Raw genomic sequence first — 57,671 nt, forward strand, 5'->3', positions numbered from 1 at the left:
TACCGTCAGCAGCGCTCTCGACGATATAGCCTTCATTTTGTAATCCAAGCATCAGGAACTGTGTGATTGTCTGTTCATCATCAACGACCAATACTTTTATCTTTTCCATCTTGTCATCCATTCTTCTTTTTTCTTTATTATGGAACAACTAGCTGAAAACCAGCTGAAGATTCCCGATTTTTTCACTTTCAGCAAATCTTCAGCTAGCTTTCAAGTACACTTCAGCACGCGGCTTCATACTAGCAATTAGCCAAAGCGGGTGTGGCTCAGAAGCATTATAGCATGCCCGGAAATAGTAAAGGAGATGGCAAGATGAATTTCTTGAAACGTGCTTTCTGGAGCATGAAAGCAAAAAAAGGAAAGACCTTATTACAATTGGTGATCTTCACCGTCATATGTGTATTCGTCCTATCAGGACTTACAATCCAATCAGCAGCCAAAGCATCAAGCGAGCTGGCAAGACAGGAGCTCGGAGGCTCTGTCACACTCCAAGTCGATCGCGAAGCAGCCATGGAGAAACTGCAAAGCGAGCAAAGTGAGTCAGACGGCCCGCCGCAATTCACCAGCACACCGATCAGTCTGGATGACGCAGCATCCATCGCAGCTTTAGATCATGTGAAGAGCTACAACTATTCAGTCTCAGCTTCTGCCAATGCAGAAGACTTCGATATCATCGAAAGCAGCACATCTGCAGACAGCAGTGACACAGAAGAAAGCACGCAGGGTCCTGGCGGTGACCAAGGCCGAGGCGGCATGGTACAAGCCGATCTTACGGTAAATGGTACGCTGACCAGCGATGAAGCAGAAAGCTTCAGTGATGGCGAAGCAGAAATCGTAGACGGACGAGCTATTGAAGAATCCGATGCCGGCAGCAATGTTGCAGTAATCGAGCAGACTCTTGCCGAAGAAAATGATTTAGCAGTTGGAGATACAATCAAGATCAGTTCAGCCAATGATGAAGATACGACACAAGAACTAGAGATCGTCGGTATCTATGAAACAAGTTCTGCCGGAAACGACCAAGCAATGAATTTCTCCTTCCTGAACCCATACAATACGATTTATGTTCCTTATACAGCTGCCAATACGCTAAAAGGAGATGACTACACAGATACAGTTGAATCGGTGACATATCAAATGGACGATGCAGCAAACATCGATGCATTCCTTGCTGCTGCAAAGAAAACTGACGTTGATTTTGATGTGTATGAATTGGATGCAAACGATGACCTTTACCAGCAGATGGTAGGACCAATTGAAAACGTTGCAGGTTTCGCGAAGAATATCGTCTATCTAGTGACCATTGCTGGTGCGATCATCCTTGCCTTGATCGTGATGCTATCCATTCGGGAACGCAAATATGAAATGGGCGTTTTAATGGCAATTGGTGAAAAGAAATGGAAGCTGGCTGGACAGTTCATTACAGAAATCGTTGTAATTGCCATTGTTGCGATTGGTTTGTCTTCCATATTCGGAAATCCGATTGCGAACGTACTGGGAAATCAGCTATTGGATCAGCAAACAACTGCATCCGCTGAAACGGCATCTACGTCCATGCAGCAAGGACCAGGCGGTGGCGGTGGCATGATGGGCAGCGGACCAGGGCAAGCAGTCTCACATGCTTTCAGTCAGCCCAGTGAAGCTATCAGTAATCTGAATATAAATGTGACATGGGAGAATATCTTGATACTAGGCGGTATTGGATTAGCTGTAGCAATCATCGCAGCCCTTATCCCATCCATCTCGATCCTCCGACTGCAGCCGAAAAACATTTTGACGAAACAAGAATAGAAAGCAGGGATAAATATGACAGCACCATTATTGGCATTCAAAAATGTTGGCTATTGGTACACAGACAAACAAAATGCATTATTTCAATCTGTGAATATCGATTTTCATAAAAATACTTTCTATACAATCACGGGTTCATCCGGATCAGGCAAGACTACCTTCCTGTCTTTGGCAGGAGGGCTGGATAAACCAAAAGAAGGCGATATTGAATATGATGGAAAATCAATTCGTAAAATGGGGCTTGGCAAGTTCCGTCATGATTATGTCTCTATCGTCTTTCAGTCTTACAATTTGATTCCTTATATGACTGCTTATCAAAACATTGCCTCGGCAATGGCCATCATTGGAAAGAAAGTAGAGAATCAAGAAGACTATATCTTTAAAATGCTGGCAAAAGTCGGTATATCCGAAGAGCAGGCAAGGCAGCGCGTCCTGACTCTAAGCGGTGGGCAGCAGCAGCGCGTGGCCATCACCAGGGCCTTTTGCTGCGACACTGACTTGATTGTGGCCGATGAACCGACAGGCAATCTCGATGACAAAACATCGAAGGAAATCGTGAATTTATTCATCGATCTTGCGCATCAAGAAAATAAGTGCGTGATCATGGTCACCCATGACCCGCAAATTGCTGCTCGATCAGATATAAATATACAGCTGTCAAACGGCAGTTTCCGTATTCTGCAGCATGTATAGAAATTAAAAAAGCGTATCCGGCCAAAGGATACGCTTTTTCTTATTTTCGTTTCAGCTTATAACCAACCGATAGCACAATCACCCAAATCGGCAATATTACCAGTGCCAGACGATAATCCGGGATGAAGCCCATGATCACGATGACTGCTCCAAGGAATATCAGGACCATATAGTTGGCTACTGGATATAGCGGCATCCTGAAAGATAACTTACTTGCAGCTGTCTTACCGATGCGCTTCCGGAACGCTAGATGGATGATGACAATCATGATCCAGTTGATGATGACAGCGATGGTCGCAATTGCCATCAAATAGTTGAATACTTTCTCGGGAAACAGATAGTTTACAATGACAGCTATCGCTGCCACTCCAGAGGAGAAGAAAATCGCTGCAACAGGAGCTCCTGTCTTTTTGCCAACTTTCCCCAAGAATTTTGGTGCATTTCCTTGTTTAGCCAAAGAATGTAGCATGCGCCCGTTGCTGTAAAGGCTGCTGTTATGCGCAGATACCGCAGCAGTAAGGACGACCAGATTCAGTATACCCGCAGCAGCCGGTATCCCGACACCATCGAATATTTGCACAAATGGACTGCTTTCCCCGTCGATTTGATTCCAAGGAAAGACGGACATGATGACAAGCAATGCACCGACGTAGAAAATCAATATCCGATAAACGACTTGATTGATTGCCTTTGGTATTGTCTTTTTCGGTGTATCCACTTCACCTGCTGTGATTCCGACAAGTTCAACACCACCGAAACTGAACATAACGAGGACAAGTGACAAAATCACACCAGTCCAGCCATTGGGCATGAAGCCGCCCTCATCGAACAGATTCGAAAAGCCAGTCGGCTCCCCGCCATTTCCAATGCCTGTAAAGATGATGAGCAAGCCGAGGACGATCATCCCGATAATTGCGATAACTTTGATGATAGCAAAGTAAAATTCAAACTCACCATATAATTTCACACTCAAAAGATTGACACAAGTAATCAATACCAGAAAACCGAACGCCGTGACCCAGGTAGGTACACTCGGGAACCAATATTGTACATAGATGCCGACGACGGTCAGTTCCGCCATGCTCACTGCCACATAGTTGAACCAATAATTCCAGCCGGAAACGAATCCGAAGAAGTCGCCCAGGTTCTGGTAGGCGTAATAACTGATGGAACCGGAGTTCGGTGTATCCACCGAAAGCTCCCCCAGTGCACGCATGATGAAGAAAATCATGAAGCCACCGACTAGGTATGCAAGTGCAATCGCTGGTCCTGCCAGCCCTATCGAGGATGCGGAACCATAAAATAAGCCCGTTCCGATTGCTCCGCCCAGTGCGATCATCTGCACATGACGGTTTTTTAAACCTTTGTGTAAATCGTTGGATGTACGATTATTTTTTGACATATCTTCGCCCCTTGCTAACTATCCCTCCATCATTCTAGTCTGCTTTGGTGAAGACACGAAATGCCTTTCCGATCGGAAGGATTGTCTGCCCATAGTGACCGTTCAGCACTGCTGCAGCAGAACCATAGAAAGATAATAGTGAAATGATTAATTCCGCGACGCCTGCAAGCGTGTGGGTTATTCCATATGCTATATCAAATGAACTCAAAGATAAACCGATAAATAGAAAATCAATAGCTACAAATATAAAAAATAATACTTTGTGCGTCCCCATGGCACCGATTGTCATGAAGAGACTGAAAATAAGATATCCTATGAATGCTATACCAAGCTGGCGGCTGTCTGAAGCTATTTGCAAGTTTTCTCCCAATGCACCTAACTGGATGAGCCAGCTCATGCCGACACCAAACCAAAACAAACCAAACGCCCCAAAGGCTGTCGCTCCAAAGATGTTATTATGTTTGAAATCATAAGCGGAAGCAATCAGCTGTGCAATTCCCCCTAAGAAAAATGCCCATGGCAGAACCATGGAAAGCCCATCTGTCAAACCTAGCTTCTGTGATGATGCTACTAGTGTGACCATTGCCAAGCCAAATAACCCAAGTGCACTGGGATCGGCAGTCAACACCTTGACTGTCTTAGTTGTTTCCAAATCTTTTTCCCCTTTCTGGATGCTCCTGTATCTATAAAAAGTCGAGGTCCCGTAGAAGTTAATAGAAAGAATATTTAGTATAATCAATATGTCCGACTTATCAAAATACAGAAGATTTTCTAATCATACACATTTTACGGAGGAGAATCTAGTCTATGAATATTTTTACAATTAAAGAAATGACAATAACAGCTTTGCAAGCTGAATTAGCAGCTGGAAACACAACATCGGTACAGCTGGTTCATACATATCTGGAGCGCATCGCAACAGCAGATTCCTATGAAGGCGGGACCAACAGTGTTTTGGAAATCAATCCTGATGCTATTTTCATAGCGGAGCAAATGGATATGGAGAGGAAAGCAGCCAAACTGCGCGGACCGCTCCACGGCATTCCTGTTCTGATCAAAGACAATATAGATACAGCAGATGGTATGCATACAAGTGCTGGCACCCTCGTACTTGCGAATCATTATGCAAAACAAGATGCCTTCCTAGTGAGTAAGCTGCGTGAAGCAGGCGCCATCATTTTAGGCAAGGTCAATATGACGGAATGGGCCAATTTCATGTCGGAACCGATGCCGAATGGTTACAGTGCCAGAGGCGGCCAAGTGCGAAACCCTTATGGCAGCTTCGATGTCGGCGGGTCCAGTTCCGGTACAGGTGCAGCTATTGCGAATAACTTAGCTACAGCCGGGGTTGGAACAGAAACAAGTGGTTCCATCCTCAGTCCGTCCAGCAGCAATTCCCTGGTCGGTATCAAGCCTACTGTCGGGCTGGTATCACGCAGCGGGATCATTCCAATTGCACATAGCCAGGATACTGCCGGACCAATGACAAGGACGGTCCGGGATGCAGCAATCCTGCTGCAGGCGATAGCTGGGAGGGATCAAGCAGATCCTGCCACTGTATCTGCGCCATTGGTTCCGGATTATACAGCGTCACTCCGTGAAGAGGGGCTGAGCGGAAAACGTCTTGGTATCGACCAAGAAACACTGCAGCAACTGGAACCCCATAAGCGCGAACTTATGGAAAAAGCTTTTACAGCATTGCGTGATAAAGGTGCCGAACTTATTGATGTCCGAGTTCCCACTATCACCAGGGAATCAAGTGTGTTGTATCACGAATTCAAGAATGGCGTGAACCGTTACCTGCAATCCGTTGCGTCACACTTGCCAGCTCATACATTGAAAGAAGTGATGGAATGGAATATGGCCAATACTGATGCTGCCCTGCAATATGGACAAGATGTGCTGGAAGCAGCCGAAAAGACAGATGGCACCTTGAAACAGATGGAGTATCTTCAGGATCGTTTAGCCGATATACAAGAGTCCCGGACTGAAGGTCTTGATCGTGTCATGACAGATGCAGCACTCGATGGCATCATCTTTCCTGGCTATGACGGAGCTGATATCGCTGCCAAGGCAGGCTATCCTTCCATCACCGTCCCCGCGGGATACACAGAGGCTGGCGAACCATTCGGAATCACGTTTACAGCCGGTGCTTTTGAGGAATCTACCTTAATAGAAATCGGCTACAGCTTCGAGTGCGCTACACAGCACCGTAGAGCACCAATATAATCCATTCCAGAATACAGTTGAATTCTCTCTCCTTGTATAGTAAAGTTAGGGAGGTTTTCAATTGCATAAGAACTCATTGATTTGCATAGGCACTCATTAATCCATGCAAATGACTGGCAGCTTTAACTAGCAAAAGCTGCATCTGGACCAGATTGGTACAGAACCTATCACATATTGTGATATCTTATATTCTAGAATGATGCTGTTATATATAATAAGCCGTTCGGATAGCACTAGAATATCCGGGACGGCTTTTTTTAATTATACACAGCCATACTATAGACGAGGTGACAGAAGTGAGCAACAAACAAAACAATACGGCACCCAGCCTGCAAAGGAAGCTCAAAGCCCGTCATCTAGGGATGATTTCCCTTGGAGGTACAATTGGTACTGGCTTATTCCTTGCCAGTGGCGGTGCAATCAGCGAGGCTGGTCCAGGTGGAGCGCTTCTTGCTTACGCTCTAATCGGCAGCATGGTTTTCTTCCTGATGACGAGCTTGGCTGAGATGGCAGCCTTTATGCCTGTATCCGGCAGTTTCAGTACGTACGCGACCAAGTTTGTTGATGAATCGCTTGGCTTTGCACTTGGATGGAACTATTGGTTCAGCTGGGCATCGACGATAGCAGCAGAGCTCGTTGCCGTCACACTGATCATGGATTTCTGGTTCCCGAACTCCCCTTCATGGATATGGAGTGCAATCAGCCTGATCATCATGTTCCTTTTGAATTATATTTCCGTTAAAGGCTTTGGCGAATCCGAATATTGGTTTGCTTTGATCAAAGTCATCACGGTCATCATTTTCATCGTCGTCGGTCTTTTGATGATTTTCGGTATACTAGGCGGCAAATCACCAGGATTCTCGAACTTTACGACTGGGCACGCACCTTTCAATGGAGGGTTTCTGGCTTTGATTGGTGTGTTCATGGCAGCTGGTTTCTCTTTCCAAGGAACGGAATTACTTGGTGCCGCAGCAGGGGAAGCTGATAATCCGAGAGAATCGATACCAAAAGCGATTCGATCTGTTTTTTGGCGTATTCTGTTGTTTTATATCTTGGCTATCTTCGTCATCGGGATGCTCATTCCTTATACAACGGAGAGCTTGGCAAGTGAAGATGTACAGCTTAGTCCATTCACGCTCGTTTTTGAAAAAGCGGGAATCGCTTTTGCGGCATCCGTCATGAATGCCGTCATCCTGACAGCTGTCTTATCTGCCGGAAACTCTGGTATGTATGCGAGCACCAGGATGTTATGGAACTTAGCCAAAGAAGGAAAGGCGCCGCGCATCCTTGGTAAATTGAATAAAAATGGCGTACCTGTCAATGCCTTGATCGCAACGGCAGCAGTTGGCTGTGCAGCCTTCCTGACTTCCTTCTTCGGAAATGGCATCGTCTATACATGGCTCTTGAATGTAGCTGGTATGACAGGCTTCATCATCTGGATCGGGATTGCAATCAGTCATTACCGTTTCCGCAAAGCGTATGTAGCACAAGGATACGACATCAAAGATTTGCCGTATACAGCGAAATTCTATCCATTTGCACCTATATTCGCACTTACACTCAGCATCATCGTTGTAGTGGGGCAGAGTGTATCTTCCTTTACGAAAGATGGTTTTGATTGGGGCGGTTTCATTGCCTCTTATATCGGTATTCCGATCTTCCTGCTCTGCTGGATCATTTACAAGGTGAAATATAAGACAAAAATGCATAAATTGGAGGATGTCGATTTGACGACTCCTGAACATGAAACAGCCCCGGACTGAGTCCGAGGCTGTTTTTTAGTACATCATTGGTGTTGCAAGTATGATCGTGAACAAAAAGATGAAATAAACAAGAATCAAGCCTTGGTAGCACAATCCAATGATCGCGCATACTCTTCCAGCAAGATACAATGCTTTTACCGCTTCTGTATCTTCTGTTACTTTAATACTTCTGTTTGCATATATGATTGCCAGAATGCCTGATATGATTCCGATCACCGGAATGAACATCGTCACAATCCCAAGTGCTAATGTTCCTGATGGTGAAAAACGTTTTTCTTCTATGATCTCCATCTCCTTTCTTATTTTTCTCTTTCCCATACCCAATCCCTACACCATTATAGCTCATTTTCCAAATTTGGAAAAAGCGCACGGTATATCCGTGCGCTCAGGTCTCATTCGAATACATTTTTCACTTTCTCAACTGTATAATGGCTGCCGCCTTTGTCTTGGACGCCTTCCACCATCATGCTGATGAGCATATCTTGTTTATCATAATCATATGCTACAAACCAGCCATTCTCTGTGCCGTTCTTATCATCCTGGCTTTGTTTCAGCTCTGCAGTGCCTGTTTTACCGGCCAATGTCTGACCCTCCACTACCGGGTTATGAGCAGAACCTCTTTCATCTTCCACAACGCCCCGCAGGCCTTCCGTGATTGCATCTGCTCCTTCTTTCGGCAGCACGCCTTCATGCCATACGGTAGCTTTTTCTGCTTCCGACTTGAGCAGTGTCGGTTTGATCAAGTTGCCATCATTGACGAAAGGTGTGTAGGAAGCCGCCAGATGAAGCGGGGACATCAATACCTGCCCCTGACCATAACCAGAATCAGCTAGCAGTGTTTCATTATCCAGACCTTCATTGGATATGGAAGATGCTGTCGTAGGGAATGCATAATCCAGTTCTTCCTCAAAACCGAATGATTTCAGGCCTTTTTCAAAGTTCTCCGCACCTGTATCAACTGCTGTCATGGCAAAATAGATATTATCAGAAGTTATCAAAGCATCTCTCAGATCCACATCTGATAAGCTATCGGAAACACGTGTGACGCTGTAATTACCGAATGCTCCATCGTTATTCCATTTCAGCCCTTCGATATGCTTTTTCTCATCTGGTGTGATGACGCCATTTTCCAAACCGATGGCAGCTGTAATCGGCTTGATGGTGGAACCTGGAGCATATGCTTTATTGAATTTTGCCGAGAATGGACTGTTCTCATCATTTGATAATTTCTCGTATTCCTCATCATCCCAGCCGAAAATGAAATTATTCGGATCATAAGATGGAGCACTCACTAAAGCAAGTGTAGCACCCGTTTTCGGATCAAGAGCAACCGAAGCACCGCTGTCGTCCTTCAGCTGGTCATATATCTTTTCTTGTGTATCGATATCGATCGTCGTTTCGACATCTTCCCCGTTTTTCATTTCGGTTTCAGCTATCACTTCTTGTTCATCGCTCGTTTCCGAAACGGTATAGATCCTCCAGCCCATCGTTCCGCGGAGCTGGTCTTCATAGACAGATTCCAAGCCTGTCGAACCAACATCCGAGTTAGCATCATATTTGGAGGCATTGTCGTCCTTTTCCAGGAACTCGGCGTCCACTTTCTTCACGTAACCCGTCAAATGTGCTGTTGCTTCGCCATGTGGATAGAATCTGGAAGTTGTATCCGAAAACTGTACACCCGGCAATTCATCTGCTTTCTCAGCTAGATCACGCTGATCCGGACGCAGTGTCTTAATCGGTACATCCACTTCATCCGTCACCCAGCTTTGGTCGAGCGCGCTGTCGATTTCTTCCCGATCCATGTCTAAGAGCTCCGCAACTTGATCGAGCGTTTTGTCTCGATCTTCCAGCTGGCCTGGAACGATGCCGACGGATGGAACTGTTGCATTGAAGGCCAATTCCTCGCCATTCGTATCGAGGATCCGGCCGCGTTCCGGCTCAATGGATGTGATTCGGACGCTTTCCTTATCATTTAGCTGCGAAAAGATATAAGAAGGATCCCAATTCACCTTCCAAGCCGTCCCATCCTCGCCATCGACTTTGATGAGTTCCGCATCTTTATCGAAATCCACTTTTCCAGCTACCGTCTGCATCGATACGGATACTGGAAGCTGTTGTGTTTCAGCATCTGACTTCTCATCTTCCTCGGACACATCTCCTGCAGTGACCTTCAGATCAGATACGCCTGTTTGCTCATAAATATCAGTATACCGCTTGACGAAATCTTCCTTGGAAATATTCTCTTTCGATTCATCGGTCAGCTGGTCATACATTTTATCGAAATCCTGCGCATTCCAATTGTCGACAAACTGATCAAGTCCATCTTTTGCAGACTGATCATCCGAACAAGCAGAAAGCAGGAACACCATACTTACAACGAACAACAAAGCTGCTAATCGTTTCATGTCTCACCTTTCCTGTCTCTTTAAACTGTGCTCCAATTATAGCATAGCAAAGGAAGAACTTTGCAGAAATAACCCAACTATTTCCCAGGAAATAGCCGAATGCTGTCGAAAAAAAGAGCAAGCTACGGCTTGCTCTTACGTATGCGAAACAATCGCTTCCAAGTTTCCATTCAGTGTAAAGTTCTTGATATGGACGGGCAGAATGAAATTGTCGCCTTTATTGAGCTGGAAGGATTGATCGTCTAATTTCACTTCTCCGCTTCCTTCAATGATGCTAACTTGAAGGAATGAAGCTGGCGTTTCCAGCTCTATCTCGCCTGCTATCTGCCAATGATAAACAGTGAAATACTCACTCTCGACAAGCTTTTGTTCTGTTTTTGCTCCTTTTGTAACAGGTGCCTCTCTTGTTTCAGTTGTTTCATGTGGAACAGTCGAAACTGCTTTGGCAGAATCCAAGTGCAGCTCCCGCTTCTTTCCTTGATTATCTGTGCGGTCATAATCATATACACGATACGTGATATCGGAGCTTTGCTGTGTTTCCAATATCACAATGCCTGCTCCAATCGCATGGATTGCACCGCTTGGTACATAAACAAAGTCACCTTTCTTCACTGGTATCCGCTGTAAGAGCTGATTCCATTCGCCTTGGTCTATCATTCTTTCAAGCTGTTCTTTCGTTTGGGCATGATGTCCAAATACAATTTCAGCGCCTGGCTCTGCATCTACTACATACCAGCATTCTGTCTTTCCATATGGTTCATTCTCTACTTCTTGGGCATAGTCATCGGCAGGGTGGACTTGAACGGAAAGATCTGTTTTTGCATCGAGGATTTTCACCAGTAATGGATAGTCCTCATTATCATGCTTTCCGAACAATTCGCGGTGTTCCTGCCATGCATCCAATAACGTTTTGCCAGCTAGTTCACCATTGCGGATTTTGCTCGGGCCATTTTGATGGGCGGAAATGACCCAGGCCTCGCCCGTTTGATCGGATGGCAATTCATAACCGAAGACATCTGCCAGTTTCGTTCCTCCCCAAATGCGCTCTTGCAGAACGGGCTCCAGAAAAATGGGTTGCTGTTTATACATAAGAAATCTCCTCGCTTCTAAACACTTACTTCTATCTATTATATTACCAATAACTCCCTATAACTGACTATACTTAATTGTTGTCTTGTTTACTAACCTTCTATATGATGAATGTACAATCTTGGAGTTTGCTGCACATTCATGTGCAATGTTTAGAAATAACAAGATGAGGAAGTAGTTCAGTATCTATACTCAAATAGGAAGGATAGAAAACCATGGAGAAAAAAATCCATTATTCAACCAAGATAAAGGATGCGTTCTTTCGCCAGGTAATTGACTACGTGGGAGCTGGAGTTGTCATAACAGATCCATCGATGCCGGATAACCCAATCATCTATACAAACGAAGCATTCGAAAGCATCACAGGCTATTCAACAAAAGAAATCATCGGCCAGAATTGCCGCTTTCTCCAAGGAGAGAAAACTTCCAGAGCAGAAGTGGATAAAGTAAGGTCCGCAATAGAGAAAGAACAATCCGTCACAGTCGAACTGCTGAATTACCGAAAAGATGAAACGCCGTTTTGGAATGAGTTATCGATGTATCCAATTTTTGTACCGGATGAAGATAAACTGTATTTTGTCGGCATTCAAAGAGATGTGTCTGATCGTAAGTCGGAAGAGATCCGGGCAGAGGGATATAAAGAGGAAGCATCGCTTCTGTCGACCCCATTTGTTCCGATTTCAGAGAAAATCTGCATTTTGCCTCTTGTCGGAAATATTGACTCAAAACGCTGGGAAGAAATCTATGAGCGTATATCAGCTCATGTCTATGACCATGATGAAGAGATTTTCATCATGGATTTACAAGGGATCCAAACTGTAAATGAAGATGTGCATAGCGGTATCCTGCGCCTTCAGAAACTATTGAAAGTGATGGGAGCACGCTTGCTGGTTACCGGACTAGAACCGAGCACCGCAAAAGCAAGCGTACATTTGGCAGACTTCCGCAAGCATCAAATCTCATTTTTTGCGAGCGTACAGCAAGCTTTGGATTCCATACGTGCCAAGCATTAAAAGAACCCACTGCTTTTTAGGCAGCGGGTTTTCTCAATGAATCTGTGCTTTGATGATTTCTGTTATCGTCTCTTTCGGCAGCGGCTCATGCCGGCGTTCCCAGTCGGAGATGAGTGCAATATATGTTTTATATACAAGGAAGGCAAGAAGCTCGGGATCATACTTAATCTCGATGCCTTTTGCTTTTTCTTTCACGATGACTGACTTGATGTAATCAAGGATCAGTCTTTCCACTTGCGTCAATATCTCCAGTACTTCCACTGTACCCAATTCCTTCGCTTCATGACTCAGCTTGATCAGCAGCTGGTGGTTTTCGCGAAAACCAAGTATCGCATCGAGCATCGCTTGGATATTTTCATGAAAAGCGGCTTCCTCCTGTATGGCTGCATCCGCTGCCTGCCGCAGTTGTTTCATCGTCCGTTCAAGGATAGTGGAGAACAATGCTTCTTTGCTTTCAAAGAACGTGTATATCGTGCCCTTTGCTACTTTGGCTATCTTGGCTACCGAAGCCATCGTTGTTGCTTTGAAACCAAATTGGCTGAAGGACATTGCTGCCGCTTCGATGATTCGCTCTTTTTTATCAACTATCATTGTTCTCTACCCCTTTTTCTTTTACGCAGAAACGACTGCTTCTTCCTCATCATTCTTTTTGAACTTACGAGTCTGCAATGTATAGACGAGTATTGTCAAAGCTAAGAATAACACAGAAAAGATTCCCAAATAACCTGCTTGCCGCCATAGGAAGCCCCAGTCATCGCCAATGGATATGATTTCTCGGAATCCGTTGATTGCATATGTCATCGGGACGAACTTATGAATCGCCTGGAAAAATTCCGGAAGCAGTGCTACAGGATAAGTACCTGCACCTGCACCGATTTGGAATAACAATGCGATGATACCAAGGAATCGTCCCACATTATCCAGTGCTACCGTCAATAACTGGATCAACAGGAAGCTCGTCACGCTGAATAAGATGGCGAAGACGAGCATCCGCCATTCGCTATGCACTTGCAAGTCGACAATATGGACAAGCATCAGAACCGCAAATAACGATTGAAGTACACTGACGAACAATACAATGCTGAATTTACTCAAGAACCATGCAAAACCCGAAGTAGGTCTGCTTGCTGGGTCACGGAGCGGGAAGATATTCGTGAATACAAGCGCTCCGACGAACAAGCCGATCGATAAGATATATGGCGCAAGTCCTTCTCCATAGGTATGCACCGTACTCAATTTTTCATCCTTTACATCCGTTGGACTGGCAAACATGTTGTCTGTTTTATCGCTTGTGCTGATATTTGCATCTTCAGCACCTTTAGCCAGTTCATCATGCAATTCGCCGCTTCCATCCAACAGACTTTGCGTACCATCGGATAATGTATTGGAGCCGTCTGTCAGCTTCTGGGCGCCATCCGCTAACTGCGGCCCATTCGCATTCAACTGATCCAGACCGGCAGTGAGCTTGCTGCTGCCCGGCTGCAGCTGGCTTAAGCCATCCATCACGGATTGGGAACCTGTCACCAATGCTGGTGTACCTTCGGCTAATTGGTTCACTCCATCTGTATACGTATTCAGACCGCTATTCAGATCATGTTGTCCCGATTGAATTGCCGTCGCACCAGTCAGTAGTTTCCCTGTCGCTTCGTTGATGCCTGTCAATGCTGTCTGTGTCTTTTCGGCACCTTCTGCCAGCTTGTTGATTTGATCAAGCTGGGCAGTGATATCTGTCAGTTGCTGCTTGATTGCTTCTGTATCGATATTAGGAAGCTCGATATCTGGTGACGATCCCCCGATTTGCTGAATTTGTTGTTGGAGTTCTTCTTTCTGCTCACTGGATAATTCACTATCGGCTACAGCATCTTCGATTTTCTGCAGCTGGTCCGCCTGCTGGTCTTCCAGCTGCTGCTGGGACTCATGCAGCTGCTGGGCTAGTTGCATGATATCCGCGAGTCTTGTTTGAGCTTCTTCCAGCAAGCCCTTGGCTGTTTGCGCCTTGTCATTGATAGAAGCAATTCCGTCATTCAGCTCTGGGAAACTTCCGGCAACTTGATCAGTAGCTTGCTGCAGCTGTTCCAAACCGCTCGTTAATTCGTCCGTGGCAGAAACGAGTTTATCAGAACCGCTTTTCAAGTCCCCACTGTTCTCATTTAAAGTCTTCAAGCCTTCGTCTACTTTTTTGATGCCTTCATCCAGATCGGGGTATTTCGAACCGAGACTCTGGATACCTTCGTCCAATTCTTGCATCCCAGTGTCTGCCTCTCCAACTTTCTCGGTATACGTAGCTGTATTGGAAGATAAGCTGGCAAGATTTTCACTAAGGTTCTTGGCCCCTTCATTGACTTCATCCGATCCATCTGCAAGTTCCTTCGAACCGTCACTTGCTTTCTGGAGGCCATCGGCGACATCGGAAAGACTGGCAAACACGCTGTGCGCATATTCCTCTGTCACTTGTTCTGCCACTTCTTTGTTCAGCTGCTGCATCGCACTATCTGTGATCTTGGAAGCTGGATAGTTTTTACCTGGATTCGAATAGTAATCGATATTCATTTGCTTTGGATCTTCATCCAGAAGAGTGGCTGCATTTTCAGAGAAATTCTCTGGGATTTTGACTACCATATAATAATCTTCCGTTTTTAATCCTTCCATGGCTTTTGATTCATCAACAAACTGCCAATCGAATTTATCATTATCTTTCAGGTTATCCACAAAGTCGTTCCCAACATGAAGCTCTTTTCCTTCGAAAGTCGACCCTTTATCAAGATTCACAACAGCCACTGGCAAATTATCCGTATTGTTATAAGGATTCCAGTTGGCCGCTAAGAAAATCACACTATATAGCAGAGGAACAACCAAAATACCGCATATGGCCAAGAGCATTTTCCGATCCTTCCATATGCGAAGCCATTCCTTCTTCAACATGTTCATAACTTTTCCTCCTATATATTATTAACCGAGTTGTCCACATAGACCAATTGACCAAAATAGGTTTTCGGTCATTTCACTAGCTAATAATAGCAGAAAAAGCCTGTCCCTTCAATGGATAGACTTCTTTTTCGCTATGTTTTCGCTTTCATAACTTATCCACTTTTATTGTGTATAACTTGTGCATAACCTTCTTATACACACTATTCCACAAATTGCGCACACTTTATCAACATACTTATCCACATATGCACAAGCACAATTCTTTATTTAGTAATAAGAATATTTGTTCGCTACAAAATAGGGTATGTTATCCTCACACACATCCACAGGCTGTGCATAACTAAAAAAGCAGCCGCTAAGGGCTGCTTCATTGCTGTTCAATCAATGTTACGGTTGCTTGATTCTCTTCTCCATCGCGATAATATGTCACCTGCATCTTATCACCGATTTTCTTATCCTCATATAGATGTTTCCGTAAAGAAGTCATATCTTCGATCGGCTTGCCATCAAGCTCCGTGATGACGTCGAGCTCCTGCAATCCTGCTTCTTCTGCCGGAGACAATGGTTCGATGCCCCAGATGTAGACTCCGTTTTCGATATCGTCCGGTAAGCCTAGATGTCCAGTCCTTTCAGATGCGGGAATCTCATTCAAGGAATATGCTTCCACTCCCAAATACGGACGTTCCATCTGTCCATTTCGTTCAAGCTGTTCCATGACAGGGACTGCGCTGTCAACCGGGATGGCAAATCCGATACCTTCGACTGATGACTCCGCTATCTTCATCGAGTTGATGCCGATCAGCTGTCCTGCCATATTGATGAGCGCCCCGCCGCTGTTACCAGGGTTGATTGCAGCATCGGTTTGCATGACATCCGCCTGCCAATCAGCTCTGCCATCTCCATTGAGATCCTGCGGTACAGTTCGGTTTACGCCACTGATGATTCCCTGCGTCACAGAACCAGAGAAACCTAATGGATCTCCGATTGCAATGACAGGCTCTCCCGTTTTAACACTTGAAGATGTGCCTATCTCGATGACACTCTCCACACGCGATGCATCCATTTCCAGTACAGCTAAGTCAGTGAATATATCACTGCCGAGCAGCTTGGCCGATACCTCCACCCCATTGTGAAGGATGACATCGACCTCGGTAGCTCCCTCGACCACATGATGATTGGTCACAACATAGGCTTTATCGCCTTCTTTTTTATATATGACACCAGAACCGCTTCCTGCCGCACTCTCTTCCTGGGAAAAAAGCGCATCACCTTGCTGCAAATTAACTACTCCAACAACCGCTGGTGCAGTCTGATCCACAATGTCGGTTATACCGGATTGCACATCCACACTGACATTCTGCAAATTACCATTTTGAGCCCCATCCGATGCAAGCTGTGGTTCCCCTTGCTGTGATTGTGTTTGGTTGTTCGGCGATAGACTCTCCCGATCAAGACCATAAGCGACAAGCAATACGATACCAGCACCGATGATACCGCCTAGAATAGCTGGCAGCAGCCAGTTGGTACGCTTCGGTTTCTCCGGTTCCTTGTGTTGATCATCAAAATAGTCCATGTTAGCCCCCGTTCCAAATCATTTTCGATATAGCTATCTTTCCACTTTTTCGGAAAATTAAACTACTTGGAAAATCGGCGTCGGTGTTTTTGGATCTGTATCATGCAGTTCAATGTGGCGATTCAAATCGAAGCCTCGCTCCTGCAGGATGTTCCCAACTGCAAGCCTCGCCAGATCCTTCATATTGTTATCACGGCTCAAATGCGCCAGATATATACGCTTTGTATTATTATCAATCAAATCCGTCAGTGCCAAGGCGCTGTCTTCATTCGATACGTGGCCCAAATCGCCAAGTATCCTCCGTTTCACATTCCATGGATAACTGCCCATCTGCAGCATGCTGACATCATGATTCGCTTCAAAGATATACGCATCTGCTTTCTCGACGATTTTCTTCACTCTGTCGGAGACATAGCCGGTATCTGTCACTAAAGCGACTTTCTTTCCTTCATGATGGAAAGCATAAAACATCGGTTCCGCTGCATCATGCGATACACCAAAGGATTGTACATCCAAATCCCCGAATGTTTTCGTTTCTTCCATCTCAAACGTGAATTTATGATCCAGCGGAATTTTTCCGATGCTGTTTTCCATCGCTCTCCACGTTTTCTCATTTGCATAAATCGGCAGGTCGAATTTTCTCGCTGCCACCCCTAATCCTTTTATATGGTCGCTGTGCTCATGTGTGACCAGGATTTTCGTCAGGGTTGCCGGGTCTATTCCTGCTTCCTCCAATAAACGCTGCAGCTCCTTGCCTGTCAAACCGGCATCGACCAGGATACGTTCTTTCTCCGTACCAATGAAGAACGCATTTCCTGAACTGCCGGAAGCAAGCACGCTAAAGCTTAACGCCATGCTGTTTCACCTCTTATTGTGTTTGTTCTGTCTCTGGCTGTAATCTGCTCAAAAAACTGGACTCTGTCGGTGTATTGATATTTGGATAATCCGGCAGCAGCAGATAGAAATAATGCTTGGTACCATTCACAGTGATTTTATATGCAGGAGCAAAGTTCAGCTTGGATGAAAGCTCGATAGCTGGATAAAGACCCTTTTCGACTTCGATCGTATCGTTATATTCTATCAGCTGCTGACTTTGCAACGCTTGGACTGCCTGCTTTTCGGAGTACTTCTTCAGCTCTGTGCCATCGTCACTCTTTTTGAAATCCTTGATATAGGTTTGTGTATAGCCTGTCACATCATAATCTTCGTTGATGGTGACAAGCAGCAGCCCATTTGGATTGAAGTAAATTTGGCCTTCATCTACTTTCTGGAAAAACATCAGCTGATTGCCTTGCCTGCCCCAATATGTGTAATCCCCGCCAAATAAGACATTATCTTTTACAAAGTCCTCTAATTCCCGGACTGCTTCATCATTGTCATCATCGATAGGAAATTCAATCGGCAGCTTCTGCGGATCCTGGAATGTTGCTTCCAGTTTGGTACTCTCACTGATATCAAGATCCAATTCCTCCCGATTCGGAACCTTGTCCAAATCATCTTCGGTGAAATTCCGCTTTTTCGCTTCATACTGCTGATTCGTATCTGTTGGTTCATCGGATAATTCTTTATATCCGGTGACAGTATTCAAGACCGCATCCGGACTCTCTGTCTCCAGTACCAACTGTTCTGTTTCTTCTTGCGGAAACAGCTGAAAAACGAGATAAATATTCAAAATGAGGAAGGCGAGGATGAACGTCAGCTTGATTTTATTCCACTGCATCAGCTCTCTCCTCCCATATTTCCTGATTCGACCTCGTCCCATTCCCCAGATATTTTCACAAACCAGCTTGGCCTCATGTGATATCGGTAAATGGAAGAAGCATCATTTTCATCCAGCGTATATCCGATCGTGACATCCTGAATATCACGTTTATTAAGCTGATTTTCATCCAGCCAGTTCAATACATCCTGGGCCTCAAGCGTTACTGCTCCATCTGATTTGCCTGTTTCACTAAGATGAAGCAATGTTCTTTCGTAGCTGACTGGATCGGGCATTTTACTTTCCATTCGAATCGATAGCAGTGATAGGCCATTCATTTGGAATACTGGATAACCATTGCGAACCATTCGGAATTGGAAATTTGTACTCCCCTCGCCGCTTACTGCATACAAATTGAAATCATTTGTCCAACCTTTATGGGAGTTTATCGCATGGATAGCTGCTTGCAGCTGATCTGCCCTGCTGATCGTTCCTGTTCTGCCGGTTGAGGAATTCAGATAATTGTAAGAGGCAACTTGCCCGTTATTCCTGAACTGGACAGACTTCAATCGGTTGGTATCGATAAATTGATCAGGCCCACGCTCTGATGGTTCTTCCATATAGATATCCAAAAAGGCATTCCTGGAAATCGTTTCGCTTCGAACATTGCTGTCATTGACTTGGATGCTCGTTGGCAGATATATCTGGTTCCAAGCATATTTATCCGTCAAAGGCACAGCGGAAATCAGATTATCTTCCTGGATGAAGTTATAGACGTTTTTAGTGACAGTAGCCGTCACGGCTCCTTCCAGCGGATCTTCTTGGCGTTCATTGATGAAGATGATCGTTGCTGTTTGTGTGTCCTCACTAGGTGCCATGTAAACTCTATTAAAAACGCCATCTCCCAGATTGCTAATTACATCTTCTGCTCCTTCTACTTGGAACAGTGCATTCAGCTGTGAATAAGAAACTGCCACTGGGTAGACAAGCTCGATACTTGTTGCCGGCAGTTCATCCAGGCTCGTTTTTTTTGTATTGGTCAATGTCCATTCAGACAGCTCTTCTTCAAAACTTTGTTCCTCATCTTTATCAGCAAACACGAAATGATTGTTATTGTTATGCACATATATATGCTGCGGCCGAAGGATATCAGCCAGCTGCTTTTCAGTTCCATTCAAGGTTTGGGGTTCTTCTGTGACAAGCTGATCGGATCTCAGACTATTTGGCTGGAAAGTCCAGACATAAGCCGTCAATACCAGACTGCTTGCTACAAGAATGATCAACAAAATCGTATTGAAAGTATCCAGCTTCATCGCACTTCACCCCTTTTCCGATTAAGCGGAATGGTGAAGAGCACCGTCGTCCCTCTTCCTTCCTTGCTCTCAGCCCAAATGACACCATGATGTGCTTCCACTAAGTCTTTCGCTATTGCAAGGCCAAGACCCGTCCCGCCAAGCTTTCTAGTTCGGGCTTTGTCAGTCCGATAGAATCGCTCGAAGATTTTATCCAGCTTTTCATAGGCAATACCCATCCCCTCATCGGAAATGCTCACCAATAGCTTCTGGCTGTCTTTTCTGAGTCGGAAACGAATGGTTCCGCCATCCGGTGAATACTTGATTGCGTTACTGATCACATTATCCAGCACCTGCATGATCTTATCTTTATCAATCGTAACGAGCGCTTCCTCCTTCGGCAAATAGCGCTCAAAGTGGATGTCTTCCCGTTTGTTCATTTCAAATCGGTCCACGACATGATGGAAGAAATCGACGAAATTGATCCGTTCCCACTCCATCGTGTAATTGCTGCTGTCCATACGGGAAAGTTGAAGCAGATCATTGACGAGACGAATCATCCGGTCTGTTTCCTGCTGCGTCACATCAAGGAAATGCGGCGCGATTGATTCATCCTGCCACGCCCCATCGGTCAAGGCTTCCAAATAACTCCGCATCGTCGTCAGCGGTGTCCGCAGCTCATGCGACACATTGGATACGAATTCCCGGCGTTCTTGATCAATCTGTTCCTGCTCGGTAACATCACTGATCACCGTGATGAATCCGCTGATTTGTTCGTATTCATCCTGCACGATGGAGAAATTGCAGCGCAGCAGCAAATATTGGTCATCATCACTCATATCGATGATGATCGAACCTGTTTCCTGTATTTCGGTTATATCGACGATTTTTTCATTCAAATTCAGCACTTCGATCAGGAATTGACCGCGCACTTCGTCAGCACTACGGCCGATCAAGCTCTCGGCTGGGGCATTCATCAGTGTGATGGCACCATTCCTGTCGGTTGCAATGACACCATCCGACATATGGGAGAGGACGGAGCTCAGCTTGCGACGTTCGCCTTCAGTACGCATATGCGCTTGCCGGAGTTCATCATTCATATGGTTGAATGTGCGGGCCAATTGGCCGATTTCATCTTCCCCATAGACATTCACTCGTTTCGAGAAGTCTCCCGTAGCCATCACGCGGGCTTGCCGCTGCATTTCTTTGATCGGCTTCGTTATTGCCCGGGCAATGAGGATCCCTAATATGGCGGCAAAGATCAGCGCAATGAATGTTGCCCGAAGAAAGATGAGATTTGTGCTCTTCAGCTGATCATAGACTGGTTCGATCGATGTACGAACATAAATCAAACCAAGCAATTCATTATCACCATTGCTATCTGTTCCGTTGATATTGTAATAAGATTTCATCGTTCTATCGCCAGTATCTTCGTCGATGACGATATTAAGCTTATTCTGATCCGGAAATCCATTATTGGTGATGGCTTGGACAATATTATTATCCGTTATACGCGCACCGACAGAATCGTTATCACTCAATTCATTTGTTCCGACAAGCTGACGCTGCGTATCGATAACCTGAATTTTGGTCGTCTCGCCTTCGGAGTAATTTTTGAGCAAGTCGGCAATATCTTCTTCCAATGTCGAATCAGTCGGGGAACGTTCTTCTTCAAACTCCTGAGCAAGCGATTGTTCGAGCCATTTCATATTGGAATCAAGCGATTCACTCGTATTTTTGATCAGTTGATTTTCCAGGCTGTTCGTAAAAAAGACGCCGATCAACAAAAGAGCGATGATCAGCAGCAAAATGTAAACAACAACCAGTTTTAGGCTCACAGAACGGAAAAAGCCTATCTTATTCATAGATGTTACTCCTGTTCAGGGCTGCGCAGATAATAACCTACACCCCTTCTTGTAATGATCCAGAGCGGACTGCTCGGATTGTCCTCGATTTTCTCACGGAGACGGCGGACGGTTACATCAACTGTTCGGACATCACCAAAGTAGTCATAGCCCCAAACAGTTTCAAGCAAATGCTCACGCGTCATGACTTGTCCGCTATGACGGGCAAGATAATGAAGCAATTCAAATTCTCGATGTGTCAGCTCCACTTGTACGCCATCATTTGTTACCGTGTAGGCTTCCGGATGGATGACAAGTTTACCGATTTCGATGTCTTTGTTCTCTTTGTTATCATCTTCTGGAATCTGCGCTTGTCTGCGTAAATTCGCTTTGACACGGGCAATGACTTCCCGGTTGCTGAATGGTTTTGTCACATAATCATCGGCACCAAGCTCAAGGCCGAGGACCTTATCGATTTCTGCATCCTTTGCAGTCAGCATGATGATCGGCATATTATGCGTTTTGCGCACTTCACGGCATACTTCATTGCCATCTTTATTCGGCAGCATGATGTCCAGTAGAATCAAGTCCGGATTCTCTTGCTGCACCAATTCAACGGCTTCATCTCCGTCATAAGCGCAGATCACCTCATAGCCTTCTTTCTCCAAATTGAATTTCAATATATCAGCAATTGGTTTTTCGTCATCAACCACTAAGATTTTATGGTTCATCGTATTCCCACGCTTTCTAGTGTTTTTTATCTGAAAAGTATTCTTCTTATATTACTAGTTCATTATTTGCATACCCTGTCTATTTTACCGCAATTACGGTCAAATGTCTTTGTCAGGGGTCGATCCGACAATTTTTGGAAGAAAAAAGAAAAAATCGCCCGTGAGGACGATTTCTTGATTTATTGGCTGTATACGCTTCTTACTTCATTCGTTTGTGTGCGGTCCGGACCGACAGAGAAAATACTTAAAGGAATTCCTGTCAGCTGGGAAATGCGTTCCAGATAGTGGCGCGCATTCGCTGGCAATTCGCTCAAGCTGCGGACACCTGTGATGTCTTCTGTCCAGCCTGGCAGCTCTTCGTAAACTGGTTCACATTGAGCGAGTTCTTTCAGGCTTGCCGGGAAGTGCTCCATGACTTCGCCTTTATAACGGTAAGCAACACAGATTTTTAAGTGTTCGATACCTGTCAGTACATCGATCGAGTTCAAGGAAAGATCCGTAATGCCGCTTACGCGCTGTGCGTGACGGACAACAACGCTGTCGAACCAGCCGACACGGCGCGGACGTCCTGTTGTTGTACCATATTCACGGCCAACTTCGCGAATCTGATCACCAATCTCGTCATGCAATTCAGTAGGGAATGGACCATCACCTACGCGAGTCGTGTATGCTTTGGAAACACCGACTACATGATTGATTTTCGTCGGGCCGACACCGGAACCGATCGTAACTCCGCCGGCAATCGGGTTGGAGCTTGTAACGAACGGGTACGTACCTTGATCGATATCAAGCATGACGCCCTGTGCTCCTTCAAATAGGACACGACGGCCTTGATCCAATGCATCGTTCAGCACAACGGATGTATCTGTTACATACTTCGCAATTTGCTGACCGTACTCATAGTACTCATCCAAGATTTCTTCGACTGTGAAGGATTTGCTTTCATACACTTTTTCGAACAGACGGTTCTTCTCTTCAAGATTTTGCTCAAGCTTTTCACGGAAAGCATCCTTGTCCAGTAAATCCGCAATACGGATACCCATGCGTGCTGCTTTATCCATGTAAGCAGGTCCGATACCTTTTTTCGTCGTACCGATTTTATTAACACCTTTTGCTTCTTCCTGAAGCTCATCCAATTTCAGATGATATGGAAGAATGACATGCGCACGGTTGGAAATGACAAGATTGGCTGTGCTGACATTACGTTCGTGCAAATATTCCAATTCTTCAAGCAATGCTTTTGGATCGATTACCATACCGTTACCCAATACACATTTCTTTTCCGGGAAGAAAATACCTGATGGAATCAAGTGAAGTTTATATGTGACATTATCGAATTTAATTGTGTGGCCAGCATTGTTCCCGCCTTGGTAACGAGCAACAACTTCGGCATTTTGTGAAAGGAAGTCAGTGATCTTCCCTTTCCCTTCATCTCCCCATTGGGTTCCTACTACTACTACTGAGGACATCTGTGTGGCACCTCCGCCAAATAAACTATTTTTAACACCTCTAAAGTTTATCAATCCCCAAAACACATGTCAATGATACAACCGAACATTTAAGTAAGAAGTCTTATATTTGTTCGTTAAAAAACACCCTATCAATTGATAGGGTGCTTTTATCATGCTGGTGGAACATCACTTTCCGAATATCTATGATCCAAATCTACGAATTTATTATACTCTTTCACGAAAGCGAGCTCGACTGTCCCAACCGGACCATTACGCTGCTTGGCCAGGATGATTTCGATGATATTCTGTTTTTCCGACTCTTTATCATAATAATCATCACGGTACAGGAAGCCGACGATATCGGCATCCTGCTCGATGCTTCCCGACTCACGCAAATCGGACATCATCGGACGTTTATCTTGTCGCTGCTCCACTCCACGGGAAAGCTGTGATAATGCGATGACCGGCACTTCAAGCTCACGGGCAAGTGCTTTCAGGGAACGAGAGATTTCCGATACTTCCTGCTGACGGTTTTCTCCCTTTCCGGAGCTTGAACCCATGATGAGCTGCAGATAATCGATCAAGATCATACCCAAGCCGCCTTCTTGCTTCAAGCGGCGGCACTTGGAGCGGATATCACTGACACGGATACCTGGTGTGTCATCGATATACACTCCTGCATTGGACAGACTGCCCATCGCCATCGTAAGCTTCGCCCAGTCTTCTGCTTGGAGGCTTCCTGTCCGCAGACGTTGTGCATCGATATTCCCTTCGGCACAAAGCATACGCGAGACAAGCTGAGCCGCACCCATCTCCAAACTGAAGATGGCTACGTTCTCCCCTGCATGAATCGATACGTTTTGGGCGATATTCAAGGCAAAAGCCGTCTTACCTACGGAAGGACGAGCCGCAATGATGATCAAGTCGTTCCGCTGGAATCCGGATGTCATCTTATCCAAATCCCGATATCCAGTCGGAATGCCTGTAACGCTGGCATTTTGATGATGCAATTGTTCAATATTATCGTAAACTTCGATCAAAACATCCTTGATGTTTTGAAAAGCTCCGGAATTCTTTCGTCCGGAAACTTCCATGATCGATTTTTCAGCTTCGTTCAGCACATCCTCGACAGCATCTTCTTTAGCGAAGCTTGAGGTGACAATATCCGTAGCAGATCGTATCAGCCTGCGCAAAAGCGCTTTTTCGGCTACGATTTTGCTATAGTAGTCTATATTTGCTGCTGTCGGGACGGCATTGGCAAGGTCGCTTAAATACGAAACCCCACCTACCTCCTCCAACAGTTTTGCATTGGCAAGTGCGGTTGTGACAGTGACAAGGTCCACTGGCTCCCCTCTATCGGATAAGCGCACCATCGCATCAAAGATCCGCTGGTGGCTTGCACGGTAGAAATCGTCAGCTACAACTTGCTCCATCGCTCTCGATAACGCTTCAGGTTCCAGGAAAATGGCACCGATCACTGCTTGCTCTGCTTCTATATTATGTGGAGGGGTCCGATCATTCCAGACTTCTTCCATCATGATTCCCCCATTTCTGGCATACTGCTATCATTGTACCGAAATATCCCCCTTTTGTGTAAAAAGGGGGATAGAAAAATGCTGGTATTTTACTGGAAAATGTATTATTGCTCGCTGATATGCACTTTCACTTTACCGGTCACTTCCGGGTGCAGCTTCACTTCAAGATCACGGTAGCCAAGTGCGCGAATCGGTTCGCTCAGTTCGATTTTCCGTTTGTCGATCTTGATTTTATGTGTTTTCTTCAGCTCATCGGCAATCTGCTTGCTTGTGATGGAACCGAATAAACGGCCGCCTTCACCAGATTTCGCTTTCACTTCGACTGTTAAGTCAGCAAGTGTTTTTGCAAGTTTCTTTGCATCTTCCACTTCCTGAAGTTCAAGCTGATGCTGCTTATTATCTTTTGCTTCCTGTACTTTCACGTTGCCCGCAGTAGCAGGTACAGCCAAATTATTTTTAAGCAAGTAGTTCCGTGCATAGCCATCCGGCACGTCTTTTACTTGTCCTTTTTTCCCTTTGCCTTTTACGTCTTCTGTAAAAATCACTTTCATTCTTCATTTCTCCCTTCAACATAATCATCGATGATCCGCTGCAGCTCCAACTTGGCTGCCTGTACGGTCGTATCGGCAATCTGGGTGGCGGCGTTGGTCAAATGACCACCGCCATTCATCCGCTCCATGATCACCTGGACATTTACTTGTCCGAGTGACCTGGCACTGATCCCGACACGCCCGTCTTCCCGTTCGGAAATGACGAAACTTGCACTGACTCCATCCATCGTCAGCAAGGTATCCGCGGCCTGGGCAATGACGACCGGTCCGAATACTTGTCCTTCTTCTGCAGCGGAAATCGCGATGCCTTCTGAGTAAATATCAGTGTGCTCAATCAAGTGCGCACGCTTCACATAAGTGTCCAGATCTTCCTTCATGAATCGCTGCACAAGCACGGTATCCGCTCCCTTGGACCGTAAATTCGATGCAGCATCGAAGGTACGGGAACCAGTGCGAAGCGTGAAGCTTTTCGTATCGACGATGATCCCTGCCAGCAATGCACTAGCTTCCAAAGTGGATAATCGTAGTTTTTTAGGCTGATAATCCAGCAGCTCGGTCACAAGCTCTGCTGTCGAAGAAGCGTACGGCTCCATGTAGACTAGCGTCGGTTTCTCGATGAATTCCTCGGCCCGGCGATGATGATCGATGACAACGACATGCTCGGTCTTACTCAGCAATCTATCATCTGTCACAAGCATCGGCTTATGTGTATCGACAACGACAACAAGCGTATTCTTCGTCACCCGATCAAGCGCTTCTTCCGGACTGATGAATTGATCCCAAAGCTCCTCATCTGCCTGAATCGCCGTCATCAGCTTGGATACACCAATATGGATATCCTGCTTGTCCAGTACGATATGCCCGACGATATCATTCGCCTCCGCTATTTTCAAAATACCGATAGCAGCCCCGATTGAATCCATATCGGGTGCTTTATGGCCCATGATCAGCACTTGCTCACTTTGCTTGACCAATTCCTTCAGTGCGTGGGAAATGACACGCGCCCGAACCCTGGTGCGTTTCTCCATAGGATTTGTCTTTCCGCCGTAGAACCGCACCTTCCCGCCTTCACCCTTGATGGCAACCTGGTCACCGCCGCGTCCAAGGGCAAGATCGAGACTTGATTGTGCAAGTTCACCGAGTTCCGGTAATGTCTGACCACCGGAACCGACTCCGATGCTGAGTGTGATCGGTATATTCTGATCCGTGATCAATCCGCGGATCTCATCGAGAATCTCGAATTTTGCCCGTTCCAGATCCTTTAAGATACGCTGGTTGAGCACTGCAAGAAATCTCTCCTGCGATGTCCGCTTCAGGTACAGACCTTTCTGGCGCGACCATTCATTCAACTGTGCCGTCACCCTGGAGTTGATCTGACTTTTTGCTGTATCATCCAGATTCTGCGTCATTTCTTCATAGTTATCAAGGAAAATGATTGCAAGGACTGTTTGCTCTTCATTATATAGATTCTGGATTTCGAGCTGCTTCGTCCGGTCGAATAAATAAAGAAGCCGCTCTTCTTTTTTGATCACTGTCAGAAAATCATAGTCTTCAAGAGTGATCCAAACTTCATTCTTCTCATCCTTGATTGCTGGTATGAGTGCATTGGACAGTTCATCCAGCGAGACACCTACCAATGTATCTTCAGCAAATCTATTCATATAAGGCGTCGTCCACTCAACTTGGTAGTTCTCGCTATACAGGACGATGCCGATCGGCATCTCCAAAAGTGCTTCCTCGCCGACCTTCTTCACGCGGTGGGACATGGTGGAAATGTACTCTTCCGTCTGGTCCTGCATCCGCTGTTCCGTCAGTACACTATAGAAGAAGGACAGCCCCAGGAGCACCGTCAGCGGCAGCCCTAGCTTCCATTCATAAAACCACACACAAATAAGCAGGATGACAGCAAGTACATATGTCACGATCAAATGCTTACTCAATGCTGGTTTTTTAAATTTCTCTGGCATATATGTCAGCTCCTAAACCTAAATTCCGCGACCATGCTACTTCTTGCTGCCCATCCGTTCACGCAGCCTGAATCCTATATCAATTATACCCAAAATACGCACCAGATACAGCAGGATCGTTCCAAAAAGGATGGAGATCACGACCGCAATGATCGGCAGTACTTTTGGCAGATTCTTGTGGTAGGCAAAATAGAAATAGAATGAAAATCCTTGCAGTACAAGCAGGATACCAGCTAACTCGGTGACATTGGTGACGATCGGATAAAGCCAGCCATTTGGATCCATATCAATCCAGCGGGCAAAGGAACCGATAAAGTAGATGAACAGGACGACCACCGGCAGATTGAACCGGCGAAACGGCGGATAGAGGATTCTTTCCTTACTCTGACGATTATGAACCTTCTGCGCCAGCCATTGAGAGACAAAAGCAAAAAGCAGCGATCCAACTGCAATCATTGTCGGAATCAGCACCATGATATAGTCGAACATAGCATTGATCTGATCCAATTGCGCATCCGTTACAGACACCCCGACTTTATTGAAATCGGTCTGAACCGATTGAAGCGTAGCTTGATAGCTATTCTGGATCTCCTCGATCATGTTCAGCCCCGAAACAAGTTGTGTGCCTGCCATGAATAGCACAAAACCGATCGCATAGCCTGCCGCCCCTTTTAATAAGGCTTCATATGTCGATTGCTTGTGATGCAGGGTATAACCAGTTGCAGCTGCTCCTATGATGACTGATAGTGTCATTAAGAAACCGGCCAATGTCCCGATGAAGGACAACAGCAGGATGATGACGGAAAAATAAATCCCGGACTTGAAATCATGACGGATCCAATAGAGGATGATCGGCACCGGCATCACAAGCAAAGCTGGCAAATTGATCAATGGAATAAATATCGCTGCCAGCAGCAGGACGATGAATATCCCTCCGAGCATAGCTCCTTCCGTCAGTTTTCGAGTATTATTCATGAATCGTGACACCCCATTTGAATATGTAATCTTGCAATTGTAGAAAAAGCACAGCTACGTAGGCTGTGCTTTTAGTTCGTTTGTAAAGGAAGAAGACATAAAATAAGCCATTCAACCGAAAAGTGTTACCTTACGATTATACCCGAAAGCTAGTATTCAAACAAATGTTTCGCCGTGATCACAGTACCGTAAGCTGCATGATTTGTGAATATCTTAATTTACCTGTTTATTTTTCTGAAACGAGCTTATATAATGGTTAGACAACCTTACAACGGGTTGGCACTACATAACTTACACCTCATTAGTCACTGATGAGACGAACCTCAAAATCGGCTGCATCGCGAAAAGCATGCAGCCGATTTTTCCTTTCCACACTTTTTCCACATTTTTTCTACCGAAACCAGAAGAAGTACAATATTTTCGCATGCTATGATGAAACCAAGATCAGAACAGGTTATAAATTATTGGAATCGGGTAAATAAATTTACAATTCAACCTACAGAAAGGAAAGGAACATCATGAAAAATAGTCATTTCAATGCCATCCTTGCAGCAACTTTATTGATAAGCAGTATCGGCGGTTACTTGCACTCCATCTTCTAATTCCATCTTCCCGGAAGCTCTTCCTGAAAACAGGCAGGGCTTTTTTGTTTTGTCCACGGATGTCCTCGACACTGCCGCATAGCCTGAAATCATTTTTTTCTTGGAACACGCGGCAGGATATGTCAAACTATTTTTAACTCAATGGATGGGAGTGGGACGTTTTGTTGACAGATTATCACGTACATATGGCAGAAACAGGTTCATTCACTTTGGAATATATCCGCGAATATTTACAAGCGGCGAAAGAGAAAGGGATTGCAGAATTCGGCATATCGGAGCATGCTTACTTTTTCCAGGAAACGAATAAAATCCTGACGAATCCATGGGTCGAGAATCGCCGGACCTTGGACTTTCAGGATTATCTTGCTTTCTTTGAAGAACTGAAGCAAGCAAACCTCCCAGTCAAGATGGGAATCGAGATGGACTATACACCTGGAAAAGAAGCCGAAATGGCTGAATTCCTGGATCAGCACCCTTTCGATTATGTCATCGGCTCGGTGCATTGGATCCGGGAATGGGGCATCGACCTTGATATCTATAAGGAAGAGTATGAAAAACGCGACTTGAAACAAGTGTATCGCGATTATTATGATCAAATCATCACACTTGCACAATCCAAGCTGTTCAGTTTCGTCGGTCATATTGATTTGATCAAGATCTTCGGCTATAAGCCAGATGATCAAGCCTTCATCGAAGCAGAATATGACCGGGTTGTACAAGCACTTGCAGAAAATGATACGTGTATCGAAATCAGCACGGCTGGTTTGCGTAAACCTGTCGGGGAAATGTACCCGGATCCCGTTTTGCTGCAAAAATGTTTTGATGCAGGTGTCGGCATCGTAATCAACTCTGACGCGCATGCACCGAAGCACGTCGGTTATGCCTATGATCAGGCTATCGAGCTTGCCAAGCGTGTCGGCTATACGGAAATCCAGACATTCGAAAAACGTCAGCGCAAATCAATGCCGCTGGGCTGAAAATTGGTATGATTACCCTTCAAACGGAGACACTACCCAAAGGAGCTGCAGATTTGCTGCAAGCTCCTTTCTTTTATGATAAAACCCTTACAAGTCAGAATACTTTTTCTAGTTTCTATTTGGAGGCACATTTCCTATAATGGACTACATATATTCATCACCACACTAAAGGAATGCAGTATGCTGCGTCAGAGAAGGAGTGACATCATGAATCAACCAGAGAACACAGCATTAAAGAAGGAAATCGGACTATTTCTAGGTTTATCCATTGTGGTAGGAACCATCATCGGCTCTGGGGTCTTTATGAAGCCAGGACCTGTATTGAGTCATGCTGGCAGCTCTGAAATTGCCATGCTTGCTTGGCTGATTGGAGGACTGCTCACACTGGCTGGCGGACTCACCATTGCAGAAGTAGGTGTCCAGATTCCGAAAACTGGCGGTTTGTACGCTTATTTGGAAGAAACGTACGGAGAGCTGTGGGGATTCCTTTGCGGCTGGGTACAAACAATTCTTTATGGACCTGCCATCATCGCAGCTCTTGGTCTTTATTTCGGAACGCTCATGGTGAATTTATTCGGCTGGAGTACGAAATGGACCGTTGCCGTTGGTATCCTAAGTGTCTTATTCCTTTGTATCATCAATATATTAGGCACCAAGCTAGGCGGTGCCGTGCAGCTTATCACAACGATCGGCAAGCTGCTTCCGATCCTGCTTATCGTTGTCTTCGGTTTTTGGAAAGGCGATGCAGATTTTTTCAGTGCCGTCCCGGAAGCCATTTCCGATATTAACTTCGGTGCTGCCGTTTTGGCTACATTGTTTGCTTATGATGGCTGGATCATGCTTGCTTCCATGGGCGGCGAAATGAAAAACCCGGAAAAAACGTTGCCAAGAGCAATGATCGGCGGTATTTTAATCGTCACAGCTTGTTATCTGTTCATTAACGCTGCCATGCTTTATATCCTGCCTGCAGCAGAAATCGTCAGCCTGAACACGAATGCAGCCAGCACGGCTGCTAAGCTTGTACTAGGTGATGCTGGTGAGATCATTGTCAGCTTGGGTATCATCGTCAGTATTTTCGGCTGCCTTAATGGTAAGATCCTGACTTTCCCGCGTATTCCATTCGCAATGGCTGAACGCGGTCAGCTGCCATTCTCTAACCTGCTGAAAAAGGTGCATCCAAGCTTGCACACACCTTGGGTCGCAGTCATCATGCAGCTTGTACTCTCTGTCATCTACATGCTTGTCAGCAATCCTGATAAGCTGTCTGAAATCAGCATTTTCACGATTTACATTTTCTATGTTCTCGCCTTTTTTGCTGTTTTCATCCTAAGAAAACGAAATAAAGGAAAAGAGCGCGCTTATAGCGTACCGCTTTATCCATTCATCCCGATTGCAGCGATTGCCGGCTCTTTGTTTGTCTTGATCAGTACATTGTTCACAGACTTCCTGAGCTGCCTTCTCTCCATCGGATTGGCTGTCATCGGTCTTCCGTTATTTTATATTTTGAAAGCAAAACAGCGTTAAAAAGCGAGCAGATTCTGTCTGCTCGCTTCTTTTTATATCGTGATGGCTGTTACATCAAAAATGTCATCCAGCTGTTTCAAGCCTTCCACTTCTTCTGTCTGTGGCTCTTTATCGACAGTGAGCATCATGATTGCGTCGCCGCCCTCATTCGAACGTCCTACTTGCATCGTAGCGATATTCACAGCATATTTTGCAAGCAACGTACCAACTCGGCCGATTGCTCCTGGCTGGTCTTTATGCCGTACAAGAAGCATATGGCCGGCAGGTGTCACATCGACATAATAATCATCCACTTTTACGATACGGGCACCTAGTCCATTAACAAGCGTTCCTGCTACTTGATGTGTCACTGTCGCTGATTTTGCTTCTACTGTCACCAAACTCGTAAAGCCTCGAGTAGTAGACGTTTTCTGCTCATTGATGGTGATACCTCGCTTTTTAGCAAGATGCACGGCATTGACATCATTGACATTTCCCAAGTAACGCTGCAGCAAGCCTTTAATCGTGTTCCGAGTCAATGGCGCCACTTCTTGATCTGCTAGGTTTCCAGCATAATAGACTGTCACTTCCTCGATCGCATCTGGCATTGTCCGCGCCAGGAATGCTCCGAGTTTTTCGGCAAGATCAAAGTACGGCTGTATCTTTCGCATCACTTCTGGTGAAATGGAGGAGAAGTTGACAGGATGGATGGCCTGACCGCCGCGAAGGATCTGCATCACATCTTTGCTTACATCGATTGCAACGTTTTCCTGCGCCTCCACTGTACTTGCTCCTAAATGCGGTGTGGCAATCACTTGCGGCAGTTCAAGCAGCTTATGATGCACCGCTGGCTCTTCTTCGAATACATCCAATGCCGCTCCTGCAACTTTGCCGCTGACAATCGCTTCATACAGAGCATCTTCATCGATGATTCCGCCACGGGCACAGTTCATGATCTGGACGCCGTCCTTCATCTGTGCAAATGCTTCTGTGGAAATCATATGCTTTGTTTCTTTCAGCAAAGGTGTGTGAACCGTCAGGAAATCACTTGCTGCAAACACTTCTTCCAATGTGCCATAACCAATTCCCATTTTTTCTGCACGATCCTTCGTCAGGAATGGATCATAAGCGATGACATCCATGCGCTGGCCCTTCGCCCGGTAAGCTACTTCCGCACCGATACGGCCCATGCCGACGATTCCAAGTGTCTTGCCTTTCAATTCCACGCCGATATGCTGCTTGCGCTCCCAGCGCTCTTCTTTCAGTGCAAGGAACGCTTGCGGAATGTTACGTGCAAGCGACATCATCATCGCCACCGTATGCTCAGCTGCGGAGTTTGTGTTGCCATCCGGAGCATTGACGACGACGATACCAAGCTCTGTCGCTGCTTCCAGGTCGATATTGTCCACACCGACCCCTGCACGCCCTATCACTTTGAGGTTTGGTGCTGCCTCCATGATTGCACGCGTGACAGTTGTCTGACTGCGAACAAGCAGCGCGTGAAATTTATCGATTTTTCCAATGAGTTCCGCTTCAGTCAGGCCTGTGTCCACTGTTACTGCAAAGTCATCTGCCTGTGTCAGTGGTGCCATGCCTTCTTCACTTAATGGATCACTGATAAGTACGTGGTAAGTCATTTCAATTCGCTCCTTGTTCCAAGTAGATTTGCTGTGCGGCTGCCGTTCCTGCACCCAGTGTTATTTTTTTGCCGATCTTCATCAAACCGATTTCCACTGCACCGATCACTTGCAGCATATCTGCCGGAGAACAATAGCCCATATGACCGATTCGGAAAATTTCGCCCTTCATATGCTGCTGTCCGCCTGCAAATGCCAAGTTAAAGTCCTGTTTCACTTGCTTGCGCAGCTGCTCGGCATCGAAGTCTGCCGGTTTGATCGCCGTCACTGTCGGGGAAGCATGCTCATCTTCCACAAGCAATGGTATATCAAGCGCACGGAAAGCAGCTCTTGTCATGTCACGCATCAAACGGTGACGCGCATATACCTTCTCCAATCCTTCCTCCTCAAGCAATGCCAGCACTTGCTCCAACCCGAAAAGGATGGATAATGCCGGAGTGAACGGTGTACTGTCTTTTTCCAAGCCATCCCGATATTTCGTCAGATCAAGATAAAAGCGCGGCTGCGGATTAGACTCGATTACCTTCCAAGCCCGGTCACTTACCACTGCGAAGAACATGCCGCCGGGAAGCATGAATGCTTTCTGCGTGCCTGTCACCAAGATATCGATGCCCCATTCATCGAACTTTGTTTCCACTCCTGCAACACAGGATACGCCGTCCACGATGACCAATGCCTCTGACACTTCCCGGACAGCTTCTGCAATCTCTTTGATTGGGTTCAGCACGCCTGTCGATGTTTCACAATATGTGACAAAGACTGAGCTTATTTCCGGATGTTCCTTCAAGTATGCTCTGATATCTTCCGGATTTGCTGCCTCACCCCAGGTGACGTCCAAGCGGTGGACTCCGAGCTGATAAGCCTGTGCTATCTTGACGAATCGATCACCAAAAGCTCCTACAACGACGACAAGCACTTCATCATTCGGCTTGGATGTATTGGCTACAGCTGCTTCCAGTCCGGCAGTCCCGCTGCCAGTCACTAACAGTACATCTTGTTCTGTTCCGAATACAGGCTTCAATTTCGGCTTGATGCGCTGCAGCAAAGCTGTTGTCTCCGCTCCGCGATGGCCGATCATCTGCTGGCTCATGGCACGCTGTACACTTGGCGGAATTGGTGATGGTCCTGGAATTCGCAGTAAAAGTTGATCTGGTAACATAATTTCTTTTCCTCCTTGGATTGTCAGATATCTTCACAGGTAAAAGAGCCCATAAGAAAAGCCTTCCGCTCCCTTACCTGTTAAGTAAGGGGCGAAAAGCTTGGATCTACTCACGCGGTGCCACCCTTTTTCGCTGTCTGTTTGCACACGACAGCCTTCATTGAAGCTATGCATAACGGGCATATGCCGGACAAGCCTACTACTTTCAGCCTGCCTATTCAGAAGTGCTGCCCTTTGGGGGATTATGCTAGTTCGCACCGGCCACTAGCTCTCTTGGATAATCCCGAACAAAGGTATGATCTTCATCAACATAGTTTTGTTTTGGTTCAATTTTTTATTTATCATAGCAGACACAAAATTATTGTCAATACGTTTTCTAATAATTTAAGCAAATGTGATTGTTCGGATTTTGCTGTAATCCGCATATTTCAGCCTTTTTTGCTATACTGAACAAAATAGAAATTTTCTGGAGGGATTAAGATGCAATTGGAATCAGCAGCAAAGATGATAGCAGAAGCTTCCTCGATAGCGGTCCTGACAGGAGCGGGCGTTTCCACCGCCAGCGGTATCCCCGATTTCCGTTCCACAACTGGTCTTTGGACTGCTGACGAGACCCGCGAATATTATATATCCAATCATTATTTCCATACTGACCCTGTGGATTTTTGGCAAAAGTACAAAGCCATCTTTCGCGTAAAGTTACTGAAAGATTATGGTCCGAACCATGTACATCGCTATCTCAAGGAGCTTGAAAACAGCGGGAAAGAAGTAGTCGTCATCACACAAAATGTCGATGGACTTCATACCCTTGCCGGCAATGATCATGTCATCGAATACCATGGTACCTTGAATAGTGCATCCTGCCCAAACTGCGGCAAGTCCTTCGATTTGCCTTACTTGTTGCAATCGGAAACGCCTGTATGTGACAGTTGCGAGCATGTACTCAAGCCAGATGTTGTTTTGTTTGGTGATCCCATCACGGAGCATGACAGAGCAGAACAGGTCATACAGCAAAGCGACCTGGTACTTGTCTTAGGCACTTCCCTGCTTGTCAGCCCTTTCAATATACTGCCCGAATACGCCCATTCCCTCGGTAAGCCATCCATTTTGATCAACTGGGAACCAACAGTGATGGACGAGCTGTTTCAAGTCGTCATTCATGATGATCTGTCAAAGATCGTACAGCAGCTGAAAAAATAGCGAGCTCCCTATGCGGGAACTCGCTATTTTTCATTCGTATTGATAATGGTGGACAGGCTTGGACTGTTTGATGAGCAGGACGAATACGACCGCTGCTATCGCAAACGCACCTGCGATAGTGAAAGCAAACTGCACACCAGCTGTCATCGCCTGACTCGCACTCTGGGAAGCGACTGTCTGGCTGCCACTGCTCATAAGTGTGATGAACAATGCAGGACCAATCGCTCCTGAGATTTGGTTGAAGGCATTCAGGGAAGCACTGCCATGGGAATAAAGTTCTTCTGTCAGCTGATTGAGACCCAATGTCGTCATCGGTGTCAAAATCAAACCAATAGCAAAAGTAAAGCCAACATACAGCAACGTTACCTGCAGCATGCTCGTATCTGTTGAGAGCGTCGTCAGCAATCCGATCATCGCCACCAGGAGAATCGTTCCGGTAATGGCAAAGGGCTTAGGTCCGAATCGGTCAGATAGACGGCCTGTAAGCAAAGCCATCACTGCGATCATGATTCCACCAGGGAATAGGGCAATACCGGCATCCAATGCACTGATCCCCAAGGCATCCTGCATGAATACAGGCAGAAGGATCATGGCAGCAAAGAAACACATCATGACCGTGATCGTTACCAGGATCGCCATCAGGAAGTTTTTATTTTTATACGGACGCAAATCAAGCATCGGTGTCTTTAAATTGAATTGGCGATAAGCAAAGTAAGAAATCGCAGCCAACCCAATCACGAGCGCTCCAAGTACAAGCGGACTAGTCCAGCCTTCCGCTCCGGCACTGCTGAATCCGATCACGATGGATCCAAAGCCGATCACCGCCAAGACGACAGACAGAATATCAATCTTCGTGCGCTTCGTCTCGAGTACATTACGGACAAAGTAGGCAGCGAAACCGAGCAATGCAAGCGTCAATGGCAGCACACTGATAAAGATATACCGCCAAGATGCCTGTTCCACTACCAAACCGGAAAACACAGGACCAATTGCTGGTGCGAACAAGATGACCACCATCAGCAACCCAAGCATCGACCCGCGTTTAGCCAGCGGCGTGATTGTGATGATCACTGTTGTCACGAGCGGGATGATGATCCCTGAACCAGAAGCTTGAATTACACGACCTATCAGTAGTACAGCAAAGTTAGGAGCAATACCGGCAATCAATGTTCCGATGAAGAAAAAAGATAGTGCTGTAAGTAGCAGCTGTCTCGTCGTGAAACGCTGCATCAAATAGGCACTGATCGGGATGAGAATACCGATTGTCAGCATATACCCTGTGGAAAGCCAATGCGCAGTTGTCGTTTGGATTCCCAAGGTCTCTTCTATATTCGGCAAAGCGACATTCATAACAGTTTCATTTATCAGCGCAATGAAGTTCCCCACCATCAGAACGATAATCAACGGAATTCGGTTTTCCACTTGCACATGTTTATCAATTGTTTGTGTTGCAGCAGCCATATAGATGCTCCCTTCCTTCTGTTAGATTAAGAATCAATGTTTTCCATTATAGAAGTTTTATTATGAGATTCAAGCATCTTGTTCATAATCCAGCCAATATGCCAAATTAATTAAATTCTGAAAATTAATCAATGAAAAAAGCCCTTATCTCTAAGGACTTGAGCATATTACAACAGTATTAAAATATATAAAAAAAGCACCATCCAGATGGATGATGCTTTTCTCGCATTACTCGCTCACGTATGGCAAAAGAGCCATTTGACGAGAACGTTTGATAGCAATAGTCAATTTACGTTGGTATTTTGCAGAAGTTCCAGTCACACGGCGAGGAAGAATTTTTCCACGCTCGGAGATGAAGCGTCTTAGCAAATCAACGTCTTTGTAATCGATGTAAGTGATGCCATTTGCTGTGAAATAACATACTTTTCTGCGCTTAGCGCGACCACGACGTGCTGCCATATCAGTTTGCCTCCCTTATATTAGAATGGTAGATCATCATCGGAAATATCGATCGGTTCACCTTTATCACGGAAAGGATCTTGATCATTATTTCGATTGTAGTTGTTGCTATTATTGTTATTGCTATTGAAGTTATTATTATTGTTGTTGAAGTTCGAGTTCTGATTTTGGTATCCAGAAGAACCTTGTCCGCCTCCTTGAGAGCCACCTTTGGTCTCGAGGAATTGCACGCTATCAGCAACAATTTCTGTTACATATACACGATTACCCTCTTGATTATCGAAGCTTCTCGTTTGGACACGGCCATCGACGCCAACCAGACTTCCTTTGCTCATGAAGTTCGCCAGATTTTCAGCTGGACGTCTCCATACAACACAGTTGATGAAATCTGCCTCACGTTCGCCTGACTGATTAGAGAAAGGACGGTTTACTGCTAAGGTAAAGTTGGCAACTGCCACTCCATTTGGTGTGTAACGCAGGTCCGGATCCTTGGTTAATCTGCCGACAAGTACGACACGATTTAACATCAGAACCCCTCCTTATTTCTCGTCTAGACGAATAGCCATCTGACGAATAATGTCATCAGAGAACTTCGCTTGACGGTCGAATTCATTAATAGCGGCTTCTTCGCCGTTTAGATTAATGACGTAGTAGTAGCCATCACGGTAGTCGTTGATTTCGTAAGCAAGACGTTTCTTGCCTTTCTCGTCAACTTTCACGATTTCCGCACCGTTATCAGTTAGGATTCCGTTGAAACGCTCAACTAGAGCAGTTTTAGCTTCTTCCTCGATATCTGGGCGGACGATGTACATGATTTCGTATTCTCTCATCCGTATGCACCTCCTTTTGGACTTAACGGCTCTTATCTTTCATAAGAGCAAGGAGTAATCTTAATTACTCACAATGATGAATTATAGCAAATAATCTGCCGTTAAGCAAGTTGTTTCCACATATTTGCAAGATGAGGATCCGACCTTACACGTTGAAACGGAAATGCATGACATCTCCGTCTTGCACCAAATATTCTTTACCTTCCAAACGAACCTTCCCGCGTTCCTTCGCAACACCCATCGAACCTGCATCAACCAGGTCTTCATAAGAAACCGTTTCAGCCCGGATGAATCCTTTTTCAAAGTCAGTGTGGATGATACCAGCCGCCTGAGGTGCTTTGATACCTTTTTTAAAGGTCCATGCACGGACTTCCTGCTCTCCGGCTGTGAAGTATGTTGCCAAGCCAAGTAAGCTGTAAGATGCCTTGATCAATTGATCCAACCCGGACTCTGGAATACCAAGCTCTTCGAGGAACATCTCTTTCTCCTCTCCTTCAAGCTCAGCAATTTCAGATTCGATCTTTGCACAGACAACGATTACCTGGGAACCTTCGTTAGCTGCGAACTCACGCACTTTTGCCAAGTTCTCATTAGCGGATGGATCCGCGACTTCCTCTTCACTCACGTTGGCAGCATACAATACTGGTTTGCTAGTCAGAAGATGCAGACCTTTGACAATTTTCTGCTGCTCATCCGAGAATTCAAGCGCACGTGCAGGTGTTTCATTTTCCAAAGCATCCTTGATTTTGGATAGCACTTCTTGTTCTGCTACAGCTTCTTTGTCTTTTTGACGTGCAAGTTTCTCCACACGCTGCAAACGTTTGTTCACACTATCAAGATCTGCGAAAATCAATTCAAGATTGATGGTTTCGATATCATCGATTGAATCGACTTTACCGGAAACATGCGTGATATTTTCGTCATCAAAACAGCGCACAACATGAACGATTGCATCCACTTGACGGATGTGTGATAAGAACTGGTTTCCAAGTCCTTCCCCTTTACTTGCACCTTTCACGATACCAGCGATATCGGTGAATTCGAATGCAGTTGGGATGGTTTTCTTTGGTTTGACCAGTTCAGTCAATTTATTTAAACGTGAATCCGGAACTTCTACTATGCCGACATTTGGATCGATCGTACAGAACGGATAGTTGGCGGATTCCGCCCCCGCCTGTGTGATTGCATTGAACAATGTGGATTTACCGACGTTCGGCAATCCGACAATACCTGCTGTTAAAGCCATTGTAATCTTCCACTCCTTAAGTGTCCTGGCCGCTTTCATCGAACAGCGGGCCAATATAGATCTGCTTACTGAACACTCTGCCAAGAGGCAGGGAAGATGGGGCAGCACCGGTAACTGACTTACGCTAAGCATGCCAGTTTGCCCTTCCTTTGTCCAAGTAAACATACGTAATTCTAGAGTACACTATTCTGTATAAAACAGCAAAAATATGTGAGGATTTTGACGTTTTCAAAGGTGCTTGTATTCTAAAAATACAAATTCCCGAACAATATAGAAGCCTGTCCGATGACACCATCGGACAGGCTTCTTTGTTTCACGTGGAACAGGTCGATTCAATTTGTCGGTTCTTCGGCATGTTCTAACACTTTTTTCATTTTCGTCTCGAATTTCTTCCGAGGAATGAGTACGCTATGACCACAGCCTTCACATTTTACCCGGATATCCATTCCCAACCGGATGATTTTCCAACGATTTTCACCACATGGATGAGCTTTTTTCATTTGCACTACATCATTGAGCTGATAGACTTTGTCACTCACGAGCACTCCCCCTTACGACACTTTCCTGCATGAGCTCTTCTGCTTCCTGTTTATTATACATGACCAGCCTTGGTGCCGGAATACTGATATTGCGCTCCAATAATTTTGTTTTGATGCGGTTCCTTGCTTCCCGCGCCACCCCAAAATGTTCCATCGGCAGCGTTTCGATGACAGCACGCAAAACAATATGGGAAGTCGATAATGTCTCAACCCCTAATAGTTGAGGAGTTGCTTGTATCTCCGGATAATCCGCCGGCAGCTCTAATAATACTTGCATGATGACTTCTTCTGCCAATTGCAGATCAGCTTCATAAGGAACGTTTATATCCAAAACCCCTAAGCTGTTATTAACCGAGAAATTGGTCACTTGTGTAATATTGCCGTTTGGGATGATGTGCAATTCGCCCGTCCAGTTGCGAATCTTACAAGTCCGCAAACCAATCTCTTCTACATCTCCCCTAACGCCGGCTGTCTGTACGTTATCACCTACAGAAAATTGATTCTCAAAAATGATGAAGAAACCGCTGATAACATCCTTCACTAAGTTCTGGGCACCGAAACCGATCGCTAGACCCGCAACCCCTGCACTGGCTATCAATGCTCCGATATTAAGTCCAAGCTGTGATAAAACCATCACTACGGCTGTGAAATAAACAACATAAGTAATGACATTCTGGATCAGCTTTTTCAATGTATTCTCACGACGTTCCGATACAATCGGAGCCTTCAGTTTTGCCTTTTCCCTAAAAGAATTATGAAAAGTTCTTTCCACGATATTGTTGGCTACGCGCACGACCACCATGGATAATATGATGATCATGACGATTTTCAATATGGCCAAGCCAATCGTGGTCCAAAGCTCTGCACTCGTCAAGTAGTCGTAAATATTCGTCCACTGATCTCCTACATTCATGGTTAGCATATCTCCTCGTCCATCTGTTTCTTTATATAGTATCAAAATTCTATTTCATTTTGTAACGTTTTACTATTGGATATACGAGTATGGCGGAAAGAATGTAGAGATTAGCAAATCCAAAAATCGGGTACATGAAAGCTATCAAGTCTGTAAAGCCCAGCTGTGTAAGCGGCAGCATCAATAAAACAAGCACAGCTGCTTGCAGCCAAAGCGGTCCTCTCCATTTTTTTTGGAACCTTGAGACGATGCCCAGTATTCCGGAAACAGCCGATGTATAGATAGCAAGCCATAGTACGATACTGATCGCAATCAATACAAGTGAGGGATAATTCTTCAGAATATAGAAAAGTGGGATATCATAATCAGGAATTGCGTGACTGATGTGCATAAGGTCGTGATTATACAGATACGTGAGTGCGCCAATGATTAGACCGCTGCCGATACTTGCTATCCAAAGCTCGCCTTTTCCTTTCATTTGTTTGCCGACTGCGCCTATGACGGCAACGACAGGAAGGATATTCAATGCTGTGAATGGAAAAGCAGCCTGCCAGTTCGCCTGTTGGCGCCAGTCCTGAAACAAATTGATATGTTCATGCTGGGTATAGCTAACGAGTACAATTACCAACCCACCGACTAGAACCGGCAGAATATAGCTATTCATGGATACGACGCCTTCTACATTCGTGATGAAGATCAAGACAACCATAAGCGCTATGAAAAGAATTCCGAGCCAATTCGGTATTTGATACATCGTGCCTGTGGCTCCTCCAGCTGCAATCATGACGACTGTCACTGTAAACAAATAAAAAACAATCATCACATCGTAGACAGCTGCCAGCCTTTTGCCAACTAGCTTCTCCAGAATGGGAAAGTAATGTACACTTTTTTCGGTATAACTTATGTACAGAATCACATAGCTGCATAACGAAAACAGAATCGTGAAAATAAGGATAGCCAGTCCGCTTTCAAAGCCGAAAAATTGCCAGATTTCCCTTCCTGAAGCATATCCAGCTCCTATCAATGTCGCCAATATCAAAAACATCCATTTCAATCCAGCAGCCCACATTTCAGTCCCTCCAATTTCATATGAACACGTATAGAAAAAGTAGAAAAGCTATATACTATTACCAATATGTGTATGGAGGAAAAGCTATGAGTCTGAAGAGAATATTCACAAAAAAAAAGGAGTTCCGCTGCGACTACCAAGATCCTCTTCTTATGAGTAAAGCCTATGAAACAATCAACTCATGGATTCCTGATGACCGGGAAATCGTTGTTTTATGCATCGGTACCGATCGATCGACTGGTGATGCGTTGGGGCCGATCATTGGGTCATTTTTGACTGATAAGCCTTTGAATAGGCTTCGTGTTTATGGAACGCTGGAATCGCCTGTTCATGCTGTCAATTTGGTTGAACGTTTGGAAATGATAACGGAAAAACATCCGGATGCTTATATCATTGCCATCGATGCATGTCTCGGCCGGACCACGTCCATAGGATCAGTGATTGTTTCTCCTACACCTTTGCGCCCGGGTGCTGCTCTGAAAAAGAATCTGCCAGCCGTTGGAGATGCCCAGATCACCGGGATTGTGAATGCCAGCGGAGATATGGAGTACTTTGTATTACAAAACACACGCCTGCATCTTGTTATGCAGCTTGCATACAAAATCAGCGGTCTCCTGTTTGCAGTCGATCGTAAACAAGTACCTATACTATCACCCGACACGACTGCTGCCGAAAACTGATACGTTTCACGTGAAACAAACAAAAAAAGCCAAAAGAAGCGTGTGCTTCTTTTGGCTTTTACTTGTTCAACACATTTAAGATTCTTTCCAAATCTTCATCAGAGAAGAATTGGATTTCAATCTTACCTTTTCGTTTACCGCGATGAATGGTAACATCCGTTCCGAATTGATTTCGCAGCTGCGATTCCGTCTGAACAAGAAAGATATCCTTAACAGGCTTTTTCTTCTCTGGTTCTGACAGATTTTTATTCAGCTGGGTGATAAGCTGTTCCACCTGCCGGACATTCAATGATTCATTGCGTATTTTTTCAACCAGCGGTTGTAATTTCTTCTTATCCTTTAATCCTAACAAAGCTCTTCCATGCCCCATTGAAAGTTCGCCGTGATTTATCAAGTCGCTTATTTCAGGGGGCAGTGTCAGCAAACGAATGAGATTCGCTATATGAGACCGGCTCTTGCCTAAACGTCTTGCTAAAATCTCCTGGGTGATGTCCAATTCCTTCATTAAATTGGAATATGCTTGGGCTTCCTCAATTGGTGTTAGATCTTCCCTTTGCAGGTTTTCCAACAAAGCAAGTTCCATCATCTTCTCATCATTCAATGACTTCACGATGACAGGCACTTTATCCATACCGGCTGCTTTTGCTGCACGGAACCTTCTCTCACCTGCTACTATTTCGTAACCTTTGATACTTTTTCGGACAATGAGTGGCTGCAATATACCATATTCTTGAATGGATTGCTTCAATTCTTCAATGGCATCAGCAGAAAAGACTTTTCGCGGTTGATATGGATTTGCGCGGCATTCTTTGATCGCAATTTCCTGAACCTGATCTTCTTCCTTCATTTCCAACTCTGGAAAGAAAGCATTAAGACCTTTCCCCAACCCTTTGGCCATGCGCCATCACTTCCTTTGCTAAGTCTAAATAAACTTCTGCACCACGTGACTTCGGATCGTAAATAATGATCGGCTGACCATAACTCGGTGCTTCTCCCAGTCGGACATTTCTTGGAATGATAGACTGATATACTTTATCCTGGAAATATTTCTTTACTTCTTCTATCACCTGAATGCCTAAATTGGTACGGGCATCCAGCATCGTCAGTAAGACACCTTCAATCATCAGATGCTTATTCAAATGCTTCTGGACCAGGCGGATGGTATTCAATAGCTGGCTCAACCCTTCCAATGCATAATACTCACATTGCACTGGGATGAGGACAGTATCTGCAGCTGTCAGCGAATTCAGTGTCAATAGCCCTAAGGAAGGCGGACAATCGATTATGACGTAATCGTAATTGTCTTTCACACTATCAATCGCTTTTTTCAGCCGGACTTCTCTTGAGATCGTAGGTACCAGCTCGATCTCGGCTCCTGCAAGCTGAATGGTAGCCGGAATCACATCCAGATTATCAACTGCTGTTGATACCAGGACTTTTTCGGCTTCCATATCTTCGACCAGGACATTATATACACAATTTTCGACATCTGCTTTGTTCACACCAACACCGCTTGTAGCATTTCCTTGCGGGTCAATGTCTACAAGCAACACTTTATTTCCTAAAAAAGCCAGGCAAGCACTCAAATTGACGCTGGAAGTTGTCTTACCAACACCGCCTTTTTGATTTGCGATTGCGATTACTTTGCCCATGGTGTCACCTACCTCAAACTCAATACATTTATTCTATCATTTTTTCATAAAGACCGACGGATAAATTCAAGATTTTGAAAAGTTAGCTCCCTTTTCCTATATAAAATCCCATCTTTCAACAAGATGGGATGCTATGGAAGCTTTATTTAAGACTTTTTTGGTATTTTGATGGTGATTTGATAATAATCATCCAAATCTTCTTCTTCTGTTTCTAAGTTGATGCCTGTATCGGAAACCATGGTCAGCGATTGACGAATCGTGTTCATGGCAATGCGCATATCTTTGTTGACACCCTTTAGCTTCGGACGCTTCTTTTTCGGCTGTGCATTCACGATACGTGCAATGCGTGCCTCTGTTTCTTTGACATTCAATTCTTTATCGATGATTTCCTGCAAGATCAGCACTTGTTTTTCTTCATCTTTCAGCACAATCAGTGCACGGGCATGACGTTCTGTTATTTTCTTCTCCAATAATGCCTGCTGCACTGGGTCGGGCAGCTTCAATAGTCGCATCTTATTGGCAATAGTAGATTGACTTTTGCCCAGACGCTGCGCCAAGGCTTCCTGGGTAAGAGAATGCAGTTCCAATAAACGCTCATATGCGAGCGCTTCTTCAATAACAGTCAATTCTTCCCGCTGCAAATTCTCGATTAGTGCTACAGATGCCGTTTCAGTATCCGACATCTCACGGATGATGGCAGGCACCGTTTCCCATTCCAAAGATTGGACTGCACGCCAGCGACGCTCTCCTGCAATCAATTCATAGCTGCCTTCAGCATTTTTCCGGACAACGATTGGCTGGATGATGCCATGTGTGCGAATTGTCTGTGCCAGCTCTTTGATTTTATCTTCTTGGAAAACAGTTCTTGGTTGGTATTGGTTCGGGACAATATCATGTACCCGAAGGTTTACTACTTCGTCCTGATGCGCATCGTTTTCCGTTTCTGCTGAATCCGATTTATCACCTAGCCCAAAAATACGGCTGAATGGGTGTAACATCCTCAGACACCACCTTTTTTTACAATCCTAATCTATTAAGCAGGTACATAAGGAATAGTAAATGTTTCACGTGAAACATGTATAAAAAGGCGCAGCAGTTCTACTATAGAAGCTGCTGCGCTTACATAAGCCGAGCCAGTTCCTTATCTACTATTTTATCATAGATTGGGTGAGAATGGTAAGCTTGTGTGGTACTTCATCCACTAATTTTCTTTTGTTTCAAACAATCGGCTCTCGGTTCGGAACCCCTGCTTTACGAGGATACTTCTTCGGTGTCTTGCGGCGTTTGGCGATGATGGCAATGTTGCGCTCTCCGCCTTCTTCCGGAAGATCGAATGTAAAGCTCTCCACCAATTCACCGCCAAGCAGTTCGATCGCTGGCTCCGCATCACGCAGTTCCGCTTCCAGACTAGGTCCTTTCATGGCAATGAAATGGCCTTTTGTCCGGCAGAGCGGCAGGCAAAGCTCGGACAGTACCGACATCCGCGCCACTGCTCTAGCCGTAACCAAATCGAAGGACTCCCTGAAAGCGGCATTCTTCCCGAAATTCTCTGCACGATCATGATAGAAAGCGACATTTGACAAGCCAAGCTTGGTTGCAAGCTCATTAAGGAATGTGATTCGTTTTTTCAGTGAGTCGACGATCGTCACCTTTAAATCAGGATATACGATTTTGAGCGGAATGGATGGGAACCCTGCTCCAGCCCCTACATCACAAATACTTTCGTCTCCTTTGAAATCAAAGAAGAAAGCAGCAGAAATCGAATCATAGAAGTGCTTCAAGTACACTTCCTCTTTTTCCGTGATTGCCGTCAAATTCATCTTTTCATTCCATTCCACCAACAGATGGAAATAGTCCTCCAGCTGCTTTTGCTGCTGTTCGGATAACGTGATACCTTGCTGATCCAATTGTAGTAGAAAATCTGCTTGGTTCATTCTGTACCTCTTTTCGACAGATTATTGATTCGCTGCCTTCACGTGTCCACCTTGTTCGATATATACAAGCAAGATGGATACATCGGCAGGATTCACACCTGAAATACGGGATGCCTGACCGACAGATAGCGGACGTACCTTTTTCAGTTTTTCACGGGCTTCGGTTGCAAGACCGCTCACATCATCATAATCGATGATATCTGGTATTTTCTTGTCTTCCATGCGTTTCATTCGTTCCACTTGCTGCATGGATTTTGCAATATATCCTTCGTACTTCGTCTGGATTTCAACTTGTTCTTTTACATCAGCAGGCAGCTCTTTGTCAGCAGGCACGATTTTTTCCAGCAAGCTGTATTTGATTTCAGGACGTTTCAGCAAATCGGATGCGCGCTGTGCTTCTTTCATGACGGATCCTGCTTCTTCCATCAGTTCCAGTACATGCGGCTCTGTTTTGATGATGATTCCTTCCAGACGTTTTCGTTCTTCTTCGATCAAGCGTTTTTTCTCTTGGAAACGCGCGTAGCGTTCATCACTGATCATACCGATTTGATGCCCAATTTCAGTCAGACGCATATCTGCATTATCATGACGAAGCAGCAAACGGTATTCCGCACGGGAAGTCAGCAAACGATAAGGCTCATTTGTTCCTTTTGTCACCAAGTCGTCGATCATGACGCCGATGTAAGCTTGTGAGCGATCAAGGATGACTGGATCTTTTCCAAGTGCTTTCGCAGCTGCATTGATACCAGCCATGATACCTTGTCCGGATGCTTCCTCGTAACCGGATGTCCCGTTGATTTGACCAGCAGTATACAGACCAGGGATTTTTTTCGTTTCCAGTGTCGGCCATAGCTGTGTCGGTACCATCGCATCGTACTCGATCGCGTAGCCTGCACGCATGATTTCAGCTTTTTCCAAACCAGGAATGGTTTGCAGCATTTCTTTTTGAACGTATTCAGGCAGTGAAGTGGACAGTCCTTGTACGTATACTTCCTCTGTATTGCGTCCTTCTGGCTCCAAGAAAATCTGGTGGCGCGGTTTATCGTTGAAACGGACTACTTTATCCTCGATGGATGGGCAGTAGCGCGGACCTGTTCCTTTGATCATGCCGGAATACATCGCAGATAAACCTAAGTTTTCATTGATGATATTGTGTGTGAATTCATTTGTATATGTCAGCCAGCAAGGAATCTGATCTGTGATGAATTCCGTTGTTTCATAAGAGAAAGCAAGCGGTTCTTCGTCACCCGGCTGAATTTCTGTTTTGGAATAATCGATGGAACGGCTGTTTACACGTGGTGGCGTACCGGTTTTGAACCGTACCATTTCCAAACCAAGTTCTTCAAGATGCTCTGACAAAGTGACAGATGCACGTTGGTTGTTCGGTCCGCTTTCATAGGAAACATCCCCGATGATCACGCGGCCGCGCATGAATGTGCCAGTCGTGATGACGACTGTTTTAGCGTAATAAGCTGCTTTCGTTTCGGTGATGACACCTTTGCAGACACCATCTTCCATGATCAAACGGTCCACCATTGCCTGACGCATCGTCAAGTTCTCCTGGCTTTCCAATGTTTTTTTCATTTCTGTGATATATAGCGGTTTATCCGCTTGTGCTCGCAATGCGCGAACGGCAGGTCCTTTTCCTGTGTTCAGCATGCGCATTTGGATATACGTTTTATCAATCACTTTTCCCATCACGCCGCCAAGTGCATCGATTTCGCGCACAACGACACCTTTTGCAGGGCCGCCGACAGATGGATTACATGGCATAAAACCTGTCATGTCAAGGTTCATGGACAACATCAAAGTATTGGCACCCATTTTCGCTGCCGCTACAGCCGCTTCACAGCCAGCATGTCCTGCACCTATGACGATGACATCATAATGCCCAGCATCGTACGTCATGTTCATTCTCTCCTTTTTTTATTTTCCTAAGCAAAACTGTGAAAACAATTGGTCAATCAAGCTTTCGTGCACGGTATCCCCGATGATTTCACCGAGTAATTCCCATGTTCTCGTCACGTCTATTTGGACAATATCCATCGGCATTTGCATTTCAATTCCGTTCATTGCTTCCCGAAGCGATGACAGTGACTGTTTCAAAAGCTGGATATGCCGTACATTCGATATATAACTCAAGTCGCCGCCATCGATTTCCCCTGCAAAGAAGGTATCCTTGATGGCAAGCTCCAATTCATCGATTCCTTTTTCCTCGATCAGCGCTGTCGTGATGAGTGGTCGATCGCCAGTAAGCTTGCGGACTTCTTCCAAATCAATCTGCTGCGGCAGATCCGTTTTATTGACGATGACAATCACATCGAGACCTGCAACAGCTTCAAATAACTGACGGTCCTCATCGGATAATGCTTCGCCGTGGTTCAGCACAAGCAAAATAAGATCACTTTGCTTCAAAACCTGACGGGAACGCTCCACACCGATTCGCTCCACGATATCTTCCGTTTCACGGATTCCGGCTGTATCGACTAGCTTCAAAGGTACGCCGCGTACATTTACGTATTCTTCGATCACATCTCGTGTCGTACCGGCAATCTCCGTTACAATTGCCTTATTTTCATGCACAAGTGCATTCATCAAGGAAGATTTCCCTACATTCGGGCGGCCGATGATCGCAGTAGCCAAACCTTCCCGTAGTATCTTGCCTTGTTTGGCCATTTCGAGCAGCTTCTCGATTTCTTCATACACATATTGCGTTTTTTCGATCATCATGTTGTGGCTCATCTCTTCGACATCATCATACTCTGGATAATCGATATTCACCTCAACATGGGCGACCGTTTCCAATAACTCCTGGCGAAGTTTTTGGATCAATCGGGACAGCCTGCCATCCATTTGTTTAAGGGCAACATTCATCGCACGATCTGTCTTTGCGCGAATAAGGTCCATGACAGCTTCTGCCTGTGACAAATCTATCCTGCCATTGAGAAAAGCACGTTTGGTGAACTCACCGGGCTCTGCCAGACGGGCACCTTCCTGCAATGCCAATTCCAATACACGGTTAACAGAAACAAGACCTCCGTGGCAATTGATTTCGACTACATCTTCACGAGTGAAAGTTTTCGGTGCCTTCATGACCGACACCATTACTTCCTCTGCAACCTCACCTGTGGCAGGATCGATCAGCTTTCCATAATGGATGGTGTGACTTGTTACATCCGTCAGCTTCTTTCCATCAAAAAGCTTAGCTGCGATTGTAACTGCTTCCGCACCACTCAGGCGCACAATCGCAATCGCCCCTTCCCCAACAGGAGTCGATATTGCCGCTATCGTATCATTTTGCATCTGCTTCACCTCTTTCTATCATTTTCTCATCTATTTATCCACAGCATATCACTGTGATTAGTTTTGTACTCACTAACTTATAAGAATAGCACAGGTGCATATCAAAAAGAAAGATATCCACATGAAAAAATAGTGACAGTCAACAGATGCGGTTATCCACATGTGAATAGAAAGAAAAAAAGCCTTGGCATCATTGCCAAGACTTCTTTCGTTCTGGTTGGATGACGATGTAACGATTCGGTTCTTTTCCTTTCGAATCGGTATCGACACCTTTTTGTTTTTGAATCACCGCGTGAATGATTTTCCGTTCACTGGCCGGCATTGGATCCAGAGGAATCGCTTTTTGCAGCGCCAATGCTTTACTGGCTGCTTGGACAGCTAGCATTTCGAGCGTTTCCCGTCTTTTTGACCGATATCCTTCCGCATCGACGGTAACGGTAAAGTGATATGCTTTTTGCTGATGCAGAAATTGTTCGACAAGCTGTTCCAGTGCATTCAGCGTCTGTCCTCTTTTTCCAATCAACATGCCGATATCATCCCCGCTGATCGCAAATGAAACATGTTTTTTCTTGCGGGATGTCATCTCGACGACTGCATCGGGATGCAGATGCCGGATGACGTTTTGCAAATACTCATTTGCTGCTTGTACACTATCTGTCTGCTTTACTTCCACTCTGACAACTGCCGGTTTGACACCAAATAACTTGAGGAAACCTGCGCTTCCTTCATCAATGATGGTGACATCGACTTCTTCCATTGAAACGCGCAACTGCTGTAATGCCGATTGAATCGCTTCTTCTACGGTTTTACCACGAGCAGTCAGCTGTTTCATTATTTCTTGCCGTCTGCCTGTGCTTTATTCTTTGCCATCATTGGCTTGTTGATGAGCAATGTCTGAGCCACCATGAAGACGTTACCCACTACCCAGTACAACGCCAAAGCAGATGGAAGGAATAGTGCGAATACCGTGATCATGACTGGCATGATGTACAGCATCATCGTCATTTGCGGGTTAGCCGCCATGGCTGTGTTGCCTGCCATCATCAATTTTTGCTGCAGGAATGTAGCCAAACCTGCGATGATCGGCAAAATGAAATATGGATCCGGGTTACCAAGCTGCACCCAAAGGAAGTTATGTTCCTTGATGGCTTCTGTACGGCTGATTGCCTGATAGAATGCCAGCAAAATCGGCATTTGTACAATGATCGGCAAACATCCAGCCAGCGGATTGACACCGTGACGCTGGAAGAGCTGCATTGTTTCCTGCTGAAGCTTTTGCTGTGTGTTTGCATCTTTGGAGCTGTATTTTTGCTGAAGTGCCTTCAGTTCAGGCTGGATTTCCTGCATGGACCGGGAACTTTTCAGCTGCTTGATGTTCAGCGGCAACAAAACCAACCGGATGATCACTGTTACGATGATGATTCCCAACCCGTAGCTATCACTGAACATTTCAGAGAAGAAACGGATCAATTCGGATAGTGGAAATACTGCATACTTGTTCCAAAATCCGGTACTTTCAGATGTGATTGGATCGGTGTTCGGCGCACAGCCTGCCAAGGCAGCGACGAGCAGCACGAGTGCCAATGCTAATAAACCTTTTTTACGCACCATGTTTCCTCCTTAACTTCCTTGCATAAGACTTTCCCTATTGTTTATCTCTTTTTTTCCTTTTTGGCTGTTTCAGCAGATTGGATTTCCAAAGCACATGGATCAAGCTCTTTTTCAGTTCTTGAAATGTCATATCCTTTGCTGGCTGTCTGGCAATGACGATGAAATCATAGCCTGTTGCGACTTGCTCATCCAGTTCATGGAAGGCTTGTCTCAAATAGCGCTTTATCTTGTTCCGCATAACAGCGTTTCCAAGTTTCTTGCTGACAGACAGACCGATGCGGAAATGTGCATCTGCTGTTTCCTGCTTCTTATAATATAGAACGAGCTGACGGTTCGCAAAAGAGGTTCCCGTCTGGAACACTTCCTGAAATGCTTCATTCTTTTTGATTCGATATTCTTTCTTCATGGAGGGTCCCCTCAAGCATGCCTATTTACGAAAATAGTTTTCAATTTGAAAGAAGGAGAATAAACGCGGCATTTAAGCTTGTAGTTTATTCTCCTTCTCCATTCTTTGTAAAAGCGCTGTTCCACTGATCAAGTATATAAAGTCAAAAAGACCACTACATACGTAAGTGGCCTTATGCAGACAATACTTTTCTTCCTTTACGACGACGACGAGCTAGAACTTTACGTCCGTTTGCAGAGCTCATACGTTCACGGAAGCCGTGTACTTTTTTTCTTTTACGGTTATTAGGTTGGAATGTACGTTTCATATATAAAACACCTCCCTCGAGGATATATAAAAAAATATTGCGAAAGGTCATAGACAGTCTTGAACATTATACGTAAAAGTAAGCGGACATGTCAACCTATCATTTTAACTTGATTATAGCTTTCTTTTATCCACAGCTCATGTTAATCTAATTATCTTGTGCATAACTTTTTCCACACAGGTTTTCGACAGCTTACACACATAATCGCATGCTGTGGATATTTCCTGTCAACAAACAGCGGCATTTGTGGATAAGTGTCGATTGAGCATTGCAAGACAAGGATTATTCTGTTATCATATCTGTGTTTTAATGATTGCATAACCTTGTTGGGATTAAACATTATCCACAGAGTGTGGATAAGCTGTGGACATCTATTCACAGCCTTGTAGATGGAGTTATCAACAAGTTCGTGGACAACTGAAGAAGTCGTTATATCGTCTTTATTAAGCGGATTTTTTATCCACAACCATATAATCAAGTGCACGGCCTTTTTGCATGCGCGAACGTTACTCCGCATGTTTCGAAAAGGCCTTTTATTACCTATCATGATGCAGTTTCTTAAGAAAAAGTGACTGTTTCTTTCATTTTTCTCAGAAAGGGGGATGTTTGTTGGATAACATTCAGGATTTATGGAAAAAAACCTTACAAGCAATTGAGAAACGGATCAGCAAGCCCAGTTTTGATACTTGGCTGAAAAATACGCAAGCATATACACTCGAAGAAGATACTCTTGTCATCAAAGCCCCCAATGAATTCGCCAGGGATTGGCTGGAGAGCAGTTACTCCTCCTTGATTGGAGATACTCTATACGAAGTGACGGGCAATCGTCTGCAGACAAAGTTCATCATTCCGGAATTTCAGCAGGAAGAAGAAGTCGTCCGTCAGCCGAAGCCGCAAAAAGCGGCAGCCAGTGATACACTGACGGAATCACCGAAAAGTATGCTCAACAGCAAGTACACATTCGATACATTCGTCATCGGATCGGGCAACCGATTTGCACATGCAGCTTCCCTGGCTGTTGCAGAAGCACCGGCCAAAGCTTATAACCCATTATTCATCTATGGTGGCGTCGGGCTTGGAAAAACCCACTTGATGCACGGAATCGGGCATTATGTGCTGGATCACAATCCGAATGCAAAGGTCGTTTACTTGTCTTCTGAGAAGTTCACGAATGAATTCATCAATGCCATCCGCGATAACAAAACAGCGGAGTTCCGGGCAAAATATCGAAATATAGATGTCCTGCTCATAGATGATATTCAATTCCTTGCGGGAAAAGAACAAACGCAAGAGGAATTCTTCCATACATTCAATGCGCTGCACGAAGAAAATAAACAAATCATCATATCCAGTGATCGTCCGCCAAAAGAGATACCTACACTTGAGGATCGACTGCGGTCCCGCTTTGAATGGGGTTTGATCACAGATATCACGCCTCCTGATCTGGAGACGCGTATTGCCATCCTTCGCAAGAAAGCAAAAGCGGAAGGCTTGGATATCCCGAATGAAGTAATGCTGTACATTGCCAATCAAATAGATACCAATATCCGGGAGCTGGAAGGTGCACTTATACGTGTCGTTGCCTATTCATCCCTTATAAACTCGGATATTGATGCTTCCTTGGCAGCAGATGCACTTAAAAACATCATTCCCAGCTCGAAGCCGAAAGTCATTACGATCCATGCAATCCAGGAACAAGTCGGCGAGCGCTACAATGTCCGCTTGGAAGAATTCAGTGCGAAGAAACGGACGAAGGCAATCGCTTTCCCTCGCCAAATCGCTATGTTCCTATCAAGGGAACTGACTGATTTCTCCTTGCCGAAGATCGGTGAAGAATTCGGCGGCAGAGACCATACAACCGTTATTCATGCTCATGAAAAAATTTCCAAACTGTTGAGTCAGGATGAGGAATTGCAGCGTGATATTGATGAGATAAAAGAGAGACTCAAATCTTTCTGAGAATTGGACCCTGTTGATAAACGTGCATAAAGCCTTTTTTTATCCACACATTATCCACAGGGTATTTTTATTGGCAACACTGTGCTTTTATATACTTATCCACATAATCACAGGCCCTACTACTGCTACTGTATTTTTATAAATAATAATTAATAAGAAGAACCCCCCATAGGAGGCACGCAATTATCATGAAATTTGTCATACAACGTGATCGGCTCTTAGCAAGTATCCAAGATGTTGTAAAAGCAATATCATCCAGAACTGCTATTCCGATTTTGACTGGAATGAAAATCGAAGCAAAAGAAGATGGGATAACTTTGACAGGTAGTGATTCTGATATTTCCATCGAGTCTTTCATTCCAAAAGAAGAAGACGGTATTGTCTATGTCGAAGAAATCGAACCAGGAAGTATCGTACTGCAAGCTAAATATTTCCCCGAAATCGTTCGTAAAGTGCCGATGAATGCTGTCGAAATCGAATCGGATGCACAATTGAACGTCACGATTCGCTCAGGAAGTGCAGAATTCAAATTGAATGGTCAGGATGCTGAAGAATATCCACAGCTGCCAAAACTGCACAGTGAAGACAGTTTCGAACTTCCTGCTGATTTACTGAAAAATGTCATCAAAGAAACAGTATTTGCCGTATCGACACAGGAAACACGCCCATTGCTTACAGGTGTTAATGTGCGTGTGCAAGATGATCAGCTGCATTTTGTTGCGACAGACAGCCACCGTTTGGCTTCCCGTCAAATCCCAGTTTCGACAAATGAAGCTGCACTCGGCTTCCAAAACGTCGTCATTCCAGGTAAAAGCTTGACGGAATTGAACAAGATCCTCGATGAAAACCAGGATCCCGTCGAAATCCGCATCACCAATAACCAGATTTTGTTCCGTACGAAACATTTGTACTTCCTATCCCGTTTGCTGGAAGGAAATTATCCGGATACATCCCGTTTGATACCGACAGAAAGCAAGACTTCGCTTCAAATCGATACGAAGGAATTGCTTCGCTCCATCGACCGGGCATCATTATTGGCTAAAGAAAACAGAAATAATGTCGTGAAACTTGTGACACAGGTGTCAGGACAGCTGGAAATCAGCTCCAACTCACCTGAAGTCGGACGCGTTGTCGAAGAAGTGACGGTCCAGGAGATTTCCGGTGAAGAGTTGCGCATCAGTTTCAGTGCAAAATATATGATGGATGCGCTGAAGGTCATTGAAAGCGACCAAGTGAAAATTGAATTTTCAGGTGCGATGCGGCCATTCCTTATTCGCCCGACTGGCGATGAGGACTTGCTGCAATTGATCACACCTGTGCGGACATACTGAGTTATTCACATGTGGATAAAGGCACTGCCCAAGGGGCGGTGTCTTTTTTTTGTGGGTAACATGTCCGCTGCTCGGATTGGGCATAATGAAAATAACTTTCAAAGTTGTGGATACTTTAGTAAAATAATAAGAAGGCAACATAAAGTAAGGAGAGCGGAAATGAACGAAGAAATCCAGATCGATACAGAATATATCCAGCTTGGGAAATTCCTTAAGCTAGTGAATGCTGTCGAGAGCGGCGGGATGGTCAAGCTGTATTTGGCTGATTACCCGGTGCTGGTCAATGGCGAGGAAGAAAACAGACGCGGCAGAAAGCTGTATCCGGAGGATCGTGTAGAACTGCCGGCGACATCCGAAACATTCATTGTCAAAAAGGCATAACAGTCTGCCGGATACAGAAAGGATCTAAGCATGCATATCCAAGAGCTAACGCTTACGCATTATCGGAATTACGATAAGCTGCAGCTTCAATTCGATGATAAAGTGAATGTGATTATCGGCGAGAATGCACAGGGCAAGACAAATTTGATGGAAGCCATCTATGTGCTTGCCTTCTCCAAATCCCACCGAACCCCGAAAGACAAAGAACTTATCCAATGGGACCAAGATTATGCTAAAATAGAAGGGAACATCTTCAAGCGGAAACAGCGGTTTCCGCTTGAGATCGTCCTATCGTCCAAAGGGAAGAAAGCAAAACTGAATCATTTGGAACAAAAACGCCTAAGTGATTATATCGGGGCGCTCAATGTCGTCATGTTCGCTCCAGAGGATCTGAACTTGGTGAAAGGCAGTCCGCAGATTCGCAGGCGTTTTATTGATATGGAGATCGGCCAGATAAAGCCGGTCTATATCTATCACCTTGGACAATACCAAAAAGTACTGAAGCAGCGGAATCATCTGCTGAAGCTGCTGCAGCGCCGTCAAGGCGATCAGACAATGCTTGATGTGCTGACAGAACAGATGATCGAGCACGCCAGCATCATATTAGAAAAACGTTTCCTCTTCCTCGGCCTGCTCCGGAAATGGGCCCAGCCCATCCACCAGAGCATCACGACGAAGCTGGAGACGCTTGATATAGAATATCTTTCCAACTTGCATGTATCAGAAGAATCCGATAAGGAAACGCTGAGAGTAGCTTTTGAGGAGAAATTCTCTGAATTACGGACGCGTGAAGTGGAAAGAGGGACAACATTAGCAGGCCCACATCGCGATGACCTGTCTTTTTATGTGAATGGGAAAGACGTCCAGGCTTTCGGTTCACAAGGGCAGCAGCGAACGACTGCTTTGTCGCTGAAATTGGCTGAAATAGAATTGATCTATAACGAAGTCGGGGATTACCCGATTCTTCTGCTGGATGATGTCTTGAGTGAGCTTGATGACAGCAGACAATCACATCTGCTTGAAACGATACAGGGAAAAGTCCAAACTTTCGTCTCGACGACGAATGTATCAGGCATCCAGCATGAAACGCTGAAACAAGCAGAACTATTCAAGATAAAATCCGGGAAGCTTGTCAGTGAGTCGGGAGGATTCTGATGTTCATTTCGATCGGTTGGAATAATGTCGTCAGGGCAAAGGATGTCGTGGCTATCCTGGAATACGGACAAGCGGCTAAGACAGTCGATCCTGCTTTGGCAGAAAACGACGAAGCGGATGATGCATCTGCTAAATCTATCATTGTCACCACTGATATGATCTATTCGAGTCCCTTATCAGTGCAGACATTGAAGAAACGGGCAGATACATCGGTTCCGAGAATGATAGAAGAAGATAACCTTTAAGGAATGCAGGTGATTGATTATGGCAATGGAAGATAAAATGCCTGAAGAACAGTTGTATGATGCAGATCAGATACAGGTGCTTGAAGGACTGGAGGCAGTCCGTAAACGTCCTGGTATGTATATCGGCTCCACTAGTGAGCGCGGTCTGCACCACTTGGTATGGGAAATTGTCGATAATAGT

At 45.2% G+C, this 57,671-nt stretch carries 54 protein-coding genes and 1 other annotated feature (2 of these 55 running past the window's edge); of the genes, 15 read left to right on the top strand and 39 right to left on the bottom strand.

The genetic code is table 11. The annotated features are described in order from the left end of the window. A protein-coding gene (locus SFC66_RS05265) for a response regulator transcription factor (RefSeq protein ID WP_411217639.1) crosses the window boundary here: on the bottom strand, positions 1-109 show its 5' portion. Its footprint begins 569 nt before the window's first position; the window shows 109 of its 678 coding nt (coding positions 1-109); its start codon is at positions 107-109; its stop codon lies beyond the left edge, outside the window. Between the two features lie 203 nt (positions 110-312). Here SFC66_RS05265 and SFC66_RS05270 point away from each other — a divergent pair, with 203 nt between their 5' ends. Together SFC66_RS05270 and SFC66_RS05275 are read left to right on the top strand one after the other, a co-directional pair. Beyond that, a complete protein-coding gene (locus tag SFC66_RS05270) occupies positions 313-1,791 on the top strand; it encodes an ABC transporter permease (RefSeq protein WP_411217640.1) in 1,479 nt (492 codons plus the stop codon). A gap of 15 nt (positions 1,792-1,806) precedes the next feature. Then, positions 1,807-2,484 (top strand): ABC transporter ATP-binding protein, encoded by a 678-nt coding sequence (locus tag SFC66_RS05275; RefSeq protein ID WP_411217641.1) that lies wholly within the window; start codon positions 1,807-1,809, stop codon positions 2,482-2,484. Between the two features lie 40 nt (positions 2,485-2,524). On the opposite strand, the gene SFC66_RS05280 is transcribed toward SFC66_RS05275, so the two are convergent. Both SFC66_RS05280 and SFC66_RS05285 read right to left on the bottom strand, forming a co-directional pair. Continuing rightward, positions 2,525-3,886: an amino acid permease gene (locus tag SFC66_RS05280; RefSeq protein ID WP_411217642.1), complete on the bottom strand. Its 1,362-nt coding sequence runs from the start codon at positions 3,884-3,886 to the stop codon at positions 2,525-2,527. A 34-nt stretch (positions 3,887-3,920) separates the two neighbouring features. Beyond that, a complete protein-coding gene (locus SFC66_RS05285) occupies positions 3,921-4,538 on the bottom strand; it encodes an acetate uptake transporter (RefSeq protein WP_411217643.1) in 618 nt (205 codons plus the stop codon). A gap of 155 nt (positions 4,539-4,693) precedes the next feature. On the opposite strand from SFC66_RS05285, the gene SFC66_RS05290 reads away from it, so the two are divergent. Beyond that, positions 4,694-6,115 (top strand): amidase family protein, encoded by a 1,422-nt coding sequence (locus SFC66_RS05290; protein WP_411217644.1) that lies wholly within the window; start codon positions 4,694-4,696, stop codon positions 6,113-6,115. Positions 6,116-6,411: 296 nt separating this feature from the next. After that, on the top strand, positions 6,412-7,878 hold the full coding sequence (locus tag SFC66_RS05295) for an amino acid permease (protein ID WP_411217645.1): 1,467 nt from the start codon (positions 6,412-6,414) through the stop codon (positions 7,876-7,878). Positions 7,879-7,893: 15 nt separating this feature from the next. Here the strand turns inward: SFC66_RS05295 and SFC66_RS05300 are convergent, their stop codons facing one another. The 3 genes from SFC66_RS05300 to manA form a co-directional block, all read right to left on the bottom strand. Next, a complete protein-coding gene (locus SFC66_RS05300; protein WP_411217646.1) occupies positions 7,894-8,196 on the bottom strand; it encodes a hypothetical protein in 303 nt (100 codons plus the stop codon). Between the two features lie 74 nt (positions 8,197-8,270). After that, a complete protein-coding gene (locus tag SFC66_RS05305) occupies positions 8,271-10,283 on the bottom strand; it encodes a penicillin-binding transpeptidase domain-containing protein (protein WP_411217647.1) in 2,013 nt (670 codons plus the stop codon). A 135-nt stretch (positions 10,284-10,418) separates the two neighbouring features. After that, positions 10,419-11,372: a mannose-6-phosphate isomerase, class I gene (gene manA, locus SFC66_RS05310; protein WP_411217648.1), complete on the bottom strand. Its 954-nt coding sequence runs from the start codon at positions 11,370-11,372 to the stop codon at positions 10,419-10,421. A 215-nt stretch (positions 11,373-11,587) separates the two neighbouring features. Between manA and ytvA the strand changes: the two genes are divergently transcribed. Continuing rightward, complete coding sequence (gene ytvA / locus SFC66_RS05315; protein WP_411217649.1) at positions 11,588-12,385, top strand: YtvA family blue-light photoreceptor; 798 nt, start codon at positions 11,588-11,590, stop codon at positions 12,383-12,385. Positions 12,386-12,418: 33 nt separating this feature from the next. On the opposite strand, the gene SFC66_RS05320 is transcribed toward ytvA, so the two are convergent. From SFC66_RS05320 to SFC66_RS05380, 13 genes are all read right to left on the bottom strand, one after another. Continuing rightward, positions 12,419-12,976, bottom strand: coding sequence for a TetR/AcrR family transcriptional regulator (locus SFC66_RS05320; protein WP_411217650.1), 558 nt, complete (start codon positions 12,974-12,976; stop codon positions 12,419-12,421). A 21-nt stretch (positions 12,977-12,997) separates the two neighbouring features. Continuing rightward, entirely contained in the window at positions 12,998-15,313 is a 2,316-nt protein-coding gene (locus tag SFC66_RS05325; RefSeq protein ID WP_411217651.1) for a YhgE/Pip family protein, read from the bottom strand. A 367-nt stretch (positions 15,314-15,680) separates the two neighbouring features. Further along, positions 15,681-16,886, bottom strand: coding sequence for a S1C family serine protease (locus SFC66_RS05330; RefSeq protein ID WP_411217652.1), 1,206 nt, complete (start codon positions 16,884-16,886; stop codon positions 15,681-15,683). Between the two features lie 57 nt (positions 16,887-16,943). Continuing rightward, positions 16,944-17,741: an MBL fold metallo-hydrolase gene (locus SFC66_RS05335; protein WP_411217653.1), complete on the bottom strand. Its 798-nt coding sequence runs from the start codon at positions 17,739-17,741 to the stop codon at positions 16,944-16,946. A 13-nt stretch (positions 17,742-17,754) separates the two neighbouring features. Continuing rightward, a complete protein-coding gene (locus tag SFC66_RS05340) occupies positions 17,755-18,606 on the bottom strand; it encodes a two-component system regulatory protein YycI (protein ID WP_411217654.1) in 852 nt (283 codons plus the stop codon). Further along, positions 18,606-19,898 (bottom strand): YycH family regulatory protein, encoded by a 1,293-nt coding sequence (locus SFC66_RS05345; protein ID WP_411217655.1) that lies wholly within the window; start codon positions 19,896-19,898, stop codon positions 18,606-18,608. Before SFC66_RS05345 ends, SFC66_RS05340 begins: the two co-directional genes overlap by 1 nt. Continuing rightward, the gene (gene walK / locus SFC66_RS05350) at positions 19,895-21,742 is read right to left on the bottom strand and encodes a cell wall metabolism sensor histidine kinase WalK (protein WP_411217656.1); all 1,848 of its coding nucleotides are present in this window, start codon (positions 21,740-21,742) and stop codon (positions 19,895-19,897) included. Before walK ends, SFC66_RS05345 begins: the two co-directional genes overlap by 4 nt. A 5-nt stretch (positions 21,743-21,747) precedes the next feature. Then, complete coding sequence (gene yycF, locus SFC66_RS05355) at positions 21,748-22,452, bottom strand: response regulator YycF (protein WP_411217657.1); 705 nt, start codon at positions 22,450-22,452, stop codon at positions 21,748-21,750. A 179-nt stretch (positions 22,453-22,631) separates the two neighbouring features. Further along, positions 22,632-23,921 (bottom strand): adenylosuccinate synthase, encoded by a 1,290-nt coding sequence (locus SFC66_RS05360; protein ID WP_411217658.1) that lies wholly within the window; start codon positions 23,919-23,921, stop codon positions 22,632-22,634. Positions 23,922-24,073: 152 nt separating this feature from the next. Further along, positions 24,074-25,438, bottom strand: coding sequence for a replicative DNA helicase (dnaB, locus tag SFC66_RS05365; RefSeq protein ID WP_411217763.1), 1,365 nt, complete (start codon positions 25,436-25,438; stop codon positions 24,074-24,076). 104 nt (positions 25,439-25,542) lie between these two features. Further along, positions 25,543-25,989 carry a 50S ribosomal protein L9 gene (gene rplI / locus SFC66_RS05370; protein ID WP_411217659.1) on the bottom strand — a complete coding sequence of 149 codons (447 nt, stop codon included), beginning with the start codon at positions 25,987-25,989 and terminating at the stop codon, positions 25,543-25,545. After that, positions 25,986-27,956: a DHH family phosphoesterase gene (locus SFC66_RS05375; RefSeq protein WP_411217660.1), complete on the bottom strand. Its 1,971-nt coding sequence runs from the start codon at positions 27,954-27,956 to the stop codon at positions 25,986-25,988. The genes rplI and SFC66_RS05375 overlap by 4 nt, the downstream gene beginning before the upstream one ends. A 36-nt stretch (positions 27,957-27,992) precedes the next feature. Continuing rightward, positions 27,993-28,931, bottom strand: a complete 939-nt coding sequence (locus tag SFC66_RS05380) for a YybS family protein (protein ID WP_411217661.1) — start codon at positions 28,929-28,931, stop codon at positions 27,993-27,995. Between the two features lie 763 nt (positions 28,932-29,694). On the opposite strand from SFC66_RS05380, the gene SFC66_RS05385 reads away from it, so the two are divergent. After that, a complete protein-coding gene (locus tag SFC66_RS05385) occupies positions 29,695-30,510 on the top strand; it encodes a histidinol-phosphatase (protein ID WP_411217662.1) in 816 nt (271 codons plus the stop codon). 207 nt (positions 30,511-30,717) lie between these two features. After that, entirely contained in the window at positions 30,718-32,034 is a 1,317-nt protein-coding gene (locus SFC66_RS05390) for an APC family permease (protein WP_411217663.1), read from the top strand. A gap of 32 nt (positions 32,035-32,066) precedes the next feature. Here SFC66_RS05390 and serA read toward each other — a convergent pair whose 3' ends face one another. Together serA and SFC66_RS05400 are read right to left on the bottom strand one after the other, a co-directional pair. Beyond that, a complete protein-coding gene (serA, locus tag SFC66_RS05395) occupies positions 32,067-33,650 on the bottom strand; it encodes a phosphoglycerate dehydrogenase (RefSeq protein ID WP_411217664.1) in 1,584 nt (527 codons plus the stop codon). 1 nt (position 33,651) lies between these two features. After that, the gene (locus SFC66_RS05400) at positions 33,652-34,809 is read right to left on the bottom strand and encodes a pyridoxal-phosphate-dependent aminotransferase family protein (RefSeq protein ID WP_411217665.1); all 1,158 of its coding nucleotides are present in this window, start codon (positions 34,807-34,809) and stop codon (positions 33,652-33,654) included. Between the two features lie 84 nt (positions 34,810-34,893). After that, positions 34,894-35,127 (bottom strand) — a binding site (T-box leader). Positions 35,128-35,289: 162 nt separating this feature from the next. Here SFC66_RS05400 and SFC66_RS05405 point away from each other — a divergent pair. After that, on the top strand, positions 35,290-36,009 hold the full coding sequence (locus SFC66_RS05405) for an NAD-dependent protein deacylase (RefSeq protein ID WP_411217666.1): 720 nt from the start codon (positions 35,290-35,292) through the stop codon (positions 36,007-36,009). A 30-nt stretch (positions 36,010-36,039) separates the two neighbouring features. Here SFC66_RS05405 and SFC66_RS05410 read toward each other — a convergent pair whose 3' ends face one another. The 8 genes from SFC66_RS05410 to SFC66_RS05445 all read right to left on the bottom strand — a co-directional run bounded on the left by SFC66_RS05410 (position 36,040) and on the right by SFC66_RS05445 (position 42,526). Then, positions 36,040-37,470 (bottom strand): MDR family MFS transporter, encoded by a 1,431-nt coding sequence (locus SFC66_RS05410; RefSeq protein WP_411217667.1) that lies wholly within the window; start codon positions 37,468-37,470, stop codon positions 36,040-36,042. 228 nt (positions 37,471-37,698) lie between these two features. Beyond that, positions 37,699-37,929, bottom strand: coding sequence for a 30S ribosomal protein S18 (rpsR, locus tag SFC66_RS05415; RefSeq protein ID WP_038562624.1), 231 nt, complete (start codon positions 37,927-37,929; stop codon positions 37,699-37,701). A gap of 20 nt (positions 37,930-37,949) precedes the next feature. Then, the gene (gene ssb / locus SFC66_RS05420; protein WP_411217668.1) at positions 37,950-38,456 is read right to left on the bottom strand and encodes a single-stranded DNA-binding protein; all 507 of its coding nucleotides are present in this window, start codon (positions 38,454-38,456) and stop codon (positions 37,950-37,952) included. Positions 38,457-38,468: 12 nt separating this feature from the next. After that, positions 38,469-38,759 (bottom strand): 30S ribosomal protein S6, encoded by a 291-nt coding sequence (rpsF, locus tag SFC66_RS05425; RefSeq protein ID WP_366248355.1) that lies wholly within the window; start codon positions 38,757-38,759, stop codon positions 38,469-38,471. Between the two features lie 145 nt (positions 38,760-38,904). Continuing rightward, positions 38,905-40,005: a redox-regulated ATPase YchF gene (gene ychF / locus SFC66_RS05430; RefSeq protein ID WP_411217669.1), complete on the bottom strand. Its 1,101-nt coding sequence runs from the start codon at positions 40,003-40,005 to the stop codon at positions 38,905-38,907. Between the two features lie 332 nt (positions 40,006-40,337). After that, a complete protein-coding gene (locus SFC66_RS05435; RefSeq protein ID WP_411217670.1) occupies positions 40,338-40,544 on the bottom strand; it encodes a DUF951 domain-containing protein in 207 nt (68 codons plus the stop codon). After that, a complete protein-coding gene (locus SFC66_RS05440; protein WP_411217671.1) occupies positions 40,537-41,457 on the bottom strand; it encodes a mechanosensitive ion channel family protein in 921 nt (306 codons plus the stop codon). Before SFC66_RS05440 ends, SFC66_RS05435 begins: the two co-directional genes overlap by 8 nt. 49 nt (positions 41,458-41,506) lie before the next feature. Then, positions 41,507-42,526 carry a YkvI family membrane protein gene (locus SFC66_RS05445; protein ID WP_411217672.1) on the bottom strand — a complete coding sequence of 340 codons (1,020 nt, stop codon included), beginning with the start codon at positions 42,524-42,526 and terminating at the stop codon, positions 41,507-41,509. 86 nt (positions 42,527-42,612) lie between these two features. On the opposite strand from SFC66_RS05445, the gene yyaC reads away from it, so the two are divergent. Next, positions 42,613-43,206: a spore protease YyaC gene (gene yyaC / locus SFC66_RS05450; RefSeq protein WP_411217673.1), complete on the top strand. Its 594-nt coding sequence runs from the start codon at positions 42,613-42,615 to the stop codon at positions 43,204-43,206. A gap of 58 nt (positions 43,207-43,264) precedes the next feature. Here the strand turns inward: yyaC and SFC66_RS05455 are convergent, their stop codons facing one another. The 10 genes from SFC66_RS05455 to rpmH form a co-directional block, all read right to left on the bottom strand. After that, positions 43,265-44,104, bottom strand: a complete 840-nt coding sequence (locus SFC66_RS05455) for a ParB/RepB/Spo0J family partition protein (RefSeq protein WP_411217674.1) — start codon at positions 44,102-44,104, stop codon at positions 43,265-43,267. Beyond that, positions 44,076-44,858 carry a ParA family protein gene (locus tag SFC66_RS05460; RefSeq protein ID WP_038562607.1) on the bottom strand — a complete coding sequence of 261 codons (783 nt, stop codon included), beginning with the start codon at positions 44,856-44,858 and terminating at the stop codon, positions 44,076-44,078. The genes SFC66_RS05455 and SFC66_RS05460 overlap by 29 nt, the downstream gene beginning before the upstream one ends. Positions 44,859-45,004: 146 nt before the next feature. Next, positions 45,005-45,856 carry a nucleoid occlusion protein gene (gene noc, locus SFC66_RS05465; protein WP_411217675.1) on the bottom strand — a complete coding sequence of 284 codons (852 nt, stop codon included), beginning with the start codon at positions 45,854-45,856 and terminating at the stop codon, positions 45,005-45,007. A 219-nt stretch (positions 45,857-46,075) separates the two neighbouring features. Then, a complete protein-coding gene (gene rsmG / locus SFC66_RS05470) occupies positions 46,076-46,792 on the bottom strand; it encodes a 16S rRNA (guanine(527)-N(7))-methyltransferase RsmG (RefSeq protein WP_411217676.1) in 717 nt (238 codons plus the stop codon). Between the two features lie 21 nt (positions 46,793-46,813). Beyond that, complete coding sequence (gene mnmG, locus SFC66_RS05475; protein ID WP_411217677.1) at positions 46,814-48,700, bottom strand: tRNA uridine-5-carboxymethylaminomethyl(34) synthesis enzyme MnmG; 1,887 nt, start codon at positions 48,698-48,700, stop codon at positions 46,814-46,816. Between the two features lie 18 nt (positions 48,701-48,718). Continuing rightward, positions 48,719-50,095 carry a tRNA uridine-5-carboxymethylaminomethyl(34) synthesis GTPase MnmE gene (gene mnmE / locus SFC66_RS05480; protein WP_411217678.1) on the bottom strand — a complete coding sequence of 459 codons (1,377 nt, stop codon included), beginning with the start codon at positions 50,093-50,095 and terminating at the stop codon, positions 48,719-48,721. A gap of 190 nt (positions 50,096-50,285) precedes the next feature. Further along, on the bottom strand, positions 50,286-50,927 hold the full coding sequence (gene jag / locus SFC66_RS05485; protein ID WP_411217679.1) for an RNA-binding cell elongation regulator Jag/EloR: 642 nt from the start codon (positions 50,925-50,927) through the stop codon (positions 50,286-50,288). Continuing rightward, positions 50,927-51,706 carry a YidC family membrane integrase SpoIIIJ gene (gene spoIIIJ, locus SFC66_RS05490; protein WP_411217680.1) on the bottom strand — a complete coding sequence of 260 codons (780 nt, stop codon included), beginning with the start codon at positions 51,704-51,706 and terminating at the stop codon, positions 50,927-50,929. The genes jag and spoIIIJ overlap by 1 nt, the downstream gene beginning before the upstream one ends. A 34-nt stretch (positions 51,707-51,740) precedes the next feature. After that, positions 51,741-52,112: a ribonuclease P protein component gene (rnpA, locus tag SFC66_RS05495; protein ID WP_411217681.1), complete on the bottom strand. Its 372-nt coding sequence runs from the start codon at positions 52,110-52,112 to the stop codon at positions 51,741-51,743. 172 nt (positions 52,113-52,284) lie between these two features. Continuing rightward, entirely contained in the window at positions 52,285-52,419 is a 135-nt protein-coding gene (gene rpmH, locus SFC66_RS05500; RefSeq protein ID WP_411217682.1) for a 50S ribosomal protein L34, read from the bottom strand. Between the two features lie 609 nt (positions 52,420-53,028). Here rpmH and dnaA point away from each other — a divergent pair. The 6 genes from dnaA to gyrB all read left to right on the top strand — a co-directional run. Then, entirely contained in the window at positions 53,029-54,378 is a 1,350-nt protein-coding gene (gene dnaA / locus SFC66_RS05505; RefSeq protein ID WP_411217683.1) for a chromosomal replication initiator protein DnaA, read from the top strand. A 188-nt stretch (positions 54,379-54,566) separates the two neighbouring features. After that, entirely contained in the window at positions 54,567-55,709 is a 1,143-nt protein-coding gene (gene dnaN, locus SFC66_RS05510) for a DNA polymerase III subunit beta (protein WP_411217684.1), read from the top strand. 159 nt (positions 55,710-55,868) lie between these two features. Then, positions 55,869-56,090 (top strand): S4 domain-containing protein YaaA, encoded by a 222-nt coding sequence (gene yaaA, locus SFC66_RS05515; RefSeq protein WP_411217685.1) that lies wholly within the window; start codon positions 55,869-55,871, stop codon positions 56,088-56,090. Positions 56,091-56,120: 30 nt separating this feature from the next. Beyond that, on the top strand, positions 56,121-57,245 hold the full coding sequence (gene recF, locus SFC66_RS05520) for a DNA replication/repair protein RecF (protein WP_411217686.1): 1,125 nt from the start codon (positions 56,121-56,123) through the stop codon (positions 57,243-57,245). Next, positions 57,245-57,490, top strand: a complete 246-nt coding sequence (gene remB, locus SFC66_RS05525; protein WP_411217687.1) for an extracellular matrix regulator RemB — start codon at positions 57,245-57,247, stop codon at positions 57,488-57,490. Before recF ends, remB begins: the two co-directional genes overlap by 1 nt. Before the next feature lie 19 nt (positions 57,491-57,509). Beyond that, positions 57,510-57,671: the start of a DNA topoisomerase (ATP-hydrolyzing) subunit B gene (gene gyrB, locus SFC66_RS05530; protein WP_411217688.1), read on the top strand. The gene runs 1,767 nt beyond the window's last position; only the first 162 of its 1,929 coding nucleotides appear in the window; the start codon lies at positions 57,510-57,512; the stop codon falls past the right edge of the window.

Source organism: Terribacillus saccharophilus (assembly GCF_046592895.1).
GTDB classification, from domain to species: Bacteria; Bacillota; Bacilli; order Bacillales; family Amphibacillaceae; genus Terribacillus; species Terribacillus saccharophilus_D.

Coding starts and splice junctions, on each gene's coding strand:
- SFC66_RS05410 (WP_411217667.1), bottom strand. CDS start 37,470: ATGGCTGCTGCAACACAAACAATTGATAAACATGTGCAAGTGGAAAAC.
- manA (WP_411217648.1), bottom strand. CDS start 11,372: ATGTATAAACAGCAACCCATTTTTCTGGAGCCCGTTCTGCAAGAGCGC.
- yaaA (WP_411217685.1), top strand. CDS start 55,869: ATGAACGAAGAAATCCAGATCGATACAGAATATATCCAGCTTGGGAAA.
- SFC66_RS05445 (WP_411217672.1), bottom strand. CDS start 42,526: ATGTGGGCTGCTGGATTGAAATGGATGTTTTTGATATTGGCGACATTG.
- SFC66_RS05375 (WP_411217660.1), bottom strand. CDS start 27,956: ATGCCAGAGAAATTTAAAAAACCAGCATTGAGTAAGCATTTGATCGTG.
- SFC66_RS05440 (WP_411217671.1), bottom strand. CDS start 41,457: ATGAATGTAGGAGATCAGTGGACGAATATTTACGACTACTTGACGAGT.
- rsmG (WP_411217676.1), bottom strand. CDS start 46,792: ATGAACCAAGCAGATTTTCTACTACAATTGGATCAGCAAGGTATCACG.
- ytvA (WP_411217649.1), top strand. CDS start 11,588: ATGGAGAAAAAAATCCATTATTCAACCAAGATAAAGGATGCGTTCTTT.
- yyaC (WP_411217673.1), top strand. CDS start 42,613: ATGAGTCTGAAGAGAATATTCACAAAAAAAAAGGAGTTCCGCTGCGAC.
- recF (WP_411217686.1), top strand. CDS start 56,121: ATGCATATCCAAGAGCTAACGCTTACGCATTATCGGAATTACGATAAG.
- rpsR (WP_038562624.1), bottom strand. CDS start 37,929: ATGGCAGCACGTCGTGGTCGCGCTAAGCGCAGAAAAGTATGTTATTTC.
- mnmG (WP_411217677.1), bottom strand. CDS start 48,700: ATGACGTACGATGCTGGGCATTATGATGTCATCGTCATAGGTGCAGGA.
- SFC66_RS05345 (WP_411217655.1), bottom strand. CDS start 19,898: ATGAAGCTGGATACTTTCAATACGATTTTGTTGATCATTCTTGTAGCA.
- dnaB (WP_411217763.1), bottom strand. CDS start 25,438: ATGGAAGAAGTCTGGAATGATCGGACCCCTCCACATAATATAGAAGCA.
- SFC66_RS05275 (WP_411217641.1), top strand. CDS start 1,807: ATGACAGCACCATTATTGGCATTCAAAAATGTTGGCTATTGGTACACA.
- ssb (WP_411217668.1), bottom strand. CDS start 38,456: ATGTTAAATCGTGTCGTACTTGTCGGCAGATTAACCAAGGATCCGGAC.
- SFC66_RS05330 (WP_411217652.1), bottom strand. CDS start 16,886: ATGGACTATTTTGATGATCAACACAAGGAACCGGAGAAACCGAAGCGT.
- SFC66_RS05455 (WP_411217674.1), bottom strand. CDS start 44,104: ATGGCCAAAGGGTTGGGGAAAGGTCTTAATGCTTTCTTTCCAGAGTTG.
- SFC66_RS05305 (WP_411217647.1), bottom strand. CDS start 10,283: ATGAAACGATTAGCAGCTTTGTTGTTCGTTGTAAGTATGGTGTTCCTG.
- rplI (WP_411217659.1), bottom strand. CDS start 25,989: ATGAAAGTGATTTTTACAGAAGACGTAAAAGGCAAAGGGAAAAAAGGA.
- SFC66_RS05460 (WP_038562607.1), bottom strand. CDS start 44,858: ATGGGCAAAGTAATCGCAATCGCAAATCAAAAAGGCGGTGTTGGTAAG.
- noc (WP_411217675.1), bottom strand. CDS start 45,856: ATGTTACACCCATTCAGCCGTATTTTTGGGCTAGGTGATAAATCGGAT.
- SFC66_RS05390 (WP_411217663.1), top strand. CDS start 30,718: ATGAATCAACCAGAGAACACAGCATTAAAGAAGGAAATCGGACTATTT.
- walK (WP_411217656.1), bottom strand. CDS start 21,742: ATGAATAAGATAGGCTTTTTCCGTTCTGTGAGCCTAAAACTGGTTGTT.
- spoIIIJ (WP_411217680.1), bottom strand. CDS start 51,706: ATGGTGCGTAAAAAAGGTTTATTAGCATTGGCACTCGTGCTGCTCGTC.
- SFC66_RS05340 (WP_411217654.1), bottom strand. CDS start 18,606: ATGCAGTGGAATAAAATCAAGCTGACGTTCATCCTCGCCTTCCTCATT.
- SFC66_RS05300 (WP_411217646.1), bottom strand. CDS start 8,196: ATGGGAAAGAGAAAAATAAGAAAGGAGATGGAGATCATAGAAGAAAAA.
- SFC66_RS05335 (WP_411217653.1), bottom strand. CDS start 17,741: ATGGCGTTAAGCTTTAGCGTGCTTGCTTCCGGCAGTTCAGGAAATGCG.
- rpmH (WP_411217682.1), bottom strand. CDS start 52,419: ATGAAACGTACATTCCAACCTAATAACCGTAAAAGAAAAAAAGTACAC.
- SFC66_RS05405 (WP_411217666.1), top strand. CDS start 35,290: ATGCAATTGGAATCAGCAGCAAAGATGATAGCAGAAGCTTCCTCGATA.
- rnpA (WP_411217681.1), bottom strand. CDS start 52,112: ATGAAGAAAGAATATCGAATCAAAAAGAATGAAGCATTTCAGGAAGTG.
- SFC66_RS05380 (WP_411217661.1), bottom strand. CDS start 28,931: ATGAATAATACTCGAAAACTGACGGAAGGAGCTATGCTCGGAGGGATA.
- remB (WP_411217687.1), top strand. CDS start 57,245: ATGTTCATTTCGATCGGTTGGAATAATGTCGTCAGGGCAAAGGATGTC.
- serA (WP_411217664.1), bottom strand. CDS start 33,650: ATGACTTACCACGTACTTATCAGTGATCCATTAAGTGAAGAAGGCATG.
- rpsF (WP_366248355.1), bottom strand. CDS start 38,759: ATGAGAGAATACGAAATCATGTACATCGTCCGCCCAGATATCGAGGAA.
- dnaN (WP_411217684.1), top strand. CDS start 54,567: ATGAAATTTGTCATACAACGTGATCGGCTCTTAGCAAGTATCCAAGAT.
- SFC66_RS05360 (WP_411217658.1), bottom strand. CDS start 23,921: ATGTCCTCAGTAGTAGTAGTAGGAACCCAATGGGGAGATGAAGGGAAA.
- SFC66_RS05270 (WP_411217640.1), top strand. CDS start 313: ATGAATTTCTTGAAACGTGCTTTCTGGAGCATGAAAGCAAAAAAAGGA.
- SFC66_RS05320 (WP_411217650.1), bottom strand. CDS start 12,976: ATGATAGTTGATAAAAAAGAGCGAATCATCGAAGCGGCAGCAATGTCC.
- SFC66_RS05325 (WP_411217651.1), bottom strand. CDS start 15,313: ATGAACATGTTGAAGAAGGAATGGCTTCGCATATGGAAGGATCGGAAA.
- SFC66_RS05290 (WP_411217644.1), top strand. CDS start 4,694: ATGAATATTTTTACAATTAAAGAAATGACAATAACAGCTTTGCAAGCT.
- SFC66_RS05400 (WP_411217665.1), bottom strand. CDS start 34,809: ATGTTACCAGATCAACTTTTACTGCGAATTCCAGGACCATCACCAATT.
- jag (WP_411217679.1), bottom strand. CDS start 50,927: ATGAAACAGCTGACTGCTCGTGGTAAAACCGTAGAAGAAGCGATTCAA.
- SFC66_RS05280 (WP_411217642.1), bottom strand. CDS start 3,886: ATGTCAAAAAATAATCGTACATCCAACGATTTACACAAAGGTTTAAAA.
- yycF (WP_411217657.1), bottom strand. CDS start 22,452: ATGAACCATAAAATCTTAGTGGTTGATGACGAAAAACCAATTGCTGAT.
- ychF (WP_411217669.1), bottom strand. CDS start 40,005: ATGGCTTTAACAGCAGGTATTGTCGGATTGCCGAACGTCGGTAAATCC.
- mnmE (WP_411217678.1), bottom strand. CDS start 50,095: ATGCAAAATGATACGATAGCGGCAATATCGACTCCTGTTGGGGAAGGG.